Genomic DNA, 57,671 nt, shown 5'->3' with positions numbered 1-57,671 from the left:
TCTATTTTTTGCTCTACCTTCAGGATTATCCTTACCATTTTTGAACGTATTAAGTGCAATTGGCACCTTTTTACCATAACCTTTGGCGGTCATTCTGTTGGCGGCAATATTTTTACTAACTAAATAATCTACGCAAGATTGTGCTCTTTTTTCTGATAAAGCTTGATTGTATTCATCCGTACCAATGGCATCGGTATGTGCGCCTAACTCAATTTCCATATCTGGATTATCTTCCATAATGGTTACCAGTGCATCTAAAACCTTTTTCGATGGCTCTGTTAAATCGGCACTATTAAATTCGTAATACACATTATCTAATACAATGGGTACATCAGGTATAAATGAAGTTATGCAATAATCTTTGGCAATTAAGGTATCGGCTTTTGCCATTTCTTCATAAACGTAGTTTTTATTAATGGAGAAATAATTATCCTTTGAAAACTGAATCCTAACAGGTCTTTTTGCATCAACTTTAAGTAAATATTTACCGTCTTTACCGGTAGTCATTTTTTGTTCTCCTTCATAGTTTGAAATCGAAACTGTTGCATCTGCCAAAGGTTTTTTAGTTTTACAATCGGTAAGGATTCCTGTTATAGAGAAAAATTCTTTTTTCACTTCAAAAACTTCTAAACAGCACGATGATTCTCTATCAGAACTAATGTAACCTCTATCGCCACGTGCATCAATAGCTGAGAAGTAAACATCATCTTTGGATGAATTAAATGGATAACCAAGATTTTTCGGTTCCGACCAGGAAATTAAATCGCCTTCCGATTCAAAAAAATCTAATCCACCCAAACCTATTCTTCCATCGGTACTAAAGAGGAGTTTTTTTGTTAAAATATTATAATATGGAGCTCTTTCATCATTTTCGGTATTAATTGTTGGACCTAAATTAACGGCCTGCCCCATTGAGCCATCGGTACGAATTGAGCAATACCAAATGTCGAATTTACCATAACCACCAGAACGATCGGAAGAGAAAAACAGAAATTTCCCATCGCTGGTTACAAAAGGCTGTGCTGAGTTAAAATCCTTACTATTTACTTGTAAGCCCAATGGTTGTGGGTCAGACCATTTATCGCCTGTTTTGGTTGAACTATATATTGAGTATTTCTCTTTATCTCTCCAACCGGTAAAATACACAACGTTTCCTGCCGGATTAAAAGTAGTTGCAGCAACTTCCATATCCTTTGGAAAATTAATATCGAGCATTTTAACAGAAACTTCCGTTCCGTTATTAATTGCGCCCGTAGTGGCATAAATATTATTTACAAATGGGTTAGCTTTGGTGGAAATTTGTACGTTTCCGGCGTCAGTTTTCACAATATCTCTTTTAGAACCTACTGCAACAGGCCTTGAAGATGTAAAATAAAAGTCGTTATTAACCTTAACCGCAGCATAATTAGAACCTAGCCCGTTTATATGATTTGGCATTTTACTTATTTGAATCATCCGGGGATATCGCATTTCTTCCATAGCAAATTTGCATGAAAGAATCTCCCTTTCGGCGGTTTTCAGCAATAAATCATTAGGGTTTTTACGGTTAAACTCTTCGAAAGCTTTTATAGCTTCTGGAAATTTTTTATTGGCTCTTAGGCTTTCACCGTAATAAAAAATAGCTTTTCTATATTTTGTATTGGTAAAAGTGCTGGCTACACCATAGTATTTTTCGGCTTCAGAAAACTCTCTATACATTCGGCTAGATTCTGCCAGGTTATAGATAGAGCCCTCATAATCCTCAATTACCTTATCTTCTTTAGTTGGCCTTTTATCCTTTCCATATGGAATGATAGCCTGCGTACTATCGCCATCAATTTTTAAAGCCTTTTTATAGAATGTTGATGCTGCGTAATAATCCTTATTTTGAAAATAGGTATCTGCAACTTTTTTATAATCTACCACATATTGAGCGTTTGCAGTGCCAGCATATGCGAATAAAAGGAGTAGGAATATTTTTTTCATTTGATTGTTTATTATAAACGTGGACAGAAGAAGTTAGGGCCAATTATTCCATTGCGACCAATTAACGTAACTGATAATTCTAAACCTCCGTTACTGTTTGATGCTCTTTGAAAGGTTGATGTGTTAATATCGTAGCTTAAACCAAAAACCATATTTTTAAGTTGCAAACCAACAAAGGCAATTGCAGCATCTTTAACCCTATAATTTCCACCAAATAAAATATTTGAGGAGTTGTTAAGGGTTAGCTGGCCGTAAGCACCAAGCGAAACTTCACTGGTATTGCCCTGGTACATCACTAATGCATTTGGAACAATATCAAACATTTCCGAGGCTCTAATTCTTGCGCCCCCATGTGCTGTAAAACGAATGGGTGTACGTTCACTTGATCCAGAAAAACGTTCGACAGGACGATTTAAATGTGCAGCACTTGCTCCTAAAAATACATTTACGGATTGATTAGGATTTCCATCGAAATACATGATACCGGCATTAATATCGGGTACAAAAGATGAAGAAGAAGATAAAGTTTCGCCGCTTCCCAAGCCACCATCGTAACCCGAAACAGGGTTAAACTGATCTCCGAATCGAGCTTTTGAGAAATCGAAACTGCGATTTACAAAGCCAGCCTGTAAACCAAAACTAATCATTTGTAAACCTTCTACGCCAAACCTTAATCGGTAAGAACCAGAAATTAAAGCACTTAAATAGTTGAAGTCCAAATCTCCTGCCCTTTGATTTAAAACTGTTGCACCAAAGGCAAAATTCTTTTTAGGTGCAAGATCAAAGGAGGCCCCACCTGTTAAAAAGGAATTATTTAATCCACCCCATTGCTGCTTAAAATTAACAGATGCTCTATAATCGCCATCTATAACCCCTGTTAAAGCAGGGTTTAACCATAATGGATAAGCATAATACTGGGAAAAATGCGGATCTGTTTGGGCAAATGATTTAGCAGTTAGAAGCATCAAACCCAGTACTGCATATATTTTTAAAGCCGATAGTATTTTCATAATATTCAATTTTGTCTGTTAATAATTTATCCTGCTTATCATTATCTAATTAAAGTTATAGTACCCTTTTTAATCGATTTGGTTCCATCGTTAAAAGTCACATCAACCATGTACACGTATACGCCTGTTGTTTGGTTAACGCCCTTATATGTTCCATCCCATCCGTTGGCAACAGAATCCGACTGGAATATAAGATTGCCCCATTGTGTGTATACGTACATTTTTGCACTTGCTATTGAGGTTCCATAAATAAGGAAGATATCATTTTTACCATCGTTATTTGGCGTAAATGCATTTGGTATATAAACTTCATTTCCAAGTGGGTTTGTTGCCTTACCAGTAAACGGAGTTGAGTTTGCACTGGTTTGGCAATCAATCTGTCCTTTGGCTCTAACAATAATAGTTACCGCCTGATCTGGTTTTAAACCTGCTACGAAGTACGTTGTACCTGATGCTCCGTTAGTAGGGCTTTGCCATGTTAAACCGTTATCTGTAGAAACTTCGTACCCTGTTGCGCCATTTACAGCTGCCCATCCAAAAGTTACACTACCAGCGTCTGAGGTTCTTAAAACAACAACAGGTTTTTCAAGTACAGGTAATATATTTATAGTTACGGCTGTTCTTGTTGCACTAGCACAACCACCAGTAGCAATACTTTCTACATAATATGTTGTATTAGTGGTTAAAGCAGGCGTTGTAAATGTTACACCTTCTGCAAGTACATTACCTCCAGAACTAGCAGCGTACCATCTATAAATTAATCCCGTAACCGGATTGTTAACGGTTAATACAGTTGTACTACCTGCGCATAATGTTCCATTGGCCGGTGTTGCCGATGCTGGTGCAACCGGTACTGGCAATGGAATTACATTAACTGCCGTTCTTGAGGTTGATGTACAAGAGCCTGAGGTAGCTTCTACATAATAAGTAGCATTTGCTGTTACTGCCGGAGTAGAGAATGTGCTTCCTGAGCCTACTGCTGTTCCACCTGTTGCAGTTGTAAACCAGTTATAGGTTACATTTGCCTGAGGGTTTAGCACGGATAGCACAGCTGCACTGCCTGTACATACACTTACCGATGATGATGCAACTGTTGGCACATTAGGTTTAGTATTTACCGTTACAGTAATTTTAACTCTGCCTCCGTTGTTGTTACAACCGCCTGTTCCAATTGCAATTATATAGTAATCGGTTGTATTGGCAAGCATTCCGGTTGTATAAGTTGTACCGGTATTTAACAAGCTTCCGCCCGTTGCAGCGCTATACCATTCGTATGTTACACCAGGTTGCGGGTTAGAAATTGTTAATGTTGTAGCATCGCCTGCGCAAATATTTGTTCCAGTACTAGAAACTACAGGGTTTGTTGGCAATGCATTAACTACAATGTTTACTGCACTTGCATTTCCTGCGGTGTTTTCACATCTGTTATCGCCTTTTACGGTAACATAATATGTAGTGTTGGCAGTAAGCACAGGCGTTGTAAATACGGCACCTACATTAGCTACGCTGGTTAAGGCAGCATCGTTATACCAGGTAAATACCGGATTGATAATCGTAGTACTTGTAGCGGTTAAACTTGCTGATGCACTGGCACAGATTGAAGTAGAACCTGTTACAGAAACATCAGATGCTGTTGCTGATGGATTAACTTTTACCGTAATGGTTTTTGCATTTGCACTGCTATTTTCGCATTTGTTGGCACCTTTAACGGTTACATAATAGGTAGTGGTTGTAGTTAAAGTTGGCGTTGTAAATATTGGCCCAACAAAAGCAACACTGGTAAGTGATGCATCATTGTACCAGGTAAATACTGGGTTGGTAACCGTTGTACTACTTGCATTAATTACAACCGTACCTGTACCGCAAATGGTTGCTGGAGTTGATAAAGTTATATCATCTGCCGTTGCAGCAATATTCACTGTTACGGTTACTATTTTAGCCGTTGCAGCTGAACTTTCACATACATTATCACCTTTTACAGTAACATAGAATTTAGTTGTTGCATTTAATGGATCAGTTGTATAAGTAGCGCCAACAAAAGCTACCGTAGTTAAGGCAGCATCTTTGTACCAAGTAAATATTGGATTGGTAACCGTTGTTGATGTTGCCGTTAAATTTGTAGATGAACCTGCGCAAATTGTTGCATCTGCAGCAGTAACATCTGTTGATGATGCAATTGGTTTAATGGTGATGCTAATTGATTTAGCTGTACCTGGAGCGTTTTCGCATTTATTATCGCCTTTTACCGTAACATAGTAAGTTGTGTTTGCAGATAAAGCTGGTGTTATAAAATTAGGACCAACAAAACTTACATTAGTTAAGGCAGCATCACTATACCAAGTAAATACTGGGTTGGTAACCGTTGGCGATGTTGCATTAAGTGTGGTTGATGATCCTGCACAAGCAACCGTTCCTCCATTAACAATAATATCTGTAGTAGTTGCTAGCGGATTAACAGTTACCATTACTTGTTTAGCATCGGCAGCAGCATTTTCGCATTTATTAGTGCCTTTAACCGTTACATAGTACGTGGTAGTGGCAGTTAATGATGGGATGCTAAATGTTGGCCCAGTAAATACTACACTTGTTAATGAGGCATCACTATACCATGTAAATACAGGTTGTGTTACCGTTAAGCTTGATGCCATTAATGATACAGCAGATCCTGAACAAATATTTGCATTGCTAACTGTAATATCTGCTGCTGTGGCGTAATCTTTTACTGTAATGCTTACAACTTTTGCATTTGCTTTATTTTCACATCTGTTATCCCCTCTCACCGTTACATAATAAGTTGTATTTGCGGTTAAAGTTGGTGTTGCAAATGTTGCCCCTGTATAGGCAACGGTAGTTAATGCAGCATCACTATACCAAGTAAATACCGGGTTGGTAACTGTAGTGGTAGTAGCGGATAAAGTTGTTGATGACCCTTTACATATAGAGGCTAACCCACTAATGGTTACATCAGCATCGGTTGCTACCGGATTAACTGTTATGGTAATTGATTTAGCAGTTGCCACTGTATTTTCGCATTTGTTATCTCCTCTTACAGTTACATAATAAGTGGTAGTAGCGCTTAAAATTCCTGTTGTAAATGTTGCGCCTTCAAACACTTTGTTTGTTAAAGCGGCATCGGTGTACCAGCTAAATATTGGGTTTGTAATTGTTGTACTACTTGCCATAAGCGTTGCAGTAGAACCACCACAAATTGTGCTTGTGCCCGATAAGCTAATATCAGATGCTACAGCCACCGGATTAACTGTTATAGTTACTTCCTCTGCACTGCCTGGCGCATTTGCACATTTATTTGTACCACTTACCGTTACATAAAACTTAGTTGTTGCAGTAACTGGTGGCGTTGTAAATTGTGCTGTATTGGCTACCTGATTGGTTAAGGCAGCATCGCTGTACCAGGTAAATATTGGGTTAGTAACCGTTGTGCTGCTCGCAGTTAATACGGCTACGCCTGATGCGCATAATGATGTATTTCCAACAACGGTAATATCACTTGCTGTTGATGACGGATTTACAGTAATGCTAATTTTTGTACGTGTAGAGTTAACACAATTGCTTCCGCTCACGGCCTCTACATAATAATCATATGTAGCACCCGCAGCTAAAGAAGCAGATGTAGTGAAACTACTGTTATTATTTACTAAAACATTTCCTCCTGTTGCGGCATCATACCAATTATAAGTAATGCCAGTTACTGCTACCACATTTAGGGTTGCTGGTGTGTTTACACAGGTTACAGTTGGATTGCCTGGCGATGGAACCGGATTAACTGCTGGCGGTAAAATCGTTACCACTACCTTAGTTGGCTTAGTTTCGCAACCATATGCAGATGCTGTTACAAAGAAATCGTAACTACCTGCAGCCAACGTTGGATCAGTAGTAAAGGTTACCCCATCTTTACCTGCTTGGTAAATTGTACCTTGATACCATTTATATACAGTATTTGCTTTTGGATTTGTAACAGTTAGCGTAGCTGCTGTACCTTGACAGGCACTAACTGTAGCCGCGGCAACCGTTGGCAATGTTGTTGTACGTTGAGCATAATTTAAATTAACAGAAGATAAGGCACCTAATAAGCCAGAGCTTAATCTTACTTCTACCCCATCAAATGGTGATGTTGGCACAAGCTTAAAGGTTGCCCCACTACCATCTGCCAGCAATTGTAAATCAATTAAAGGATTGGTAACTGCAACACCATCATTATTGCTGGTGCTACCATTAAAACTTGTTACAGTTAAACTTGGCAATACCGCTAGTGATAGTAATTTACCTGGCGAAGTGATGTTTACAATTAATGTATCACCAACATTTGATAATCCTCCGGCAAATCCTAAGCGTTGGTATACAGAAGCGCCTACTGCACCAACTGGAATAACCAAACTCGATCCTGTGTTAATATCATTATCAACCGCAAGGTTAGGATTAAATACATCAGCTAAAAGCGCCACTCCTGTAACTCCCTTATCTGCTGCAATTGTAGCGGCACCACAAGGTGTAATTATTGGAGTACCATTAGGAATAACAGTAACAATTACTGTTGCTTTGTTTGTTGCCGGACAACCCCCAGGCACCGTTGCCTCCACATAATATGTAGTAGTGGCATTTAAAGGTGGTGTTACAAAAGTTTCTCCTGTAAATACTGGAACTACAGCCGCCGGACTATCATACCAATTTATAACAGCACCCGCTGTACTTGATGTTGCCATTAACGAGGCAACAGATCCTTGATTTATAGTAACCGCTGATGGTGTAACAATCGGAACATCGATAGAACCTACTGTAACAATAGCTTCTGTTCTTGCAGATGCTGTACCGCAACTATTTACTGCCTCTACAAAGTAACTTGTACCGCCTACAACAGTTGGTGTATTAAATTTATCACCTGTAAATAAAATAGTTGTTGATGTTGAAGAACTGTACCAGTTATAAGTAGTACCCACAACTGGGTTTTTAACCTGGAACGTTGCCGATGTTGATAAACAGGTATTCACATTTGGGGCTAATAACTCTGGTACTGAAGCTAAAGGATTGATGGTTACATTAACCACCGTTCTATAACTTACACAACCAGATGCTGATACACCCGAAACATAATATTTAGTATTTGCAGTTAGTGCTGGGGTGGTAAACGTTGTTCCATCTTTACCAGTTAAATAAGTTCCAGAAGCATCGTACCATCTATAGGTTAATAATGCTGATGGATTACTAACTTCTAATTGAGCAGTTTGACCAGAACATGCAGTAACATTTGCCGATACCACTGTTGGTGCAACCATTACACGTTGTGCATAATTAAAGTTTATAGAAGCTAGCGCACCCAACAATCCTGAGTTTAACCTCAATTCGATACCATCAAATGTTGCTGTGGGTACAAATGTGATTAATGCCTGGCTATCGCCACTTAATAATTGAACATTTAATAATGTAGTGTTATTTAATAATTTTGTATCGTTATTACTCGTTGTGCCGTTATAAGTTGTAACCTGAGCACCATTTAATAAGCCCAATGATAATAATTTTCCTGGTGTAGAAACCAACATACGTACGGTATCACCTACGCTTGAAAGTGAAGCAAATTTAACCGTTTGATAAGCGTAAGCACCTAAAGCCCCCACTGGCATTACCAATGAAGAAGCCGTTTGGGTATCGTTATCAATTGCTAAATTAGGATTAAACACACCTGATAATAAAGCCACTCCTACTACATCGCTGGTTTGACTTACTGGCGCTTCGCAAGGAACAGGATTTGAAGATCCGCCGCCATCTACAGTAATAGTTACCTGAACACGACTTGCAGATACACATCCTGATGTATTTGATACCGACTCTACATAATAAGTTGTTGTAGCGGTTAATGGAGGTGTAACATAAGTATCACCTGTGTAAACTGCGGTAGTTGCATTGGCACTAGTATACCATTTAAAACTAACATTAGGATCTGTAGGTCCAGCATTTAAAATAGCTGTTTGGCCTGGGCTAACTGTTGATGCAGATGCCGTAATTACAGCCAACGCTGGTCTTGGTGTTACCGTAACCACAGCTGCAGTACGTGTTGCACTTATACATGTACCTTGTAAAGCCTCTACATAATAAGTGGTATTGGCATTTAAAACAGGGGTTGTAAACACAGATCCTGTAAATACAAGGTTTCCGCCAGTAGCTGCATCATACCAATTGTAAGTTATGGCTGCATCGGGGTTACTAACCGATAAAGTGGCAGAAGAACCCTGGCAGGCTCCAGCTATTGGAGCAAGCACTGGTGCCGCTAAAACTGGTGTAACAGTTACAGTTACCGGAATTCTTGTTGGGTTAGCGCAAGTTCCCTTTAATACCTCTATATAATAAGTTGTTGTTGCCGTTAAAGCAGGTGTTGTATAGGTTCCGCCCGAAGTTAATAAGGTACCACCTGTTGCAGCGCTGTACCAGTTTAACGTTGTGCCTCCGTTTGCTGTTGCCGTTAAAGTGGCTGTACTACCCGAACAGATGGTTTGATTTCCAGCGGTTAATGTAGGGTTAGGATAAATAATTTGTGCACCATAAATATCTAAACTGGTTATTGCAGAAACTAAAGCGCCAAATCTTACTTCAACACGGTCATATACCCCGCCTGCAAGTAAGGTAGCCGTAAAACGGTTTCCACTTAAAAGTTTTAGATCTAATAAAGATGAATTTAGTTGATAAGTTTTTACAATGGTTGATCCATTCAGTACGTTAACGGTAATATTTCCTAAAACGCCAAGATCAAGTAATCCCGTTGGTGTTGCTAAATCAAGGCGAATACTATCTGTAGCTGCACCCGCTGCAGGGAAAATTAATTGTTGATAGCCAACTGATGTTACCCCAACGGCAAGTGAGATTCTGGTAAAGTTAGTTAAATCTGCATCTGTAGAATTTCCAGGACCAGTAATACCGCACAATAAACAAATACCAGTAATACCTGTATTTTGGCTATTTGCTGCATTACAATTTGGATTTCCAGGTCCAGTTATTACTGTAACCGTTACTGGTACTCTGCTAGCACTAGTACATCCATTACCATTAACGGTTTCAACATAAAAAGTTGTTGTTGTAGTTAAAGCTGGTGTTGTAAATGATGCACCTGTAGCCAATTGTGTTCCTCCAGTTGCTGTTACATACCAGTTAATTGTATTTCCAGCATCTGCCGTTGCAGATAATGTAGTGGTTTGACCGCTATTTATAACTTGATTATTGGTTGTTATCACTGCTGGAGTTGCAGGTGGGTTTATTGAAACCGTAACCGCCGTACGACTACTCACTGCTGTGCCCGATACAGCCTCAACATAAAATGTTGTTTGTGCACTTACCGCAGGTGTTACAAATGTACCTGCATTATTGGTTGCTAAAGGTGTACTTCCTGATGATGCATACCAATTATATGTTACACCAGTTTGTAAATTACTTACGCTAAGCGTAGCCGGACTGCCTGCGCAAACGCTTACGCCTGCAACAACTGGAGCTTTAACGGTTACCGAGATGGTATAATCTGTATTAACCTTGTTATTATTTGCATCTGTAGCAGTTAAAGAAATAGTATAATTACCACCAACTGTTGGCGTGCCTGATATTTCTCTGGTTACAGTATTAAAACTTAATCCCGGAGGGAGGTTGGTAGCCAAATAAGTGTACGGAGCCGTACCACCAGAAACTGCTGGAAGGGTTTGTGTTGTATAAACATCGCCAACTACACCGTTTGCTAATGTTGCCGATGGCAAAGAAAGTTGTCCAATAACCTTTAACGAATAACTGGCGCTCACTGTTTTGCTTTGACTATCAGTAGCTGTTACCGTAACCGAATAATTTCAGGCTTGCGTTGGTGTTCCAGTAATTGCTCTTGTTGCCGGATTAAAACTTAAACCTGGAGGCAATCCAGTAGCGGTATAAGTATAAGGTCCGACACCGCCAGTTGCCGCAGGAATATTTTGCGGCGTATAAGTTACACCAACTGTACCATCCGCTAAGGTAGTTGTAGCAAGTGCCAGTGGGTTGGTTACTGCTAATGGATAATTTGTAGTAATTGTTTTTCCATCGCCATCAGTAACGGTTACCGCAACGGTATAATTACCAGCCTGTGTAGGTGTTCCAGTGATTGCTCTTGTTGTTGGATCGAAACTTAAACCCGGAGGAAGTCCTGTTGCAGAGTAGGTAAAAGGTTCTGAACCACCTGTAGCCGCAGGAATTATTTGTGGATTATAAACAGTTCCTGTAATTCCACCTGCAAGTGTTGTTGTAGGCAGAACTAATGGATCGGTTACTTTAAGTGTATAATTAGATGTAATCGAATTTCCATTAGCATCAGTTGCAGTTACTGGAATTGTAAAGGTTCCTTTTAACGTTGGCGTACCAGAAATTTGTCGCGTTGCGGGATCAAATGTTAACCCTGGAGGCAAATTAGTAGCAGTATAAACATATGGAGAAGTACCACCCGTTACCGCAGGAATAGTTTGCGTAATATAAACTGTACCAGTAACCCCACTTACCAAGGCACCTGGTGTTAAAACCAATGTTGCGGTTACCTTTAGGGTAAATGGTGTGGTAACCGTGCAACCTTTACTATCTGTTGCTGTAATTGAAAAACTGTAATCATTTGCAACAGTTGGTGTGCCTGTTATTAATCCAGTTGTAGATAAACTTAATCCAGCTGGTAGTGTACTTCCAGTTGCTAGTGTATATGTATAATTTGGTGTGCCACCAGTTGCTGCATTAATTTGTTTTGTATAAGCAAACCCTACTGTAGCATTGCTTAATGTGGTTGTATTAAAAACTATTGCCGGATTAACGGTTACAACAATAGGCACCCTTCCAGATTCTGCTGTACATCCTATTCTTCTGGCAGCAACATAATAAGTTTTGTTTGCAGTTAATAAACCTGTTGAAAAAGTTCCATTATAAGCGGTTGTTGCCAATGCTGTTCCTCCATCAACAACATCATACCATCTTAATTCATTGGCAGCAGTTGTTGTTGCAGATAAATTAGTACTTGTGTTATAACATACAGAAACCGCATTACTTGCCGGTGCAGTAAATGTTGGCCGCCCTGCTGATCGTGTTAAACCGTAAATGGAAATACTTTGCGTTAAATTTACATTTAACAGCGATGATACAGTTACCTTAACATGATCGAAGGGCACGAGTGGTGCAAATGGAATGGATACAACCTGGCCATTTTGCAACAAGCCTAATAAATCGAGATTTAATAAGGTAGATGCAGGTTGGCTAAATACCTGGGTATTGCCGTTGTAGGCTGTTACTGTTATATTATTTAAAAGTCCAGCATTTAATAATGCTGCTGAAGTTTGAAATCTTAAATTAAATTCATCACCTGCATTAGATAATGTTTCAAAATAAAAATTTTGACTGATTGATCCTGCTACACCTAAAGCACCTAAACTTACTTCAGAGTAATTGGTTTGATCGGCATCTATAGCTCTTTCTGCATTTGTTACTCCGGCTTTGCCTAAACCTAAAACATCAACGGTTAAACCATCTCCTTCGTAACCTGTAGCAAAAGCTTGTGCACAAGGATCGATTCCTGTTCCATAAAAAGCGTAGTATACTTTTGTATTGTTTGTAGCACCTATCAATAGTGCTTTTGTTATATCTTTTATGTAAACCCTATCATAAGGTTGATTTGGCGTTATCGCGGCATAAAAAAATCCATTGCCATCTTTAACTAATCGTAAACTAGGGTTTGATAAGGCTGTTGTACTTGAGCCACTAATAATTGTAGTTCCACTCGAATTTCTTGCCCCAATCTCAAAAGAGTGATTTCCTAACACAACGTTCCCTAATACATTGGCTAAAAGTCCTCCGAGGTTTCCTCCTAATAAAGCGTTTAAAACATCAGGAGCAAAATCTATTCTCACATATGATGTTGTTCCTGCAGGAACAACACTGGGATATTTTAACTCCAATTCTCCATTATAGGCAAGTAATCCTGCTGCCAGCCCTCCATAAGAATTAACGGTTGCAAAAGTAGTTGTACTCTGCGTTACAGCATTACCAGGATCCGTTACATTGCTCTGGATAGTTACCTCATTTGCATAAACTCTGGTTTGCGCATACGATTTTGAATTTAAGAGCGTTAATAAAGTAATCATTGCAAATACGAGCGTATTGCAGATTCGTCCTTTAAGGAGATGAGAGGTAGAGTTTTTCATCATGTCAGCGTTTATTAGGGAAATACTATAAATAGTATAGTTTTCTATTAGACTACAAGTATTAAATGATTATGACAAATCTACATCTACACCAATCACCTTATTTATCCATTACTATTCATTCTTAAATTTGGGCATCGCGTTCATTTCATTCATAGAAATCTTTCTTATCAAAATCATTTCAATGATTGTGAAATTATGATGACATTAGCAAAGTCATCCATCTCTATATTTAATGAACGCTAACGAACTCCATCAGGAACTAAGGAAGTTTGTACTTATAAAGTCTGGTCTAAGAAATATAGACCCCGGGCATTGTAAAGTAATTTCTGAATTTGTATTTCAAGAAACTAAAAATTATGTTAGTGAAACGACAATAAAGCGGTTTTTTGGATTTGCAAACACTTTACATAAGTTTTCTCTATTTACTCTAAATAGCCTTTCGCAATATATTGGCTATTCTGATTGGGATTCTTTTTGTAAAGACAAGGAAAGTCAGGTTTCATCAGTGCAAAGTATATGGCAAAATTTAAAGCTTAAAACCCATGCCATTACCGATACTTCCTTAATTGCAAAAAAGAATAATTCGGGTGTACCGTTTTCTTCTACCTCTAACCGAAGCTTTTTTTATCCGGATTTTGAATATTTCTTAAAAAACAATTATCAATTCACTACAGTTAGTGCGCAACCGGGGCATGGCAAATCTATTTTGCTGGCTCATTTGGTGGAGCATTTCTTTTATTCAGAAAATGCTCTTTATAAAAACGACATTGTTTTATTAATCAATTCTGCAAGTATAAATACGGTTATTCAAAATGGACTTACCTTTAAAGATTGGTTTTTAAGGGAGTTTAAATTTGGGAGTGTTAGTGAGTTAATTGCTTTTTTTAAGAAAAACCCAGAAAAACGGGAAGGACGCTTTGTGTTAATTATCGATGGAATAGATGAATACTTAATGAAAAGTAGGTATTTCAAAGTTTTAATTGATTTTTTATGCAGTATTGAGGAGAATAGTTTCTTTAAAATCGTTTTCGGGTTAAGAACAAATTCGTGGATAAATTTACAACCAGTAATAACGGGTTCTGCCTTTTTAACTAAAACGTGGTATAATGGTTTATTTTACGATTCGGATGTATTAAGCAATGTTCCTTCTTTAAATACAGAAGAAATATTATATACATTGAGCAATATAGAGGGTAAAACAATTAGTAAACAGGATATTCACCCAAGTTTACTTAACCAATTTAAAACGCCTTTTTGGTTACAGGTTTATTATAAATTAAAAAGTGAAGCCAACCAGTTCGAACTGTCAAACCCTTTACTTTGCTATGAGCTGATTAACTATTTTTTAGAGAAAAAAGTTTTCCTTTCTAAAAAGAGTACAGAGAAAATATTTATCCTTAAGAAAATTAGTGAGTGCTTAACTCAAGGGAATAAAGGATTAAGGGTATCAAAAGAACAGATCTTAAACTATGCCATTTCTTATCCCGATGCTTACGAAGAATTAACTTTTACAGGTATTATCATCGAAGAAAAAAGATTGAGTACCTCTATTCCTACCGAAGTGATTCGCTTTTTGAACAATGATATTTATACCTATTTTATCTTTATTCAAATTACCGAGAAATTTCAGTACAAACCTAGCAAGGAGTTTTTCGAATACATTTTGAAAAATTTTAGCGATCAATCTAATTTACGGGATCATATATTAAACTGGACCATTAGATTTTGTATTAATAGAAATAAAATTGCTGAACTAAAAAATATTTTTCAGCTTCCATTCACCAATCTGGAAAAAAATACTTCTTTCGACTTTATATGCTACGTAGCTAGTTACGAGCTCAACAAACCCAATTCAAACTTTAATAAGCAAACTATTAATATCGATTTTATTGATATTATGACGATGGGTAGAACAATGGGCAGCTTATATAAGGAAACGATTAAAAGCATATCTGACAATGTTTTAAATGAAGATATTCAGATTATGCTTAACGTAATTGAATGTGTAATTTACCTAATAGACCTTGATAAAACTGCCTTAAATAATAATATGCAGCTTTTAAAAAGAAATTATAAAAGGTTAGGTGAGCTTTTTCCGATTAACTTATATGACTTGATTTTATACTTTAATAATAACCTTAATAATAAACCAAACGAAAGTAAAACTTTAGAGGAAAAAATTATAACGCTTTGCCGGGAAATAGATAAAAGTAAACCACTAAAAAATGAGGATTTAACTACGGCAGAAATACTTTCGTACAGATTAGTTTTACTCACACTTTTTTCTCAAAAAAACTATGCAGAATGCCATAGGTTTATAATGGCGATTTTAAATAAATACCCAAATATCTTTTATATCCGGTCTTCCGTTTTCTCTCCTTTTCTATTAATTATTTTGGGCCAAACTTATTTACAGCTGCATTATTTTAAAAAGGCACAAAGAATTATTCAGTTCCTCGAAAAAATAATTAGTTCAAATTATACTTACCATACGCCATTTGTTATAACGGCTTTTCATGTATTTAAAGCCAACTTTTATAACTATACCGATAATTTTGACAAGGCTGGTGATGAGATAGATTTAGGGATTAAACTTGCTTCTAAAAATGAGTTTAAAATGTATGAAATTTCCTTAATGTTAATCAAAATAGATTGTCTTAAACATACAGATGCAACCGAAGAGGTATCAAATGTGATTAAAGAGTTATTGAATTTTTTAACCGTACACAAAATTTCCATGCCCGATTATGCAAACTTAAACGGAGTAGATTTTGATCATACTTTTAAAATTCTAAAATCATATAAACGAAATTCATAAGCACAAAAAAAGCCCCGGCATAAATGTCGGGGCTTTTTTTATCATTTATAATTACTTAATTAAATTGTATAGTTCATCCAATTTAGGTGATAATACAATTTCAATTCTTCTATTTTTACTTCTTCCATCGGCACCGGTATTTGGCCCAAGCGGTTGAAACTCGCCTTTACCCGTAGCCGTCATTCTTACACCTTCAACTTTTTCGCTCTCCGTTAAAAAACGTACTACAGATGTTGATCTTAAAACACTTAAATCCCAGTTATCTTTAATCTGTCCTAAGTTATTTACCTTTTGATTATCGGTATGCCCCTCAACTGCAATATTAATTTCAGGCTGCTCCTTTAAAACTTTTGCAAGCTGTGCAAGTGCTTGTTTTCCTTTTTCATCAATAATAATACTGCCCGAAGGAAATAAGAGTTTATCCATTAAAGAAACATATACTTTTCCGTTTCTAATATCAACCGTTAATCCACTTTTAGTAAAACCTAATAAGGCTTGTTGCAATTTTTCTCTCAACTGATTAGTTGCTTCATCACGCTTACGCAATACTTCTTCTACTTCTTTAAGTCGTTTTTCTCTCGCAGCTAAATCTCCAGATAGTTTAGTGATTTCTGACGAACTGTTATTCTTTAATTTCTTATAGTTAGCATCAACAGTATTGTAACGGCCTTGAATATCACGTAACTCCTCCCCCATTAACGCAGTATCTTTCTTTAATTTTTTGATTTCACTCTCCAGATTCTCAATTTTAATTTGTCCTTCATTAAAAGCCGTATATAAAGAATCTTTTGTACCCAGTAATGCCTTATATTTTTTTGGCGACATAACCACACAGGAAGTTATTGAGGATACAAATAGTAGAATGGCAAAAGCAAGAAAGGTATTTTTCATTATAATTATTTTGGTTGTTGGTTATTTTTAAATGGTTAATTACAAGCTAATCTCTATAGTTAAGCGTCAATGGCATTTCGTAAAAATGCAACTAATGGTTGAACTGTTTTAAAAGAACTTATCAACTTATTAACGAGTGTGGGTTTAAAAAATTCTTCATCATCTAATTGCATGGACGCTTCAAAACTTTTTAATTTTAAAAATTCAATATTTGGATCGGTTGGATCATAACCTTTGGGTGCATTTTTTAAAGCGCCTGCAGTTCCCAATTTAAAATTGCTTTTAAAATCCTTTTGATTTATAATTTCTTTAAAGTCGCTAATGTTATAATCTATTTCCTGGCGAATTAGTTTTATATGTGGCGCATCGGGCATCCAATATCCTCCGGCTACAAAACATTGCTTCGGTTGAATATGCAAGTAATAACCTGGCTCGTTACCGCCTTTGCTGCGTGCAGAAAACCAAATGCCAAAGTTGTTTTTGTATGGGTCTTTATTTTTGCTGAAACGAACATCACGATAAATCCTCAATAAACATTTCTTCGCATCTATTTCTGGAGATATTAACGGATCAATTTTAGCAATTTCAGGGATGAGCAAAGTAACTAGATTAAGTACATCTGCCTTAGCTTCTTCGTATCTATATTTATTTTCGGCAAACCATTCGCGATTGTTGTTTTCGGCAACATCTTTAATAAAATTTAAGGTGTCTTTTTTAAGCATAGTTTTTTGGTTAACGTGGTAATTTAGGGGTTAACTGTATAAACTGGTTATTGATAATTAGGAATTAATTATCGTAATATGGTTTGTACTTGATATTTGGAGATAAAACGTGCAATAAAATGATTCTCGAATACCGATAATTGAACGGGTATAAGAGAAAGCATCCAGCAAAAATTACAATTAAATACGTCCAGAAGGTATCATCCGTTAAGGGCCCGCAAAGCAGATAGGTAATAAAGCTAACGATGAGCATTTCAATCACATTCATAGCATAGCTTACATACATTGCGGCATAAAAATAACCAGGTTCTATTTCTATTCTTTGTGCACAATGGCTACAAATTTCTTTTGTATGCTGAATATTAAAACCGTACATACTACCCGTAAAAATATCGCCTCTGCGGCAATGCGGGCATTTTGCATGCACTATTGCATATAGCTTCGAGGTTTTATCAGCCATAAATTTAGTTTAAATTAACTGGCTCATTTTTCATATTGATCTGAATGTTCTTTTTACGGTATTTTTTATACCAAACCACACCAACAATAATCGCCATTAAATATGGAATACATAACAGATAAATAACACCAGTGTTTAATCCCTCTGCTTGTGTATTACCATTTTTTACACCTTGCTCGGCATTAATGCTACACATGGCACATTGCGCATTAACCTTAGGGGTTATGGCAAAAGTTAAAGCAAATAGAAATAAGATAAAAACGACTTTCTTTTTCATTACGCAAATATACAGATAAAACGTTTGGAGGGATTTAAAAATTATGTCATAAAAAAGCCCCCGAATTTTCGGGGGCTTTAGGAGTGCTTGAAATAAACAATATTAAGTTGATTATTATAGACTACATTATAAATTCATGGCAACATCGCCTATTATAACCCCGTAAGATTTATAAGATATTTGAAATCCATTTGCATCAAGTACTCTAAATAATTTTGCACCAATAACAGGCTCTAATGAGAAATACTTACCATATACAAAATCAACATAATCAACTAATCCAACTGGAAGTATTCCCGTATATGACAGCAGCTGATCTCGTCTGGTCAATCTATCTTCGGGAATCTCTAATTCCCCATTTGAGTTAGTAAAAATCGCAGCAATAATGGTATTGAAAATTGTTAGTTTATTTCTTGCAATTACATACTCTTGCTCAGTAAACGGCTCAGGCACATCCAATAAAGCCCAATAATATTGCATTAAATCTATTTTAAATGTAGGAGGAACCATGCACGGCAAACACTCTGGCGCTGGATATATTGGTGGTTTACCTGGCATTGTCAGATTGCCTAAAGTATTTCTTCCGGCTAACATATCATCCATACAAGAATCGTAAGCATCATTATCACGATAGCCTGAACTTGATGGATCAGTAAGTCTGATGGCACAACCAATTGTACCTCCAACCTCATATGAATCAAAATTAGAGCCTTGCTGCTTAGCATTTTTATTCAGATTCGTAGGGTTAATATCTTTTTGTAAGATTTCACTTTTTTTACAAGAGAGCGATAGTGCAATGAGAACTATCAAAAGCATTAATTTATTTTTTTTCATTTCGAGTTAATTTAGAGTTATAGATACAAAAGCCCCCGAAAATCGAGGGCTTTAAGAGAGTATGTGTTAATTTAATAAAACTTCATTTGGAAAAATTATTGGAATGTTATCCAACTTCTTGCATCCGCTACAGCAACTAAATCATAAACTTTAGTCCCTGTTTGAATCACATAAAAACCACCTGCTTTTATGAAGTTATTTGTTACATTATTTATAATAGGTGCGATTGCACCAGGAGCATTACCATAACTACCAGCTAATGTATAAGAGATTTTACCATCAGCACTTACTGTTGGTGTAATAGCCGGACCATATGCACCATATGCAGTACCTAACCAAAATCTAACAGCTCCATAAGCTTGTCCAGTAATTTTATGATAATAGTCTATAGATCCAAAATTTGGAATCGTTTTAACTTTATAAGCATCTGCAACTCCATCTACAGTAAATCCATTATAATTTTCACTATAAGTACTATGAATTGGATTAGCTAAGAATCTTGCGGCAACTGTTTGATCATAAGATAGTGGGGTTATAGCCTCCTTAATTTGTAAAGTTTCTCCACCAGATAGGCTTGCGTTTATAAAACCTGTTGAAGCATCATAACTTACTCCATTAATGGTAGTTAAAGATGTTTTTCCTATTACCAATGGATCATATAAAATAATTGATGTGCCAGAAACAAAATAATTACTACTTACAGTTTTTAATGTTGTACCATCCAAATAATTAAAGCCAAATACTCTATTGGCTGGATCTAGTTTAACTTCGCCTTCAATACCTCCTATCGTAGTACGTTTAAAATAAGTTCTCAATTTACTAAGCAAAGCAGTCATATCATCCACAGCGGAAAATGCTGTAGTATTATCAGCTGCAGATTTTGAACGCACCAAAATCAATTTACTTTTATTAAAAGTCCCTTCTAATTTTACGGTATCTGTACTTGCCGACAGAAATGCAAATTCGAAATCTGAATTATAGCCATCACCTACATCTCCTCCAATAACATTTGGATTTGGATCGGCAATTAAGTGTAGTGTAGAATAGGTATCAAAAAGCAGGGTTGGTCTTTGCAATGCTTTTAAGCGGTAAGAACTTTCTTTTGCTGCAGGAGCATAATCCGCAGACATGGTTACTCTATTCTTATCTGTAAAACTAAAAAGGAATGTGGCTGTAACCTTAGAATCCGTTAGCAAATAACCTTTCCAACCAAATTGGGCACTTGCCAATTGGGTTTGATATCCTGTTAGAACGGCGTTTAAACGCTCATCCGGATTGCCTAATTCAGCTGCGGTTTTATCCTTTTTACAGGCCGTAAAGGCAATTGATATCAATAAAAAATATAATAAATACTTTTTCATTATTTCGATTTTAAATAATTTATAATGTTCCAAATAAATATGAAGTCGCATCTGTAGTTTTTACAAACCCTCCAAAAATACTCTTAGACTGTGGAATGATATCATCTACCCAACGAACATTAAATGATTGGTTATTAAAGTAGGCCAATAAAGCTGGTAAATATGCTTCTATAAGTCTAGCGTTTGCATTTGTTGGTTGTGGGTTTGTATAGGTTAACGTAAGTACACCATTTACATTTGTAGTGGTATAGTTAAAATCTGCATTAGAACCAGCACTAACCGTAGCTGCAGGGTTTAAGTAATTTACCCTAAGCGTCATTCTGTTTGTTGTAGTAAAAATCAATGAGATATTATCAATATACAAAGGCGTTGACGCAGCAAGCATTGCATTATTAGCCGTGTTATAAGCGGTTAAAAACTTAGCTGATAATCCTGTTAATTTTTGAGGATTGATGGTTACTGTACCATAAGTTTTGCCTGGGCCTAATAAAGTATTAAAATCTGGTGTTGGCGAATTTGCTTCGATAGCGGCCTGAGTTTTAACTTGTAAATCGGTTAAATTAATACCCCAGCTATCTTTCATATAAGCTACAACAATGTTTTTCTTTTTAGTTAGCTTATTTCTTGCATCCGTATTTTGCTCATAAACACCTTTTCCATTTCTTTTGATAAATGATCCATCATAAACAAAAAGGTTATTAATGATATTATCAAAATTAGCTTGTCCACCTTCTAACAACGTTGATAAGGTTTCAACAAAATCATCATCTTTATTTGATCTTGAGTAAGGTGTAATAAAGCCTTTACCCCAAAAATCTGCTTCGTACATAATTTTATCAAGAGTAGCATTTGTTGAATAAGCACCTCTAAAAATATTAAACCATGTTGCAGTATAATCTGATGGAGTTATGGCTTGATAATCAGGAGTTACAGCTATATTTTGATTAAGAATGTGGCCAAACTCATGGTGCATGGTGTGCAAAATTTGTCTAACCGCTGCTTTATTATTTGGATCAAAAGTATTTAAATCAAGTAATACAATTTTTCTACCTGCTTCTGCTGTACCTAAAGTGATGGTACCATTGCTGTTATAAGATGGACTTCCTGCTAAATAAAACTGCTTTTGGCAGTATTTTTTCATAAAGTCTTCGCCTTTTATAGCTGCATACGGCTCAATCCAGGTTTTCTTTATAATACTCATTACTGGTATTACAAGCTCTTCCTTAATTGGGATAACATTTTTATAAATCTCAGGTAATTCAGATCTGTCCCATTTATATTTAACCTCAATATTATACGGTGTGGTATAATTTGTACTAATCCAGTCATCAATTGGTCCTTTAGCCCAGGTATCGCCACCTAATCCAACTGGAACTTGAGATAAATCATCTTTTTTACTGCAAGATGCCAGCATAATGGTTGTAATTGCAACCAACGTCATTTTAAATATTTTACTTTTCATAACTTCTTATATTTATGATTATTATCTAGGATTGGCAGCTAACCCAGCAGCAACAGCATCTTGAGGTATTTGAACTATCCTTTTTGGATTATCAGCATTTAAGGTAATTACTGTTTTACCATCAAATGAGGTATGAACAACAGGAATTTTTAATCTTATCATGTCTAACCATCTTAAACCTTCGTGCATATATTCCATACGTTTAAAGTTTAAAATAGTTCCTACAAGGGCATCTTGAATAGTTGTATTTGGGAAAAATGCCGTAGCTTTTGCTTCAGTAAATTTATCTGCTGTTGCACTATACCCAACAATTCTTTTTGATAAGTATGCATCTAAATCAGCAACGGTTTGGCTGTTATTACCCAACATTGCATTTGCTTCTGCTCTGTTAAATAAAACCTCTTCGCTTGTTAATAAAGGAACCATATTGTAAGCATCACCGAAATTTGCGCTGATGGTTTCCTTCACAAAATGTTCTCTAAATTTTGGAATATTATAAACAACTTCTGTTCCTCCAAAAATCTTACTGCTCATTGCCAAAGCCTTTTTGCTTGGGTTGTTTGCTGCATTAAAAATAGGAAGTACCGAAGAGCTTAAGCCATAATTGTAACCCGGAAAGCTTCTTCCCCAATAAGAAGCAGCTTCTTGCAATAACAAGTTTGCTGGTTCTGTCGATTTTGTATAAATGGCTTGTAACTCATAATAACCCAATGCATTGTAAGTGGTATTCCACGCTCTTAAATTATCGGCAACAGTTACACCTGGAAATAAAGCATTTGCATGATCTACTACTTTTTGATACGCTCTTTTGAAAAGATAAAAACGTGTTGCAAAAGCATGCGCCGCTTGAGTGGTGAAGTGATATTTTGGAACACGATAAGTATTATTTTGAATTAATGGTAATCCTTCTTCCAAATCTTTCTCAATGGCCGCATAAACAGAAGCTACAGTACCTCTTGTATAGTTACCTTCTACCGTTTTTTGCGGTACAGTAACATATGGAATACCTGGATCTGATGCTGCAGTAGCAGGATCATAAGGTTTTGCGAAAAATGTAACCAGCATAAAATGAACATATGCTCTGGCCACTAAAGCCTCGCCTTTACTTGCAGAATATTCTGCTGTGTTACCTGCTTTATCAATCGCCTCCAAAGCATAGTTTGCAGCACTAATGGCTTTATAGCAAGAATTCCAGTAAAATGGTGGAGTATCTTCGGTATCAGCATTAATTTGATCAACAAAATTCCATGGAGATGCATTAGGTAATTCTCTGCTAATTGTTCCTTTATCACCTGCATTATCACTCATCGATTCGGCAAATGTTATGTAATTGCCATGAGGATATGCATTAGCCAATAGCTCAGCCACTTTAACAGGCGAATTTAATTCTGTACGATCATCTGGTTGATGATCCAGAAATTTCTTACATCCGGATGCCAACACAACGGCAAAAAAAGCTGAGTATAAGAATATAATATTTTTTTTCATTTTCATTTCAGATTAAATTAGAAGCCAACTTTTAAAGACAGTGTGTATTGTTTTGGAATTGGTAAAGCCACACCACCAGATGCAAAAAACTCAGGATCTTGTCCCATAAGTTTCTTATCTGAATAAATTAGCCAGAAATTGTTAGCTACAAGACTAATTGATGCATTGTTTGCGCCAATACTTTTGATGATTTTTGGACTTAAAGCATAAGATAATGCAATTTGTTTTAAGCGGATAAAACCACCATCGGCAACTCTAACTGATGAATAATTATAAGTATTGTATGGATATGTGCCTGCAATATTACCTGCAAGTTCAACATCAGGAATTGATGGTACATTTGTTTTTAACTCATCGCCTGGTAATGTCCAACGGTTTTTAAACTCGTTTGGCATCGCATCCAAATCTGAATAACTTGTACCAAAAGCTGGGTTTAAACGAATTTTATTACCTGCAGAAAAAGTAAATAGTGAGGTAAATGTAAAGCCTTTATAACTTACTGTATTGTAAAAACCTCCAGTTAATTTTGGATCTGTCGGACCTTCATATTTAAGGTATTTAGTTTCTAAACTCTGTAAATAAACGTCAGAACTTACTTCACCTTTTTCGTTAATAAACTGCGGCACACCTTTATCATGACTTAAGCCAACAAAATCTACAGAATATAACCCACGGTAAGGGTGATCTACCTGAGGGCCACCATCAGCACCTACCAGTGTAAATATGTTTGGCGTGCTAGTTAATTTGGTTACTTTATTTACGTTATAACCAAAGTTAATGTTACTTCTCCAAGACCAGTCTTTAGTTTTAATAATTGGTCCGCTTAAAGTTACTTCTAATCCTTTAGTGTTCATATCCGCATAGTTTGCATCAGTAATAAACTGACCTCCAATGCCTGAAGTTCTTAAAGGGCTAATTAAATCGAATCCATTTCTATTGTATAAATCAACAGTTAAGTTTAATTTATCTTTAAAAAATCCAAGGTCTAAACCAATATTAGTTTCATATTGCTTTTCCCAAGTAAGATCTTTATTTTCAATATAAACGATATTCATTACTGATTCAATTTCGTTTGTATATGGTCTTAATGCACTCGAATTTTTTAACACTAAGGCAGAGTTTGTCGCACTTCCTAAACTTGCTGTTAAACCATAAGTTGCTCTAAGTGTTGCACGGTTTAATACATTGCTTACTTTAGATCCTTCGTAAAAGTCTTCTTTATCAATATTCCATGCACCAGAAACGTTCCATGTTGGCAACCAACGTGCCGTTGCAGAACTACCTAATTGGTTTGATCCATCGTATCTACCTGTTGCATTAAAAGAATATTTTCCTTTATATGAATAAGCAGCTCTAGTCATAAACGCAGCAAAACGATCGTATTTATGCCCCATTGAGTAATAGTTCAAGTTATTTAGGGTAGCTTGTTTAATGATATTTGGATCAACAAATGGCACACCACCTTTATCATATTGGTAACCGTAGCCAATGTTTGATCTGGTTTGACGGTTAGCTAATCTTGTTTCCTGAACGGCATAAATGTTAATCAAGTGATCTTCATTAATGGTGTTATCGTACTCAACAGAGTTTCTTACCATGTAAGATTTTAAGAAATCATCCGTAGTATCGTAAAAACCACCATAAGGCAATACTACAATAGGTTGTAATTCTGGATGCTCAGGATCACGGAACAAGAATCTGTTATTATCTTGTAAAAATGAATCGCCATTTGCTCTGTAAGCAGCAGCCATGTTTGAGTTTTCTCTTACTTTATGCTCATTACCACTTTTTACATAGCGCATTGAAGCAAGGAAATCATATTTAAAGTGTTTATTAAATTTATAGTTTAAACCACCTTGCAATTTAAAATCAAGCATGCTTAATTCCAAAGTGTTATTATCTAACTCGTTTAATATGTTGAAATCAGCAAAGTTTCTGCTAAAATTCTCTCTGTTTCCATTTAAATCATAAGCAGTTAAAGTTCTACTTGTGTTTAAGGCATAACTGAAAGGGTTAATATCAAAATCTCTTGAGTATTTTCCTTCAACCGGATTACTTACTCGACCCAATGTACCTGGTGCCGTTTGATTACGAATTGATCCTGTTGTAATAAAATTAAGCGTTAATTTATCAGATATGTTAAATACAGCATTTACGTTTGCGGTATATCTTTCAACTTTATTGCCTGCTGCCCAACCATTATCATTCAAATAACTTGTAGAGAAGTATAATTGTGATTTATCAGTACCTGATGATACACTGATTGCGTGTTCTTGCTGAAGGGAGTTTTTAAATAAAACATCAAACCAATCTGTATTTGCAGTAGTATAGCGACTTAAAAATGCATTTCTTGCTTCTGGTGTATTGGCTAAACCAAACTGTCCTGAAGTAGCATCGTAAGTATTAATTAATTGGTACATTTTTGTAAAAACTCCACCATCTGCTGCTCTCGATGCAGAAGAGTGATTTAACCAACCTTTACGGGCTAACTCAGAATAAATCGACATTTGATCTGCTGAATTCATGATGTTATAATCATCATATGTTGGTTTAAGGTAGGTAGAAAAGTTACCTGTATAAGAAACCAGTGGCTTACCAATACGTCCTTTTTTTGTGGTAATTACCACAACCCCGTTCATGGCACGGGCACCATATTGTGCAGTTGCAGCTGCATCCTTTAAAATATTGAAACTTTCAATATCATCGGCATTAATACCTGCAACAGAAGAACCAATTAGTGTACTTACATCTCCTGATGATAGTTGTTCATTGGAAATATTTACAACATCTTCTAAAATTACTCCATCAACTACCCAAAGTGGTTTATTATCTCCCGTGATAGAAGTTGCACCACGAACACGAATTTTTGGTGCAGCACCAAATGTTCCTGAAACGTTTTGTACCGAAACACCAGCTACACGCCCTTCAAGCATACGACTTACATCGGTAATACCATCTTGCTTAACATCAGAACCTTTTAAAGCTGTTGCCGATCCTGTAAATAATTTCTTATTTAAATTTTGATAACCTGTAGATACGATATCAACGGTTTTTAAATCATTAACATTTTCTTTTATACTTACATTAATCGTTGTACGTCCATTTACAGCAGTTTCTATGGTGTTGTAACCTACGTAACTAAAAACTAAAGTTGCTTTTTCGTCTACTCTAATTGTATATTCTCCATTTGAATTGGTTGTAGTAGAGTTGCTCATCCCTTTTTCGCGGATACTTACACCCGGCATGCCTCTACCATCTTCACCTAGTACCTTACCTTTAACTTCAATAACAGCAAAGTAATTTACAATCTTATCTAAAATAGATTTCTCTTTTGGGGTTATTAGAATGGTTTTATCTTCTATAGAGTAAGTTAAATCCTTACCAGATAAAATTTTATCCATAATAACTTCGATGGTTGCATTATTAAAATCAGCATTAACCAGCGTTGTACTTTTAATTTTATTGGTTGATAATAAAACATCATACCCTGATTGTATTCTGATTTCCTTAAATAGTTTCTCCAACGTTACGTTTTTCTCTTTCAACGTAACTAGTTGACCAAAAGAAGCGGCACTTACCTGCATAAGTGAGGCGAGCAATATGACCGTAACTAACTTCATCATTAATAATAATTTAGGTATGTAGCCGGGAGGCATACACAAAATTCTGGTATAAATTTTATACATTTGATAGTCTGTTTTTTGTGCGAAACACTGATTTGTTTAAGCGCTAAAAAGCGTTTCGCGGTTAATCCAAGAAATAATTGATTTTTTTGATCGATGTCCGGTTATACCGGTTGGTTAACAGATACACAGAAATAGGGGTGTTACTTCCAATAACACTCCTATTTTGTTTCTATATAACCTGTAATCTAAGTTTTTAGTGCAGTTTTCTTCATGTTAGTTAGGTTATGTTTGTTGATTAATAATTAGTTACAATATGCTTTAATGTTATAATGAAGGCTGGTTAATCCCTCAACATTTATTTTCTTTTATCTTCTTTGTAAACTATAATTTTATTGTCTTTAATGTCAAACCGTACTTCTCCGGTTTGCTCAAGTTTTCTTAATACTTGTGATACTTTTCCAAAACGCCCTACCGTTCCGTAATACATTACTTCTTTGGCATCGGCATCGGCATATTCAATTTCCACATTATACCATCTGGAAATTTTACGCATAATACTTTCTTGTTTCTCATTATTGAACATAAAATAGCCGTTTTTCCAAGCTATTGCTTCTTCTACATCAATACCTTTAATATTAATACCAGTACTTGATAAAACGGATTGCTCACCGGGTTTTAATATTTCAGTATCATGAGTTGTATTATGCGATACACGTACGCTACCCTCAAGCAGCGTGGTTTTAGTTACATATTCATCTGCATAGCAGTTTATATTAAAATGAGTTCCTAAAACTTCAACCTCCTGCTTTGCTGTTCTAACTACAAATGGATGTAATTTATCTTTAGCAACTTCAAAATAAGCCTCCCCAGATAAATCCACTACACGCTGCTTAGCCGAAACAAAGCTTAATGGATAGGTTAAAGATGAAGCTGCATTTAACCACACCATGGATCCATCAGGCAATTGTACCTGCCATTGCCCTCCGCGTGGTGTAGAAATAGTATTCATCTTGGAATCATCACTTTCATTAACGCCCCCCGAAACCTTATAGATTAATTGGCCATCGGCTGTTTTAGTTATTGATATGCCTGATTGTTTTGCAATATCTCCAGCAACGGCATCTGTTAATGAGATTTTCTTCCCATCGGCTAAAGTCAAAACGGCTTTATTTCCGCCAGGTAAAACATCTTGAACAAAAACATGTTCCTTTTGCCCCTTATTTACTGAGTAAAAATAGGATGTTACAGATATTGCAATTAATATAATAGCTGCTGATGCCCATTGTAAAGCGGGTGTTAAAAATCTTCTTCTTACTTTATGTGGTTTATCAGCGGCTAAAATATTTTGAAGAACAGTATCCCACTTTTCATTAACCTCCGTATCCTTAATAGATTTTTCTTCTTCCGCGATCATATGAACTAATTCATTATTAATCACCTCTTTATTTGATTCTACAAGTTCTAAAAGCTCCTGTTTTTCAACATTATTCAGCTTTCCTTCCTGAAATTGATTTAATAAATGGTTAATTCTTTTTTCCATATGATCTTATACTAAGAAGCCGCTCAATAGATTTAGGACTATTGGGTATTTATTTATTTTTAAATTATTTAAATAACGAAATGAAAATGAGGTAATCAATAAGCTAATAGGCTAAAAACACTTATTAATGAGGGAATAATTTATCGAAAAAGCCCAAAAACAACAACATGCTTAAAGTTATTCCATGTTGTTCTAAATTAGCTCGTATGCTTTTTAATGCAATTACCAGTGCATTTTTAACTGTGCTAGGTGATAAATTAAGAATTTCGGCTATTTCGGGAATACTTTTGCCCTCCAGTCTGCTTAATTCATAAATTTTTTTCCGCTGTACGGGAAGACTTAAAATGGCACTATTGATTATTTTGTTTACCTCGTTGAGGTGAATGGTATCTATTGTATTATTGCTATGATCTGAATGGGTACTTTTAAAATTATCGATGGTTTTAACATGCCGAAGCGCTTTTCTTAAATAATTTAAGCACTCATTTGATACATATTTGTATAAATATGCCTTTATGTTATCAACAAACTCTAGTTTATCTCGATTTATCCAGATTTTTAAAAAGCTATCCTGAATAATTTCTTCAGTTGCATGCTCGGATTTTGTGAATTTTAGGGCAAAAGATTTTAAAACAGGAAGATACTCATAAAACAAAACTCCAAAGGCTTTCTCGTCCCCTTCGGCAATTTTCTTTAATAAATCCTGATTATTTTCATTTTTCTTACTCAAAGCAAGCCCTTTTAAATCCTCTTTTTATCTTTTATCTCTACAGTGGGGATGGTATCTCAATAATAGATAATTATTTTGGTTCTTGAGCTAAGAATTAATGAAATATATAAAAAAAGCAATTTTTTCAATACAAAATACTTCCTAATTTTCAAATTAAAGCAGTTTTTAAGATTACAAATTCTTGAATTAGAAATTGACTGCTTATCGAAAGAATTAGTAAGGTATTGCAAATTTGAAGAGAATAAGTTTTCTGGATATTAAAATTTTAAACATAAAAAAACCCCAGTGTTTTAAACTGAGGTTTGTAGGTAGATGAATATAAAAGAGCGAATTATGTACCTTATAATGCTCCAGCAAAAGTAAATGTTGGATTTTGAACACTTGTAAATTTGGCATACAATGATCCGGTAATTGGATCTACCAAATAATCAACTGTAAAATTATCTAGATTTAATCTCTGCCCTAACAGCGGCGCCATGAAATTCACGCATAAATTTCCGTTACCATCAGCATCCACAAAGTTAAATTTAAACACACCCGCATCTGTTTTGGTATAGGTGTAATTAATGGTACCAACGTACTGGGTTGTATTTTGTGGCATATTTACTTTTAATGTAAGTTTCTTAAACGAATCACTGAAAGTAAACGCCATATTTTCCAATCGTAAATTATAGCCGCCTGTTAACATGGCGTTAGCAGAAGTTGCTCTTCTAGCAACATAGTCTGCTCCCCAACCAGAGTAAGTTGTAGCGTTTGGTAATGAAACTGTGGTATACGCCGAGCCTAATAATATAAATAATGGCGTAACTGGACTGGTGCTATTTTTAACAATATATTCTTTGCCGGTCGAATCATAAAAAGCTAAAGTAGTTGCATCTTTCCAGCTAAATTTAACAAATTTAATTCCTCCATAAGTTAAGCCATTACTAAGAATATCTCCTCCATCTAATGAGAAAGAAAACTTTCCTACTCCGCTTGAGGCTGTAATACCATCTGCTAATACACCAGTAAATGTTATCCTTTTACCTGCTGTTAAATTGTTTGTGGTATTAAATGAAATTCCTGCTTTTAAAACTGAAGATCCTGATGGAATTTCTAAGTATGGAAATTTATTGTCGGTAATAAAAGTTTTTACTTTATCGATGGCAGTTTTAAGACCTCCGGCTTCGTAAAGAGCCTTTTGGGCAGCTGTTGCCTTAACAAACTTAAGAGATTGCCTGTATTTTTTGCCGGTAAAAATAATGCTATCAGCAGATGATCTGTCATAAATAAAATCAATATCACTACTGTAACCTACTTTACTTGCACCACCTAAAACAGAGGAATTTGGATCATCAAGCATTGAAATGTAGTTGTAGCTATCAAAAACCAAATCGGTACCTAAATCTTGCTTCACTCTATAATAAGATTTGGCGCCAGTTGCTGCGCTTGTGTTGGTCATATCTGCATACATAACTACATTTTGATTGTTATCAAAAGTCATATAAAAGGAATAACCACCGCCAGCCTGTGTAGGTAAAGTTGCTATCCATCCGTTAGGCGCCGAAGTTAAGGTACTAGATACTAAAGCAATCTGCTCTGCTGCACGTTCTTGTGGTGTTTTATCAAATGCTGGCACATAAGAACTTTTCTTACAGCCTGATATCGTTACGATTAAGGCTGAAATATAAAACAATATTTTTTTCATATTTTTCATATTATTAATAAGCTAATTGACCATAAAAATAACTGTCAGGATTTCCTTTTAAATAAAAGCCTGCATATTTCATATAATTATCGCCGTTAATATTAGCGGGTAACCAATCAGCCACAAATGTGTTGTTAATTAAATAATCAAGATAAATTTGAACACCTGGTTTTATTGCACTAGCATTAGCAGCCCATGTTGCATCAGTGCCTCCAGCAGTTCCATTTGTAAATTTAACTTCTCCTGTTGTTTGATTTATAGCAACATTAATAGCATACTTTGCATCAAGCACAGATCCAGCTGTATTTGTATAATTAACATTAACAACCATCGTGGTTGCGGTAGGAAAATCTAATCTAATATAATTTAGACGGCGATTGGCATTTCCTGCAGCTGCAACTCCCATTCTTACTCCTTCGTAAACCGCTGTAAAATCTGATGATATACCAAAAGTTTTATAAACATCCTCATCCAGATTAATCATCATAGACGAATAAAGCTTTTGCCCTAACCAATATGAAAACCTAGATTCATTTAAATTCAATGTATTTTTCATGTACAATTGAACTTCCTTTTGCAAATCCTTGAAATTAATACCTAAGCTTTTATAGTAGTTTATAACATTCAATTCTTTTTGAATTAATCTATTTTTTCCTTCTGCTGATGATGTATTTGCCCAATAGTCATACCATGCCTGACCATTAATTAGTGCCCAGCTTATTGTTTCGGCATAATCTTCTGTTGGTTGTCCACTGGCATAACTAGTAACAAAACCGTTGGCATGGGCTGTTGCGATTGGCGTATCTTTGTATGGTTGTTTGTATAATCCTTTAGAAATACCTTCCCAATCTGTTGGAATTGGGATAATTTGATTTAAAATATGCCCAAACTCGTGATGCATAATTCTGTGTCTATCCCAAGCATAAAATTGGCCAGCTGGTAACGGTTGATAATCATTTAATCCATAAAGCGTAATTCTTCGTCCTGCGGCGGCTGTACCTGCAACACCAGGATCGTTAGAATCTGCATAAGAGTAAGAACCGAACAATACCCATTCTTTTGGCATATATGTTTTGGTAAAATTACTCCCGGCAACTTTTAGATAAGGGCTAATAAATCCATCAAGCACAATTTGCATGGTTGGTTGGATATTATTAAGATTACTTGGAACTACGTTTGCTGTGTTTCCGTGGTAGTACCTGTTATATCTATATATTACCTCAATATTGTAAGGATCTAAAAAGGTTGATTTTAACCATTGATCTAAAGCGGTATTTGTAGTGGGATTGTCGGGGTTAAATTTGGATAAATCAGCCTCAACAGTTTCTGTTTTTCTACAGGAAATTGTCAGTACAAGTACTGCTATAAACCCTATTAATTTATATAATGTTTTCATATTCTTATTATCTTGGATTAAGTTCAATACCAGACAAGTTTACCTCTAATGGCAGTTGAAAAAGCCTGCGTGGATCATTTGGTCCTAGCTCTACAAAAGTTTCTGTTGTTGTTGTGAAAATGTTGTGAACAACAGTTAATTTCCGTCTAACAATATCAAACCATCTAATACCTTCTTGTAAAAATTCTGCTTTTTTAGCATCTAAAATGGTCTTAATTAAACCTTCTTTAGGATCATCAATTAAATAAAATGCTTTAATTTTAGCTAGAGTAACTGCATCTGTTGATGGATTAAAGCCCGTTATTCTAACACTCATAAAATCATTTATATCCTTTAATGCCTTATCAAACTGGTTTGCTTCAACATAAGCTTCGGCTCTATTCATTAAAGCCTCATCAACTGTTAACAATGGCGTATAGCATAAATTATAACCAATACCTGGCCCTGTATTAAAAAAGTAGCCTTTGTATTTATAGGTGGTATAATCATTTGAAGAGTAAGATAAAACCCTATTTGCTAACACTTTACCTGTAACATTTTTCTGTGTAAACATTTTAGCCAATTTGGGCCCGTAACCATGTCTTGGTGAATTACCAAAAGAAAAATACGTTGAGTAACAGTTGGCAATTAATAGATTATATTTTTGTGTACTGCTATTAAAGTTTGTTCTAAACTCCTCATTCGTTATACTTTTCAAGTCGGTTGTATACCTTCTCATGTTGTTTACAAAATCATTTCCTGGCACCGTTAATGTAGCGGCATCTATTGCTTTTTGCCAATCACCTATAAAAAGGTAAAACCTTGAAGCAAATGCATTTGCAGCTGCAGGAGTAAAATGAAACTTAGGAGATTTATAAGCAGAAACTGATAGTAATTTAATTCCATCTTCTAAATCTTTCTGGATTTTTTCATAAGTTGTTTGAACCGTGCCTCTACTATAATTAACCAAAACTTTAGTTTCCGGACTGGTTATATACGGAATGCCTGGAGAACTGTTAGCTCCTCCTTTTTCGTAAGGTTTTGCAAAAAATATTGATAGCATAAAATGGGCATATGCTCTTGCAACTAAAGCCTCTCCTTTGTAAGGTAAAGCTGCAGGGCCTAAGTTTTCTTTCTCAATTGATGCAAGTGCTTGGTTAGCTGCTGCAATTGATTCATAAGAAGCATTCCAATAACCAGATGAACGATCAGAACCAGAACCGATAAGATCAGCCCATGCATAAGGCACATCTGTTCTTTCGTCGAGGTTTCCAATACCTACTCCTTTATCTTCGGCATTATCTGATGCTGATTCTGCAAAAGTTACGTAATCATTTGTTGGATACGCAGTTGCTAATAACTGAGAAACTTTCTCTATTGAATTTATTTCTGTTCTATTATCTGGTGCAGTTTCCAGGTATTTCTTACAAGATGCAGTAAGTACCAAAACAGAACCTAATATTACAAACGTTGATATTTTAAATATTTTCATAACTAATTAAATTAAAAACCCATTTTTAATGATAGTGTAAACTGTCTGGCAACAGGTAAAGCAACCCCACCCGAAGTATAAAATTCTGGATCCTGACCATTTAAGCGTTTATCAGCATATATTAACCAAAGGTTGTTGCCAACGATAGATAAAGATGCATTGGTCATTTTCAATTTAGAATAAATACTCTTAGGGATATTATAGCCGAAAGAAACTTGTCTTAGTTTAATGTAATCGCCTTTAACAACTCTTTCGGTTGAGTAATTGTATAAGTTATATGGATACCTTGAATCAACCGAACCTCCATCAGCATTTACAATTTTGGCTGCAGAAAGAGGATCTAAAATAGCTGGGATTGAAGTAAACTTCTCATCGCCTGGCATTACCCATCTATTTAATAAATCTCTAGTCATGGATGTCATATCATCATAACTGTTTTTAATAGTAGGTTTTAAGCGTAAAACGTTACCTGCAGAGAATCCGATTAAAGCAGATAGCGTGAAGTTTTTATAAGTAAACTGGTTATAAAAACCACCTGCAAAAGTTGCATCTATTGGTCCTTCATATTTTAAATAAGTTAAATCATTACTCTGTAAGTTAACATAAGTAGTTTTTCTTCCATCTAAACCAATAAATGTAGGATACCCATAATCATGATCTAAGCCTGCAAATTGTACTGAGAATAAACTTCTTGATGAATAGCCCACAACAGGAGAACCATTTGCGGAAACTGATCTCCAAACATTAGGATTTATATCCAGTTTTGTAATTTTATTTGTGTTATATCCAAAGTTAAAATTGGTTCTCCATTTAAATGAATCATTCTGAATTACATTTCCTGAAATGGCAAATTCTAATCCCTGACCTTTCATTTTACCGTAGTTGGCCATTTTAGTGTACTCGCCACCAATACCAGAGGTTTGAATAGAACCAATTAAGTCATAAATATTTCTCTTATAAACATCAATTGAAACGTTTACTCTATCTTTCAATAATGACAAGTCTAAACCAATATTTAAATCTTTGGTTTTTTCCCAGGTTAAATCTTCATTTTCTAAGCTTGAAATAAATGTTTGTACTTCTTGATCGGCAACACTATTTCTATAAGAGTTTCTGTTATAAAATACAGCTGCAGAATTTGTTGCACTTCCAATACTAGCAACTAAACCGTACGATGCTCTTAGTTTTGCACCTGTTAAGATATCGCTTTTAGGAAAGAAACTCTCTTCGTTAATATTCCAGCTTCCTGATACGTTCCAGGTTGGCAACCATCTTGCTTGTGCACTTTTCCCCATCAAGTTTGATCCGTCGTAACGACCAGACAATTTCAAAGTATACTTTTCTTTATAAGTATAACTTCCATTTGCCATGTAAGCTACATATCTATCAAAACCATTTCCCATACCAAAATATGGTTTTCCGGTTTCTGTAGCTTGTTTAAAATAGTTGTAATTTGAAGTTACTAATCCCCCATTACCAAATTGGTATCCAACGCCATCAAATGATTCATCTTGCCTATCAGCAAACCTAACTTCCATACCACCATAACCCATAATATTGTGGTCTTTGTTAAATGTTTTATTATACTGTAGTGATTGTCTGAAATAGTATGATTTTAAGTTGTTAGTAGAAATTTTATAAAAACCACCTTTTGGCAATACGCTAATTGGCAAACTGTTTGGTATATCAGGGTCTGTATATAAATTACCGTTTGCTGCCGCTGATGTTGCATCATCAATTGTTCTAAAAGATGTAGCCATGTTAGAGTTTTCTAAAATTGAGATCTGACTTTCAGTTTTAGTAAACCTATAAGCACCATTAACAGAATAAGTTAAACTTGGAATAATTTTATAATTAATATTACCCTGCACCTTAAAATCTATCATCCCAAGAGATAATGAGTTTGTATTAACCTCATTAATGATATTAAAAGGAGCACTATTTTGTCTAAAATATTCTAAGTTTCCGTTTTCATCATATGCAGTGGTAATTCTACTTGTACCCAAGGCGTAACTATATGGGTTAATGTCAAAATTTCTATAATAATTACCATAAACAGGATCAGATTGTAGTGAAGTTGCACCAGGTGTTTTCTGGTTTCTAATGGATCCGTTTGATAATAATTCTGCACTTAATTTTTCACTAAGTTTAAAGTTAGCTCTATAATTCCCTGTAAATCTGTTTACACTGTTACCAATTGTTACTCCTGCATCATTCAAAAATGAAGTTGAAGCATAACTCTGAAATTTTTCGGTACCAGAACTCACACTTAATGAATGTTCTTGTTGTAGTGAATTTTTAAATAAGATATCAAACCAATCTGTATTTGCATTTGCGTATCTCGATAAGAAATTAGTTTTACTTACATTATCATTTTTCAAAGCATAAGTATCAGTAGCCGGGTCATAGTTATATAAAAGATTATACATTTTATAAAATACCCCACCAGAAGTTCCTCTTGAAGCACCAGGAATTTGATAATAACCTTTATTTTGCATTTCAATCATTACCGCCATTTGATCTGCCGAATTTAAAATGTCAAAATCCGAATAAACAGGTTTAGAATAAGTGGTAAAATTTCCAGAATACGTTATTCTCGGAGCGCCCTCAGTTTGTCTACCTTTTTTAGTGGTAACAACAATAACGCCGTTCATTGCTCTTGCGCCATACATACCAGTGGCAGCAGCATCTTTCAAAATGTTAAATGATTCTATGTCATCTGGGTTCAAGCCAGCAACAGATGATCCGATTAATGTATTCGCATCTCCAGTTGTTAATGCTTCGTTAGAAATATTTACAACGTCTTCTAAAATGATCCCATCAATAACCCATAAAGGCTTATTATCACCAGAAAATGAAGTTGCCCCACGAACTCTAATTTTAGGTGCAGCACCGAATGTTCCCGAAACGTTTTGTACAGTTACACCCGCTACTTGTCCTTCAAGCATTCTACTTACATCAGTAACACCAGCACGTTCAGCATCTTGTGCCCTAATTAAGGTTGATGATCCCGTAAAGGTTTTCTTTTCTAAAGTTTGGTATCCAGTTGATACCACATTTACCTCTTTCAATTGAGCTGCATCTTCTTCAAGTGAAACATCAATTGTAGTTCTTCCATTTACTGCAATTTCTACTGTTTTGTAGCCAATCGAAGAAAAAACTAATGTAGCACCATCCTTAACTTTAATCTGATACTCTCCTAATGAATTGGTTGATATAGCATTTTTAACTCCCTTTTCGCGAACACTAATGCCCGGCAAAGCACTTCCATCTTTTTTCTCGCGAACCTTTCCTTTAACAATGATTTCTTTAATTTGTACAGGAATTACTGGCTGAAACCTCAAAATAACTTGCTTACCAATTAGTTTGTAAGTAATATTATTTTCAGTTAAAGGATCAAGTGCCTGAGTAATTGATGTGAATTTTTCTGGAACATTAAGAATCGTTCCTTTATTGATTTTATCAGCGTCATAAACAAAATTCACTTTGTATGCCACCTCAACTTTTTTGAGATAGTTATCTAGTCTTTCGGGCATTAATTTCGCTTGTCTTGCATCAGCCTGAGCTGTTATGCCCCACAAGATTGCGCAAAGAAGCAACACCATTCGATGTAACTTAGTTCCAGCATGTCTTTTGTAGAGATTTTCCTCCATAGTTTAATAGTTTAATTTGATTAGTTTTTGGTTGTTTGGGATGACTTGAGGTTTTGTTTGTTGTTTTCTTAGTTTTTGTGGTTAATTGGGTTTAATGATTATTTTATTATTCTCTTTTTTAATTTTCACTCGGTACGCACCTTTTAGTGCTTCCAATACTTCATTTAGGCTAATGTTGTTAAAACTTGCATTAAACTTTTTATAAACACCATTATCATCTTCTAACACAAAGTCGATTTTATAATAGGCACTTAGCTGCTTGCAAACCTCTTTCAATGGTGTATCTACAAATTTCAAATCCCCGGTTAGCCATGCATCTCCATTTTGTGATAGCATTGCCGAAACCTGCTTAGTATTTAAATCATAGTTGATATTTTGCCCAGCGGTTAAAATAGAAGATACCGCCCCATTATATGGCGTAAACATTACCCTACCCGTTTTTACAGTTAAATTAATGGCAACTGGTGAGTACCAAATATTAAAAGAAGTACCTAATACTTGAATCGTAGAAGCACCTGTGCGAATTTGAAATGGATGTTTCTCATCTCTAAAAACTTTAAAAAAAGCCTCCCCTTTATTTAGTGAGATTGTACGCTTATCTTTTTTAAACTTTTCAGGATAGGAAATTGATGTGTTTTTAGAAAGAACTATTTTAGAGCCATCTGAAAGAATAAGAGAATCAATTTGATCCATTCCTGTTGTTTTAACAATTAAGCGCTCCTCATTATTGATAGAATAAAACCAATAACCAATCGCAATAACCAGGCAAGCTGCAGCGGTTGATATTATCCAGTTTAATGGCCTGATTCGAACAGGTGTAATTCGCTTTAAATCTTTTCTAAAACGTTTTTGTGATGCTTCAATATTAATAAGCTCTAAGCGGCTTGCCTCTGCAGAGGTATTCCAAATCTGTTCTATTTCAAGAAAATATAAATCATTTTCAATAGATTGGTTTCTAAAGTCCTGCACCTCCTTTTTAAGGGCAGCATTTTCCATATCATTAAAATAACGGATGATTAAATCCAGCGAATTTGGTTCAGAAAGCATGTAGTTTGTTTAAGTTACATGCAAGACAAGAAAAAATGAAAATACCCCTAGTGAATTTTATTTTTTTTTGAAAAAAAATAAAAATAAATGTAAAATATGCTTAAACGCGTAAAAATAAGCTCTAATAAAGGAAAAGAGTCATAAATTTTATCACATCACCCGGCTTAGTATCTGTATGCTTGATAGATTCGGTTAGGCGTGCCCTTAATGTTTTAAGTGCTGCCCGAAGATGGTTCTCTACCGTTCTCTCTGAAATGTTTAACTTTTCGGCAATCTCTCTGTATTTTAAAAGTTCAAAACGGCTCATTTTAAATACTTTTCTACATTGCTCCGGCAGCCTATCAATTTCCTGATAAAGCAAAACAATTAAAGAATTTTCTTGGTCTATAATGTCCAGTTCATCCTCTGTTAATTGTTCGGGCATATGTTCTTCATAAACAATAATGTTTTTTTGTTTGCCAATATGATTGATTGATGCATTTACGGTGCTTTTGTACAGATACGATTTTAATGATCTTACTTCGGATAATTTATATGGGTTTGCCCAAATTTTTATAAAAACGTCGTGCACAATCTCTTCAGCAACAGGCATATCTTGAACATACTTGTCGCAAAGGAGTAATAGTTTTTGAAAATACTGGTTGTAAAAAAGTGCGAAATGATTAGAATCCTTTCTCTCGAAAAGGTTAATTAAATCCAGGCCTGTCTCAATTACTTTGATTTTCATGTAGGGTATATCCGTAACGAAATTCAATTATACAAAAACTGGCGCATAAAAAATTAATTTCCAAAAATTAACATGGAAATTAAGTCATTATGTAATTTAATAAGTTAAAATTATCCTTAATAAATATAATATGGAGAAATCATAAGGTAAACAACCACGCCAGTAATGGCAACATAAAGCCATAGTGGAAAAGTTATTCTGGCTATTTTACGATGCTTATCAAAGCGTTCGGCCAATGCCCTTACGTAGGTAATTAAAACGAGGGGAATGATAGCAATTGATAGCAGAATATGCGTTAGTAAAATAAAGAAATAAACATATTTAATAGTACCATCACCACCAAATTTAGTAGATGGCGTGGTCATATGATAAGCTATATACATTACTAAAAACAGCAGGGAGCAACCAATAGCCGTCTTCATCAAGTTTTTGTGCAAGCTAATTTTGCCATTTTTTATAGCCCACACAGCTACAATAAGTAAAATAGCTGTAATGCCATTAATAGTAGCATAAATTGGCGGTAAAAAAGGTAAGGTTGGGGCATTGATCCCTAGATCTTTCAATTTTACAACAAATAAAACGGCTACAGCTACTGGTATGAAAATGGAAAGAATAATAATCCATTTCTTATATTTCTTCTCAATTGGGGTATTTTCCATGAGTTTAATAATCTTATTTTTCTATTTTACTAATTTCTTTGGGCAGCTATGAATTGTTAACTCGAAACTATCTACCGTCTTTTAAGTTTCTTAAATCCTCTGCAACAAGAACTTTAATTTCGTCGTCTAGTTTAGCTAATGCATCGGGGTTTGTGGCCTCATAATAGCCTCTTATCCGGTGTTGGTTATCGAGAAGTACAATTTGATTACCATAAATAAATTTATCGCTTCCAGCATCCTGATGTGCTATTACATCCAAGCGCAATCCTTTTCTAATCAGTGGATAAATTTGGGTGGTATCGCCAGTTAAGAAATCCCATTTACCAGCTTTAGCCTTTAATGCAGCGCTATAAGCTTTAAGCTTGATTACGTTATCAGCTGGATCAACTGATAGGCTTACAAAGCGGATTAAAGGGTTTCTTTCGTAGTTTTCTACCGCTTGCTTAACGTTATCACTAACGGCCTTAACAGTGGTAGTAGTATAAAACAAATTAAGTACTACAATTTTACCATTTAAGGATTTCCAGCTAATGGAATCATTGTTTTGATTGACTAGATTAAAATCTGGTACAGCGTGATAAATGGTATCAGGAATTTTCTTCCCTTTTACAGTATGAAAAGTAGTAGCTACAATCTTTTCGCCATATATAGGTAGGCTTTTATAACGGTTTTTGGCGAAATGGGGCAATAAGTAAAAAAATAAAAATCCCGGTATAGCTAATATGCTTACCAGGATTAATACCTTTTTTATGGGGCTTCTTTTCATTAATGATTAAAGAACATGTTTGTATTTAAATGTCCACCTTCTATCAGCATTAAAACAATAAAGTAAATAATAAAGATAAATGAAATGGTTAATGAAAGCTGCAAACCTAGTTTCTCGTACTTTAAGTGCATAAAGTAGGCAACAATATAAAATGCTTTTACTAATGTTAAAAGGATATATACAAAATTACCAACGTGGTGAGACATGTATCCATTAGGTAATACCCATAATGCCACGATAAATTCGATAACCGTAATTAATAATAATATGCCGAATACTTGCCAAATTTTACCTTTCGATAAACCTGCGTGTTCTTCGTGCTCGTGTCCTTCTGTATGTGCGTGATTTTCTGACATGATAATATTTTTATAATATGATAAATTAAACCAAATAGAAGAATGTAAATACAAACACCCATACTAAATCTACAAAGTGCCAGTATAAACCAACTTTTTCTACCATTAAGTAATGTCCTCTTCTTTCGAAGGTTCCATTAATTGTCATAATTAAAATAATGATGTTAATGATTACACCACTAAATACGTGGAAACCGTGGAAACCTGTAATGGTAAAAAATAAGTTTGCAAATTGTTGTGCTGCAATTAAAGATACATCACCGTTAAAGAAATGCTTTAATTCTTCAGGCGAAGGAATATGTCCCCACCAAAAACCTTCGTGGTGTAAGTGTGTCCACTCTAAAGCCTGACAGCCCAAGAACATGAAACCACCGATAATGGTTGCAATCATCCAACCGATAACTTCTTTTTTAGAACGACGGTGACCAGCTTCTACAGCCAAAACCATAGTAACCGAACTCATAATTAAGATAAAAGTCATGATACCCACAAATACTAATGGTGCACCACTATCTGTTATACCAGGGATTGATTGGAAAACCAAATCAGGATCTGGCCATGTTAATTTAGAAAAACGCTGTGCGCCGTAATAGATCAATAGAGATGAAAAGGTAAAAGCATCTGACAAAAGGAAAAACCACATCATGATTTTACCATATTCTACCGACCACGGAGAACGACCACCATTCCATGGTCCGGTTTTAACTTGATCTAATTGTGATACTGAATTCATTTGGAAATAGTATAATAGTTTGTTAACAAATTTAACGGTTCAAAAGTAAAAAAACATACAGATATATCCATAATATATCTATAAAATGCCAAAAAATAGAAGCAATTTCCATTCTGTACTTGCCTTTGGCTGGCGTAATATTTTTATAACTGCCCACTAAAGCACTGGAAATAAGTGCAACACCGGCAATAATGTGTAATAAGTGCATTCCAGATACTACATAGATAAATGAGATGGCAGCATTATTACCAACCATTGTAGCACCACTTCTAACCATGCTTCCCCATGCATTAAACTGCATAACACCAAAAACAACGGCTAAAATTACCGTTATCCAAAGCATTGAGCGTTGTAAGCTAAAGTTAAGGTTTCTTAAAGCTCTTGAAGCTAACATTAATGTTATACTACTTGCAATAATTACCAAACTGCTGTAAATAAAGGCGTCAGGAAGAACTAATCCATGTCCTTTACCTTTGGATGCTGCGAATACCAGATAATAGCTGGTAAAGCCGCCAAACATAATTGTAGATGATACGACAAAAAGCCAGACAATAAACTTTCTGGGTTTTGGATCGAATGTATCTTGGGTATTTTCCATTGTTATAACCATAAAAATTATTTTGCTATAAAATCAAATAATAACACCAACTGCACAGCTGGTATATAAAAAAACGAACAGAACATCACTTTCTTCGCATCTACGAGTTCTCTGTTCATTAAAAGTTTAAAGGCAAGCCAGCAAAAAATAAGACCTGCAATTAAAGATAATCCTGCTATATAATAACCACCAAAACCATAGAAAGTTGGTAATAAGCTTACGGGAATTAAAATTAATGTACCTAAAAAGGTCATTAATGCCGAAATCTTATCTCTTTTTTTGGTGGGTAATAATCTAAATCCAGCTTTTTTATAGTCGTCATCTAAAACCCATGCAATTGCCCAAAAATGTGGAAATTGCCAAACAAATTGGATTAAGAATAATACTACAGCAATTTTATAATCAATATCTAAAAATAACTCAGCTTTTAAACTTCCAAAGGCTGCTAAGTATCCAATAAGTGGTGGTAAAGCACCTGGAATAGCACCAACAAAAACGGCTATTGGCGATTTTCTTTTCAAAGGTGTATATGCAAAAGCATATAATAAAATTGAAAACACCGATAATAAGCCTGTTTCCAAGTTTAATCTACCCAATAACCAGGTACCAAAAAATGCCATAAAAAGACCTAATATTAAGCCTTGTCCGGTTGTCATTCTGCCTGCTGGCATCGGTCTATCCTTTGTTCTGCTCATTAATTTATCAAGATCCTTTTCTATGATCTCGTTAAAGCAATTTGCTGCCGCTGTAACCAAAAATCCTCCAGCTATCAGAATTAACCAGTTTCCCCAATCAATTGAAGGAATATGACCTCTTCCTATTTGCATTTTCTGACCAATTAAAAATGAAATTGATGCAGAGAACACTACCGTAAAGGATAGCCTGAATTTTATAAGTTTAGAAAAATCTGAAAAAAATTGTTTCAATTTCCTTAAATATTATTGTTTATAGGTACTTGTACGATAAACCAACAAGTACAGATAAAACTGTAAACTAAATAACAGCGTAGAAAATAAAATGTGCAATGCTTGCGCTGCTGGTGGAAAAGCAATATATGCTAATGCAAAACCACTTAATAACTGTATTAAAAGCGTAATTATAATCAGCCTTGCTGTTAATAACGGGGCTGCTTTACCACTAAAGCGATCGATAACCATTTTGTAAACTACTCCATTTGCAATTACAACTAAAATGGCCAAATCTCTATGGTAAGAAAAAATACTTCCTACTTTACCAATCCAATTTGCTTTGTTACTGTATAAAAGAGATTTCGCAATCACATCAACAGCTTCTCTAACTTCGGTACCCAATACAATTTGGGCTATGCTTAAAATAACAGTAAAAAACAAAAATCCTTTTAGCCATAATATGCGGTACATGATAACCGATGGCGTTTTATTTAGTTGTTTAGCGTAGTTATAAGTATAAATAGATATAGCTAAAATAACTAAAGCTAAAAGCATATGCACTGTTACTACCCATTGCGCTAGGTTTGTAGATACTACAATAGAACCCAACCAAGCTTGATAACCAACAACAAAAATGTTTAAAATACTTAGTACAATAATTCTTTTAGCTGTTTTTTTATAGGTAAAAGAATAAACTGCCGTTAAGAGCAAAAATATACCTGCTAAAACACCAGCTAATCTGTTAAGGTATTCTGTCCACGTTTTTGCAGGATTAAACTCTTCAGGGATTGTTATGCTTTTATCATGTCTGATACTATCAGCGAGTTCGGTTTTACCCATGCTCTCCAGATATTTGGCAAACTTTTCATTCTTTTTAAGCCTGCCTGCAACGTATTTCTCTTTATAATTAGCTGGAAGTTGCGATACATTGGTTGGTGGAATGTATCTATCGAAACACTTTGGCCAATCCGGACAGCCCATTCCTGAGCCTGTACTGCGCACAATACCACCAGCTAGTATAACCAATAAAGTAACGATTATGGTTATAAAATTAATTCTGATAAAACGTTGTTCTGATCTGCTGATCATATCTCTTTTAAGATGAAAAGGGTATCCGGATAAGCAGAAACTTAATCAGATACCCCTTTTATTTTGTGTAAAGCTTAAAACTAGCCTTTATTTTCTGTAACAGGATTAGCTAATTCCCAATCTTGTTGTATTTTTTCTGCTTCTGCATTTCCTTCAAAATCATGAGGCAAGTTTGAACTCATTGTTTGAGAGAAAGGTACTGTTTGAGGAATAAAATCTGCATCATGACCAGGTTTGCTATAGTCGTACGGCCATCTGTAAACTGTTGGAATTTCACCTGGCCAGTTACCATGAATGTGCTCTACTGGAGCAGTCCATTCTAATGTATTAGATTCCCAAGGGTTTTGAGTTGCTTTTTTACCTCTATAAATTGAATAGAAGAAGTTAAATAAGAACGCTACTTGAGCTAAAGCAGCTAAAATAGCAGCCCAAGTTACAAATACGTTAACAGTTAACCATTTCTTCATAAATTCAAACTCTGTAAAGGCATAGTAACGACGAGGAACGCCATCTAAACCTAAAAAGTGTAATGGGAAGAATACTAAGTATGCGGCAATGAAAGTTAACCAGAAGTGCAAGTAACCTAATTTAGCGTTCATCATACGACCGAACATTTTAGGATACCAGTGATAAACACCTGCAAGCATACCAAAAATTGCTGCTGATCCCATTACCAAGTGGAAGTGGGCAACTACAAAATAAGTATCGTGTAAGTTAATATCTAATGATGCATTACCTAAGAAGATACCAGTTAAACCACCTGAGATAAAGAATGAAACTAAACCGATAGCAAATAACATTGCTGGAGTGAAACGGATGTTACCTCTCCATAATGTAGCTAAATAGTTAAATGTTTTTACTGCTGATGGTACTGCAATAATCAATGTTGTAATCATAAACACACCACCCAATAATGGGTTCATACCGGTTACAAACATGTGGTGACCCCATACGATGAATGAAAGTACAGTAATACCAATTAGTGAATAAACCATTGCATGGTAACCGAAAATAGGTTTACGTGCGTTTACCGAGATAACCTCTGATGAGATACCCAATGCAGGCATAATTACAATATATACCTCTGGGTGACCTAAGAACCAGAATAAGTGTTGCCATAAAATTGGAGAACCACCTTCGTTAGGTAAAATATTTGTACCCATAACGATATCTGATAAGTAGAAACTTGTACCAAAACTACGGTCAAATACTAATAATACCACACCTGCAACTAATACAGGGAATGATAAAATACCTAAGATAGCTGTTAAGAAGAACGCCCAAATTGTTAAAGGCATTTTCCAAAGGTCCATACCTTTAGTACGCATGTTTAAAATTGTACTTACATAGTTAATACCACCCATTAAAGATGATGCTACGAAAAGTACCATACTTACTAGCCAAAGTGTCATACCACCTGCTGATCCTGGTATAGCTGTAGGAATAGCGGATAGAGGCGGATAAACCGTCCAACCACCTGATGCTGGTCCTGTTTGAATAAAGAATGAAGACATCATGATCACACAAGCCATAAAGAAGAACCAGTATGAAAGCATGTTTAAGAATGGCGATGCCATATCTCTTGCTCCAATTTGTAATGGGATTAATAAGTTACTAAATGTACCACTCAATCCAGCTGTTAGTACAAAGAAAACCATTATGGTACCGTGAATGGTTACCAAAGCTAAATAGAAATCGGGTTTGATACGACCTCCTTCGGCCCATTTTCCTAAAAATGTTTCTAAGAATGGGAAATTTTTATCTGGCCAAGCCAATTGGATACGGAATAAAATGGATAAGCCCATTGCTATAACCGCCATAATAATACCGGTTATTAGAAATTGCTTTGCAATCATTTTATGGTCCATACTGAAGATGTACTTCGAAATTAAAGTCTCCTTATGGTGTCCGTGATCGTGGTGATCGTGATTGTGATCGTCGTGTATTGCTATTGTTGACATAATTCTTTCGCTCTGCGGTAATATTATTTATTTAAAGCCACTTGGTTAGTTTTCACTCCTGCTGAATCTTTAGCTGTTGAATCAGCTACTGATTTTACTGGTGCAGGTGCCACTGGCAAATTAAATTCTTTTCTTAAATCATCATTTAAGTAGGTTTTCTGTTTAGCTATCCATTCTGCATATTCTTTTTCAGAAACAACACGAACGTCTTTTTGCATATTCCAGTGACCTGAACCGCAAATTTTAGCGCAATAGAAAAGATATTTAAAATTAGGATCATTTGTTTTCTCCTGCATTTCGCGAGTGGTAATGGTTGGAGTAAACTCAAAAATAGTTCTCATACCTGGTACAGTGTTTAATTGTACTCTAAAATGTGGCATGTAAAAACTGTGGATTACATCCTTACTTGTTAAAATTAGTTTTACTGGTTTATTAACCGGAATTACCATTTCATCTGCCATTTCATCATCACGAGAGTTTAGATCTTTAAAATCGATACCTAGTGGATTGGTTGCAGTAGTTAATTTATAATTTTTATTACCAACGATACCATCAGCTCCCGGGTAACGGATAGACCATTTGAATTGCTCAGAAGTTACCTCAATTTGCAAAGGTTTATTGTTAGGATCTTCAACTTTGAAGAATATAGATCTCCAGGTTAAGAAACCCATTAATACCAATACAGTTAAAACTAAAGCTGGTACAATAGTCCAGATTTTTTCGATTGTATTGTTGTGAGGATAATAGTATGCTTTTCTTTTAGCTGAGTATTTATAGATATAAGAAAATCCGAATAGTAAGATGTGTGTTACCACGAATACAATTGTAGTGATGATTAATGTTAAATTAAACATTTTATCAATACGCTCTCCGTGGATCGAAGCTGCATCTGGCAATAACATTGCGCCGTGTACTGTATATTCCCAATACACACCATATAAACCTAAAACAAGGAATAATGCAAACAAACTTGCATGTACTCTGTTCCAGTTAATACCTACTGGCTTACCTTGCGCTTCGCGGCTTAATTCATATACTCTTATGGCTTTACCCACAATAGCAATGAATAAACATATAGCCAGGAAAACCAGAACATAAAAAATTACTGATTTATAAACCTCGCCCATATCAACAGCTTTCGGTGCCGCCGCTGCTGCTGCATCTTGTGCAAATGCGCTCGTGTTTGCAAAAACAGTAAGTAATACTGCTAAAGCTGCGGTCGTTTTATTCGTGATAAACTTTCTTAAACTCATTTTCTTAAAAGTAGTACGCTGTACTGCTAATTATAATAATAATTAAATATTTGCTCTTATAAAATCATCGGCTATAGCTGATGATGCAAACTTTCTTGTAATAAAGGGTGATTTTTTGCGATTAAAGGCTTTTTGCTTAAGGCCGATAAAACTGTAAAGGTAAACAATCCTACGAAACCTACAGCAGTACCAATTTCAACAATACCAAAACCGTTGTGACCATCTTCTACCGCTCCTGGCATAATCATTTGGTAATAATCTACCCAATGACCTAATAATACCACTATTGAAACGAATAATAGTTTTACATCTGTTCTTTTATTATCTCTATCCATTAATAATAATACTGGCGCTAAGAAGTTCATTGCTAGGTTTAAGAAGAACCAAAACTTGTAATATTCAAAACGTTTGTAGAAATAAACAGTTTCTTCTGGCATGTTAGCATAGTAGATTAATAAGAACTGTGCAAACCATACATAAGTCCAGAAGATAGAGAAACCGAAGATAAACTGACCTAAGTTGTGTAAGTGGCTATTGTTAACCCATTGCATGTAACCAGCTCTTCTTAAAAGAATAATGATAATTGCAATTGTTGCTAAACTACTAACCCACATTGCTGCGAAGTTGTACCAACCAAACATAGTAGAGAACCAGTGTGCTTCTAATGACATGATGGTATCGAAAGCAAATACTGGAGTTGTAAAACCGTAAATTACTAGGAAGATACAAGCATTTTTAAAGCTTTTTCTGTATGAATTTAATCCTCCGGCCAAATCTTCGTTATAAGAAAATTTAACAAAAAGCATAGAGAAAATGCTATATACACCTAAGAATACTACCTGACGACCTAAAAAGAAAGGAACGTTTAAGAATACTGATTTACCAGCGATAATAGCATCGTACTTAGAACTATTTGGATCTGTTAAACCATCAGCATGCCAGTGGTGATATAAATTGTGTGTGTATAAACCAGCTGAAATAATTACAACAAGTATTACAGCAGCAATAGGCAATGTTTTTGCCATAGCTTGTGGTACACGTAAAATTGATGCAGACCAACCAGCCTGAGCAACGTATTGAACAGCTAGGAAAAATGTACCTGACATACAAACGCATGCAAAATAATATCCCATAAGTAACAGGTTGGCAAAAGTGCGCTCGTGCATCACTTTATCTCCGGCTAAGAAACCATAAGCTACTGCAATTACACCTAATGCAATTCCAATAATGCTTAAAGTTTTTACTTTTCCTGTAAACTCAAATTGTTCACTAAAATTAATATTGTGAGTTCCCATTTATATTCTGCTTTACTTATTGTTCTTTTTGTAATTGTTGAACATACATCACCACTTTCCAACGATCTGTTGGTGAGATTTGTGAAGCATGTGAGCCCATGTTATTTACACCATATGTAATGGTATGGTAGATTTTACCAGCGGTAAGATCTTTCATAGCACCACCTCTTGATGAACTTCCTTCGTGGTATGAAGGTACACCGTTAAATTTCTCAATTTTTACTAAGTGTCCTTGTCCATCACCTTTTTCTCCATGGCATGGAGCACAGAAAACGATAAATGAATGTTTACCTTCTGCAAGGTTTGTTGTATCTACAGGCAATGGATTAACCATATTTGCTCCGGCAGCTTCATATCCTTCTTTAGTATTAGGATACTCATCATACTCTTTAAAACCTACTGGTTTAGTATTTGCTGGTGGCAACTGTGCAGTTTTACCATCCTTAAAATTTTTATTTGGTTGATCCGGATTATAAGCAATCGGATCATACATGTTCCTTGCATATTCTAGCCCGGTACTGCGTTTATCTTTACAAGCCGAAAGAGTAGCTGCAAAAGCGATAGCTAAAAACGCGGCATAAACAAATTTATTCTTATTCATAGCTAATGTACTTCCTTTCATTATACTTTACTTCTAAAGCACCGGCATCTTTTAATAAACCATCAATAACTGTATGTTCAGCATTTTCTTTTGCATCTACTGCAATTACAAAACGATCATCAGTAGCACGCAGATCCATTACTCGTGGAGCTCTGCCCGGAAACAAGTGTGTAGATGCATAGTAAGTTAAAACCATACCGAATGCACAGAATAATACTGTTAATTCGAACATTATCGGAATAAAATCCGGCAATGCAAATGATGGTTTACCACCTATGTTTACTCTCCAATCGATAACTGCGCAAAAATAAATTAAGGCGAAAGCGGCACAAGTACCAGTTATACCAAAGCAAAATGCTGCGATATCAATTCTTGATCTTTTAATTCCTAATTTGGCTTCTATTCCGTGTATAGGCATTGGAGTATATACATCATAAATGCTGACGTTATTTTCCTGAAGTTTTTCGATGCCGTGCATCATTTCATCAGGATCACCAAAACTGCCTAAAATATATTTGATATCACTCATTGTTATATTTTTGCGTAATCTTCTTGTTTAACACTATCAAATTTCTCTAAAGATTCTATGTATTCTGCTACATATTCTTTATTCTCATGACCTTCTTTAATCTGCTTCATTTTAGCCTGCTCACTTGCAGTTTTCAATAACAATTTAACCTCTGCAATAGCAATTGAAGGTAAAACTCTTAAGAATAAAAGGAATAAAGTAAAGAATAGTCCGATTGAACCTACGAACACACTCACATCAACCCATGTTGGATAAAACATTGCCCAACTTGAAGGAATATAATCACGGTGTAAAGAGGTAACGATAATTACGAAACGCTCAAACCACATACCTACGTTTACTACGATTGATAAAATCCACGTAGCACGAATGCTTAAACGGATCTTTTTAAACCATAATAACTGTGGAGAGATTACGTTACATGTCATCATCATCCAGTAAGCCCACCAGTATGGACCAGTTGAACGGTTAATGAAAGCATATTGCTCATATTCTGAACCAGAATACCATGCGATGAAGAACTCAGTTAAATAAGCTACACCTACGATTGATCCTGTTAAGATGATGATTTTATTCATCGACTCGATGTGGAACATGGTGATGTAGTTTTCAAGGCCTAATACTTTACGTGCAACCAATAATAAGGTTAACACCATTGCAAAGCCTGAAAAGATTGCACCTGCAACGAAGTAAGGAGGGAAAATGGTGGTGTGCCATCCCGGAATTACCGAAGTTGCAAAGTCCATTGATACAATTGTGTGTACCGAAAGTACCAGAGGTGTAGAGATACCTGCTAAGATTAGAGACACTGCCTCAAAACGTTGCCATGTTTTTACACTTCCACTCCATCCAAATGAAAAGATAGAATATACTTTTTTACGCATTCCTGTAGCGCGATCGCGGATGGTTGCAATATCTGGTAATAAACCTGTGTACCAGAATAATAATGATACAGAGAAATAAGTTGAGATTGCAAACATATCCCATACCAATGGTGAGTTAAAGTTTACCCATAATGATCCAAATTGATTTGGTAATGGTAATACCCAATAAGCTAACCATGGGCGGCCCATGTGTGATACAACATATGTTGCTGCACAAATAACCGCAAAGATTGTCATTGCTTCTGCTGAACGGTTGATTGAGTTACGCCAGTTTTGACGGAAAAGTAATAGTACTGCCGAGATAAGTGTTCCGGCGTGACCGATACCAACCCACCATACGAAACCGGTGATGTCCCAAGCCCATCCAACTGTTTTATTTAAACCCCAAGAGCCTATACCATTCCAAAAAGTATAACTCACGGCAACCACCCAAAGTAAAGCACCTAAAGAGGCAAAGATGAAACCGATCCACCATGCTTTGTTTGGTTTATTCTCTACCGGGCCTAAAATATCATCCGTAATTTTTGCATACGTGATGTTATCGCCGGTAATTAATGGTTCTCTAAGTATTGATTCGTTATGTCCTGACATAATTTGTATTTTCTTTATACTAAAGCTTACGCTTGTACTGTTGTATCTGTGTTTCTAATTTTTGTCATGTATCCGATACCTGGTTTCACGTTGATTTCTTCTAAAACGTAGTAGATACGCTCAGAACGTAATGCTTTTGAAACCTCAGAGTTTGGATCGTTTGAATCACCAAATATGATTGCATTTGCTGAACAAGCTTCCTGACAAGCCATTTTAATATCGCCATCTTTTAATGGGCGTTTCTCAATTTTAGCTTGTAATTTGCCACCTTGTATACGTTGAATACACATAGAGCATTTTTCCATAACCCCTCTTGAACGTGTAGTTACATCAGGATTTAAAACTAATTGAGTAAACTCGTTATTTAAATAGTTATCGAAACGAGAATCGTTCCAGTAGTTAAACCAGTTGAAACGACGTACTTTATATGGACAGTTGTTTGCGCAATAACGTGTACCTACACAACGGTTATAAGCCATATGGTTTAAACCATCTGATGAGTGTACAGTTGCTAATACCGGACAAACGGTTTCGCAAGGTGCGTGATCACAGTGCTGACATAACATTGGTTGGTGAACAACAGAAACATGATCTAAATCTTCCAATTTAGCAATTTCTTTCTCTCTTGTTACATCACCAGCTGTAGTTTCGTAGCTATAATAACGATCGATACGAATCCAGTGCATTTCACGACGACGGCGAACCTCATCACGACCTACAACAGGAATGTTATTTTCTACGTTACAAGCAACAATACAAGAACCACAACCTGTACAAGCATTCAAATCGATTGCCATAACCCAGTTGTTACCTGGTTTTTCGTACTGATCCCAAAGATCATAGTTTTTATGTCCTTCTTCGCTTTTGCCTGTTCCTGCACCAGCATCTTTTAAATATTCTTTGAAAGTTGCTTCGCGAATTACGTTACGACCTTCAAAAGAGTGGTGAGTTTGTGTTTGAGCTAACTCGTAATGGCCACCTGTTGGAGTGATTGTTACGTTGGTAGCATATTGCATTGTTCCATTTACAAAAGTTGCAAAAGGGAAAGCATTTTTACCTACACCATTACCTGCTTTACCTACTTTCTCACGTCCGTAACCTAAAGCGATAGATGCTGTACCTTGTGCTTGTCCTGGTTGGATTAATACAGGCAAATCTACCGAATATCCATTGCCACCTTTAACGGTTACAACATCAAATTCTTTAACATTTAATTTCTCAGCAAATTTTGGAGCAAGGGCAACAAAGTTATCCCATGTTACTTTTGAAACCGGATCAGGTAACTCTTGTAAGAATGCATTGTTTGCATTTTTACCATCACGCATTGGTACGTTTTCGTAAACTTCTAACTCAATATCTTTTGCTAAAGCTTTGCTGCTGTTAGAAATAGAAGTTACAACTGCTGCTAACGATAAACTGAAGCTATAGGCTGCAGCTGGTTTAGCAGCAATAGTGATAACACCTTTATCTAAAACATCTTCCCACTTAACACCTGCTGCTGGTAATACTTTAGTTTCCCAGTTGCTACGTACAAATTGATAGTAATCTTTAACTGGTGCATCAGCCCAAACTAATAAGCTTTCTTCTGCCTGACGGCTATTGAAAACCGGATTGATGGTTGGTTGTACAATTGAATAATATCCTTCGTAAGCATTTGCATCACCCCAAGACTCTAAATAGTTGTGGTTAATTGCAATGGCATCACAAAGTGAAGCAGTTTCATCAGCACGATCTGCAAATGAAATTTTTGCAGGAACTTTAGCTAATGCTTCTGTAAATGTTTTGTTGTTGATGTAATCGTAAGCTGGGTTACTGTTTAAGAATAAAACTGCACCAACTTCGCCACGGTTCATTTCTGCAATTAAACCTGCAAATTCTGCATCGTTACCTGCGTATAAATGACATGCGTTATCTAAATCAATAGTAGTACCATAACTACCGATAGCAGCATTGATGGCATTAACTAAAATTTGAGTAGAAACATCGTTTGATCCACAAACTACAAGGCCTTTACCTTTAGCTTGTACTAATTCTTTAGCAACTAATTTAATTACTTTATCTGCAGTAGCGTTATTACCTAATGTACCACCAGCTAAAGATTGACCTGTAATTGCATTGTATAAGGCGATTAACGCAGGACCTTGCTCTGATAATTTAACCGGAACACGTGTATCTGCATTAGTACCTGTTAAGCTCATTCCACTTTCGAATTGAATGTGGCGGCTCATTTTTTTATTTTCTAATGATTTATAGTTACGGTTAGCTGTGTATTGCGAAGTAAACTCTTCACCGCTAATCCAAGTACCTAAGAAATCTGCACCAAAACTTACAATTAAATCAGCTTTATCGAAATTGTATTTTGGTAAAACTGCTTTACCAAAGCTATTTTGATTTGCCTGAATAATACCAGTGTAAGAAACAGCATCATATTGAACTAATTTAGCTGCTGGGTATTTAGTGATAAAACCAGCGATAACTGCATTAGTAGATGGACTGTTTACCGTTGATGAAACGATACGAATCTTTTTACCTGAAGTTTGTGCTTTATTTAATTCACCTTTTACAAATGCATCAATTTTAGCCCATGTTGTTTCTTCATTTTTAAGAACTGGTGCTTTTAATTTAGATACATCGTACAAATCTAAAACAGAAGCTTGCGCTCTTGCATCAGTACCGCAATTAAACTCGCCCGCATTTGGGTTTGGTTCAATTTTAATCGGACGACCTTCTCTTGTTTTAACTAAAATACTCTGGCCATTAAAGCTTGAGGTATAATAGTTAGGAATACCTGGAGTAACCTCTTCAGGTTTTACCAGATAAGGAATAGATTTGTGAACAGGAGTGCTTTGACAAGCTGCTAACGTAACTGCACCTAAACCAAAACCTAACGCCTTTAAAAAGTCGCGGCGTGGGGTAACGGTACTTAACCCTGCTTCATTTAAAACATCTTCTATTGGAAGTGGCTCGGCAAATTCGTTTTTGTTATTTTTAACAAAATCGGGTGTATTGTTATACTCCTCTAAGCCTTTCCAGTATTTTTTGTTGCTTTCCATTTAAGCTATATTACTGTTTATTCGAACGTTCTTACTAAACTCTATTTATTAATAGTGGCATTTACCACACTCTAAACCACCCAACAACGCTGGAGTAATTTTTTCGCCTTTTTTAATTTTCTCATGCGCTTCGATAACCTTAGCGTAGAAAGCATTATTTTTCTGACCAGAAATATCAGTTTCTTTGTGGCAGTTGATACACCATTTCATGGTTAATGGAGAATATTGATAAATTTCTTCCATTGTATTAACCGGACCGTGACAAGCGAAACATACTGGTTCTGTTGGCTGTAATCCTTTTGCTTTACGAATTGCATCTTCTGCAACAACTACGTGTTGAGAGTGATTGAAGTAAGCAAAATCAGGTAGATTGTGTACACGTACCCACTCCATTGGTTTTGATTTACTTTCATCGTATTTCTGAGTCTCAGGATCATAACCTAAAGCATTATAGATTTTTTTGATCTCTGGAGAAATCTGTCCGTCATATTTATCTCTTGCCTGTACTGCTTTGTGGCAGTTCATACAAACATTTAATGATGGAATAGAAGCATTTTTAGATTTAAACGCACCTGAGTGACAGTATTGACAATCTATTTGATTGATACCTGCGTGTAACTCGTGTGAGAATTTAATTGGTTGTACTGGTTGGTAACCTGTGTGAACACCTGTGTTCCACATACCCATCCATCCAAATGAACCTAAACAGATGATTAAACACAAAATGAAGAACATAACAAACTTTTTGTTTTTGAACATTTTGCGAACACCTACCTTTAAAGGCACATCTTCTTCAATTTCAATTCCTTGTTTTTGTAAAATTAAGCGCTCTAATAATTTAGAAGCACGACCTAAGATTACTAAAATTACGATTGCTATTAAAACGATAGCTACAATACCAGCGATTGATAATCCTGAAGTAGAATCATCTTTAACTGGAGCAGCACCAGTACCAGCAGCTGGTTTTGGCTCACCTTCTTTAATATACGCTAAAATGTCTTTAACCTTAGCTTCATCCAATTCTGGGAAGGTGGTCATGGCAACTTTACCGTTTTCGTTGAAAAGTTTAACAGCAGCAGGATCACCAGCAGCGATCATTGCAGCGTTATTCGGAATCCACTTTAATAAGAAGGCTTCCGGGTGACGATCACTCACGCCTGTTAGGGCAGGACCGATCAATTTGGCATCCAGGGCGTGACATGAAGCACATTTTGCTTTGAAAAGCGTTCTTCCCTCTTTAGCATCCTGCGCATTAGCGGCAGAAACCGCTATAACAGAAATAGCCGAAAACAAGAATAACGACTTCCAAACACTTTTTAAAATCATCGAGATATCTCTCATAATGAACACTTTATACTTATTTAATTTACTTTTAGATATGAAATTGATGCTTAGACGATAGCCTGCCTATCAAAACTTCAACAAAAGTATAACTTATTAATAAATCCGATGACATAATAATGACTGGAAATACAATTTATAATCATTCTAAACAAATGTCGTTTCAAGCCTCTCAGTCAACAAAAATGGCCATTTACAAAAGAATTGTAAGTGGCCATTCAAAATTTCGAATTTTGATTGTTTAATTTTTATTTTAATGTTTTAAAATCCAGGCAAACATTAGAGGTGCCACAATTGTAGCATCACTTTCTACAATAAACTTAGGTGTATGGATATCTAATTTGCCCCAGGTAATTTTTTCATTTGGTACAGCACCTGAATATGATCCGTAAGAAGTTGTAGAATCTGAGATTTGGCAGAAGTAACTCCAGAATGGAATATTTTCCATTTCCATATCCTGATAAAGCATTGGTACAACACAAATTGGGAAATCGCCTGCGATACCGCCTCCTATCTGGAAAAAGCCAATTCCTTTACCTGCGCTATTTGCAATATACCAATCGGCTAACCAACCCATATATTCAATACCACTTTTCATGGTTACTGCTTTTAACTCTTTTTTCATTACGTAAGAAGCAAAAATATTACCCATAGTAGAATCTTCCCATCCTGGTACTACAATTGGTAAATTCTTTTCTGCAGCCGCTAACATCCACGAATTTTTAGGATCAATTTCATAGTATTGTTCTAAATCGCCACTTAAAAGCATTTTATACATATACTCATGAGGGAAGTAACGTTCGCCTGCATCATCAGCATCTTTCCATATTTTGTGAATGTGTTTTTGTAAACGACGGAAAGCTTCTTCTTCTGGAATACAGGTATCAGTAACACGGTTGTAATGGTTCTCTAAAAGATCCCACTCATCCTGTGGACTTAAATCACGATAGTTTGGTACGCGTTTATAGTGTGAATGTGCAACAAGATTCATAATATCTTCTTCTAGGTTTGCACCTGTACAAGATATAATGGCCACCTTATCCTGACGGATCATTTCGGCTAAAGAAATACCAAGCTCTGCAGTACTCATTGCGCCAGCTAGTGTAATCATCATTTTACCGCCTTCATCTAAGTGCGTTTCATAGCCTTTAGCTGCATCCATCATTGCCGCAGCATTAAAATGGAGGTAATTGCGCTCCATAAACTGAGATATCGGTCCTCTTGTATTGCTCATTTTGTTTTGTATTATTTGCCGCAAAAATAGACAAACCGTTTGCAATTTGCAATTTTGAAACTGAATGAGGGATTTTGAACGATTGAGTTTTGATTGAATGAGTGAATTTTGAATGAATACTATAATTCCTTAATCATTACTTATATACGTTTAATCATTCCATAGTTACGTTTAGTCATTAATTATATACGTTTTATCATTAAGTAGTTACGTTTAATCATTATTTATATACGTTTCATCATTCTATAGTTACATTTAGTCATTAATTATATACGTTTTATCATTAAGTAGTTATATTTAATCATTAACCGTTAACATTCATTCATTCAAAATGACCGTTCCTAAAATAGCTTGACAGTTTTGGTGATTAATTACTAAGGTTTTTTACACCTGTTTATTTGATTTACTGGTACAATATAATATTTAATTTTTATTACTTCCAACAACTCTTTATACTAG

Annotated in this window: 38 protein-coding genes (1 of these 38 running past the window's edge); 1 reads left to right on the top strand and 37 read right to left on the bottom strand. The window is 35.5% G+C overall.

Annotation, left to right across the window (positions count from 1 at the left end; all coding sequences use genetic code 11):
• The 4 genes in view from EHC72_RS20000 to EHC72_RS19985 are tightly spaced (at most 45 nt apart) and all read right to left on the bottom strand, a layout consistent with a single transcriptional unit that may run on beyond the window.
• Positions 1-1,965, bottom strand: the 5' portion of a protein-coding gene (locus EHC72_RS20000) for an OmpA family protein (protein ID WP_131539494.1). The gene continues 30 nt to the left of window position 1, outside the view; 1,965 of the gene's 1,995 nt are visible here — the first part of the coding sequence; the start codon lies at positions 1,963-1,965; its stop codon lies off the left edge, out of view.
• An 11-nt stretch (positions 1,966-1,976) separates the two neighbouring features.
• On the bottom strand, positions 1,977-2,975 hold the full coding sequence (locus EHC72_RS19995) for a PorP/SprF family type IX secretion system membrane protein (RefSeq protein ID WP_131539493.1): 999 nt from the start codon (positions 2,973-2,975) through the stop codon (positions 1,977-1,979).
• 41 nt (positions 2,976-3,016) lie between these two features.
• Positions 3,017-10,765 (bottom strand): gliding motility-associated C-terminal domain-containing protein, encoded by a 7,749-nt coding sequence (locus tag EHC72_RS19990; protein ID WP_131539492.1) that lies wholly within the window; start codon positions 10,763-10,765, stop codon positions 3,017-3,019.
• Positions 10,766-10,810: 45 nt separating this feature from the next.
• Positions 10,811-13,171: a putative Ig domain-containing protein gene (locus tag EHC72_RS19985; RefSeq protein WP_131539491.1), complete on the bottom strand. Its 2,361-nt coding sequence runs from the start codon at positions 13,169-13,171 to the stop codon at positions 10,811-10,813.
• Between the two features lie 232 nt (positions 13,172-13,403).
• Here EHC72_RS19985 and EHC72_RS19980 point away from each other — a divergent pair, with 232 nt between their 5' ends.
• The gene (locus EHC72_RS19980; protein WP_131539490.1) at positions 13,404-15,989 is read left to right on the top strand and encodes a hypothetical protein; all 2,586 of its coding nucleotides are present in this window, start codon (positions 13,404-13,406) and stop codon (positions 15,987-15,989) included.
• Between the two features lie 51 nt (positions 15,990-16,040).
• Here EHC72_RS19980 and EHC72_RS19975 read toward each other — a convergent pair whose 3' ends face one another.
• The 33 genes from EHC72_RS19975 to EHC72_RS19815 all read right to left on the bottom strand — a co-directional run bounded on the left by EHC72_RS19975 (position 16,041) and on the right by EHC72_RS19815 (position 57,212).
• Entirely contained in the window at positions 16,041-16,880 is an 840-nt protein-coding gene (locus tag EHC72_RS19975) for an OmpA/MotB family protein (RefSeq protein WP_131539489.1), read from the bottom strand.
• A 59-nt stretch (positions 16,881-16,939) separates the two neighbouring features.
• Positions 16,940-17,602, bottom strand: coding sequence for a DUF2461 domain-containing protein (locus EHC72_RS19970; RefSeq protein ID WP_131539488.1), 663 nt, complete (start codon positions 17,600-17,602; stop codon positions 16,940-16,942).
• Between the two features lie 64 nt (positions 17,603-17,666).
• Complete coding sequence (locus EHC72_RS19965; RefSeq protein ID WP_131539487.1) at positions 17,667-18,062, bottom strand: DUF983 domain-containing protein; 396 nt, start codon at positions 18,060-18,062, stop codon at positions 17,667-17,669.
• A 4-nt stretch (positions 18,063-18,066) separates the two neighbouring features.
• On the bottom strand, positions 18,067-18,339 hold the full coding sequence (locus EHC72_RS19960) for a hypothetical protein (protein ID WP_131539486.1): 273 nt from the start codon (positions 18,337-18,339) through the stop codon (positions 18,067-18,069).
• A gap of 126 nt (positions 18,340-18,465) precedes the next feature.
• A complete protein-coding gene (locus tag EHC72_RS19955) occupies positions 18,466-19,173 on the bottom strand; it encodes a hypothetical protein (protein WP_131539485.1) in 708 nt (235 codons plus the stop codon).
• Between the two features lie 95 nt (positions 19,174-19,268).
• The gene (locus EHC72_RS19950) at positions 19,269-20,534 is read right to left on the bottom strand and encodes a DUF4302 domain-containing protein (RefSeq protein WP_165585886.1); all 1,266 of its coding nucleotides are present in this window, start codon (positions 20,532-20,534) and stop codon (positions 19,269-19,271) included.
• Positions 20,535-20,553: 19 nt separating this feature from the next.
• Complete coding sequence (locus EHC72_RS19945; RefSeq protein ID WP_131539483.1) at positions 20,554-21,996, bottom strand: substrate import-associated zinc metallohydrolase lipoprotein; 1,443 nt, start codon at positions 21,994-21,996, stop codon at positions 20,554-20,556.
• Between the two features lie 21 nt (positions 21,997-22,017).
• Positions 22,018-23,484 (bottom strand): RagB/SusD family nutrient uptake outer membrane protein, encoded by a 1,467-nt coding sequence (locus EHC72_RS19940; RefSeq protein WP_131539482.1) that lies wholly within the window; start codon positions 23,482-23,484, stop codon positions 22,018-22,020.
• A gap of 17 nt (positions 23,485-23,501) precedes the next feature.
• The gene (locus tag EHC72_RS19935; RefSeq protein ID WP_131539481.1) at positions 23,502-27,107 is read right to left on the bottom strand and encodes a SusC/RagA family TonB-linked outer membrane protein; all 3,606 of its coding nucleotides are present in this window, start codon (positions 27,105-27,107) and stop codon (positions 23,502-23,504) included.
• A 358-nt stretch (positions 27,108-27,465) separates the two neighbouring features.
• Positions 27,466-28,650 carry a FecR family protein gene (locus EHC72_RS19930; RefSeq protein ID WP_131539480.1) on the bottom strand — a complete coding sequence of 395 codons (1,185 nt, stop codon included), beginning with the start codon at positions 28,648-28,650 and terminating at the stop codon, positions 27,466-27,468.
• A 124-nt stretch (positions 28,651-28,774) separates the two neighbouring features.
• Positions 28,775-29,380, bottom strand: coding sequence for an RNA polymerase sigma factor (locus tag EHC72_RS19925; RefSeq protein WP_131539479.1), 606 nt, complete (start codon positions 29,378-29,380; stop codon positions 28,775-28,777).
• A gap of 340 nt (positions 29,381-29,720) precedes the next feature.
• Complete coding sequence (locus EHC72_RS19920; protein ID WP_165585885.1) at positions 29,721-31,067, bottom strand: DUF4302 domain-containing protein; 1,347 nt, start codon at positions 31,065-31,067, stop codon at positions 29,721-29,723.
• A 13-nt stretch (positions 31,068-31,080) separates the two neighbouring features.
• The gene (locus EHC72_RS19915) at positions 31,081-32,463 is read right to left on the bottom strand and encodes a substrate import-associated zinc metallohydrolase lipoprotein (protein ID WP_131539477.1); all 1,383 of its coding nucleotides are present in this window, start codon (positions 32,461-32,463) and stop codon (positions 31,081-31,083) included.
• A gap of 7 nt (positions 32,464-32,470) precedes the next feature.
• Positions 32,471-33,934, bottom strand: coding sequence for a RagB/SusD family nutrient uptake outer membrane protein (locus tag EHC72_RS19910; protein WP_131539476.1), 1,464 nt, complete (start codon positions 33,932-33,934; stop codon positions 32,471-32,473).
• 11 nt (positions 33,935-33,945) lie between these two features.
• Positions 33,946-37,587 carry a SusC/RagA family TonB-linked outer membrane protein gene (locus EHC72_RS19905; protein WP_131539475.1) on the bottom strand — a complete coding sequence of 1,214 codons (3,642 nt, stop codon included), beginning with the start codon at positions 37,585-37,587 and terminating at the stop codon, positions 33,946-33,948.
• An 81-nt stretch (positions 37,588-37,668) separates the two neighbouring features.
• Positions 37,669-38,634 carry a FecR family protein gene (locus EHC72_RS19900; RefSeq protein WP_131539474.1) on the bottom strand — a complete coding sequence of 322 codons (966 nt, stop codon included), beginning with the start codon at positions 38,632-38,634 and terminating at the stop codon, positions 37,669-37,671.
• Positions 38,635-38,755: 121 nt separating this feature from the next.
• The gene (locus EHC72_RS19895; RefSeq protein WP_131539473.1) at positions 38,756-39,361 is read right to left on the bottom strand and encodes an RNA polymerase sigma-70 factor; all 606 of its coding nucleotides are present in this window, start codon (positions 39,359-39,361) and stop codon (positions 38,756-38,758) included.
• A gap of 116 nt (positions 39,362-39,477) precedes the next feature.
• The gene (locus EHC72_RS19890) at positions 39,478-40,020 is read right to left on the bottom strand and encodes a DUF420 domain-containing protein (RefSeq protein ID WP_131539472.1); all 543 of its coding nucleotides are present in this window, start codon (positions 40,018-40,020) and stop codon (positions 39,478-39,480) included.
• A gap of 67 nt (positions 40,021-40,087) precedes the next feature.
• Entirely contained in the window at positions 40,088-40,786 is a 699-nt protein-coding gene (locus tag EHC72_RS19885; RefSeq protein WP_131539471.1) for an SCO family protein, read from the bottom strand.
• Positions 40,786-41,142, bottom strand: coding sequence for a cytochrome C oxidase subunit IV family protein (locus tag EHC72_RS19880; protein WP_131539470.1), 357 nt, complete (start codon positions 41,140-41,142; stop codon positions 40,786-40,788). The genes EHC72_RS19885 and EHC72_RS19880 overlap by 1 nt, the downstream gene beginning before the upstream one ends.
• A gap of 25 nt (positions 41,143-41,167) precedes the next feature.
• Complete coding sequence (locus EHC72_RS19875; protein ID WP_131539469.1) at positions 41,168-41,875, bottom strand: cytochrome c oxidase subunit 3; 708 nt, start codon at positions 41,873-41,875, stop codon at positions 41,168-41,170.
• A 31-nt stretch (positions 41,876-41,906) separates the two neighbouring features.
• Positions 41,907-42,473 carry a cytochrome c oxidase subunit 3 gene (locus EHC72_RS19870; protein WP_131539468.1) on the bottom strand — a complete coding sequence of 189 codons (567 nt, stop codon included), beginning with the start codon at positions 42,471-42,473 and terminating at the stop codon, positions 41,907-41,909.
• A 17-nt stretch (positions 42,474-42,490) separates the two neighbouring features.
• Positions 42,491-43,399 (bottom strand): heme o synthase, encoded by a 909-nt coding sequence (gene cyoE, locus EHC72_RS19865; protein ID WP_131539467.1) that lies wholly within the window; start codon positions 43,397-43,399, stop codon positions 42,491-42,493.
• A gap of 12 nt (positions 43,400-43,411) precedes the next feature.
• Positions 43,412-44,470 (bottom strand): COX15/CtaA family protein, encoded by a 1,059-nt coding sequence (locus EHC72_RS19860; RefSeq protein ID WP_131539466.1) that lies wholly within the window; start codon positions 44,468-44,470, stop codon positions 43,412-43,414.
• An 80-nt stretch (positions 44,471-44,550) separates the two neighbouring features.
• Complete coding sequence (locus EHC72_RS19855) at positions 44,551-46,431, bottom strand: cytochrome c oxidase subunit I (protein WP_170311740.1); 1,881 nt, start codon at positions 46,429-46,431, stop codon at positions 44,551-44,553.
• A 23-nt stretch (positions 46,432-46,454) separates the two neighbouring features.
• Positions 46,455-47,684: a cytochrome c oxidase subunit II transmembrane domain-containing protein gene (locus EHC72_RS19850; protein WP_131539465.1), complete on the bottom strand. Its 1,230-nt coding sequence runs from the start codon at positions 47,682-47,684 to the stop codon at positions 46,455-46,457.
• Positions 47,685-47,755: 71 nt separating this feature from the next.
• The gene (locus EHC72_RS19845; RefSeq protein ID WP_131539464.1) at positions 47,756-48,979 is read right to left on the bottom strand and encodes a quinol:cytochrome C oxidoreductase; all 1,224 of its coding nucleotides are present in this window, start codon (positions 48,977-48,979) and stop codon (positions 47,756-47,758) included.
• 16 nt (positions 48,980-48,995) lie between these two features.
• Entirely contained in the window at positions 48,996-49,601 is a 606-nt protein-coding gene (locus EHC72_RS19840; protein WP_131539463.1) for a c-type cytochrome, read from the bottom strand.
• The gene (locus EHC72_RS19835; protein ID WP_131539462.1) at positions 49,573-50,109 is read right to left on the bottom strand and encodes a DUF3341 domain-containing protein; all 537 of its coding nucleotides are present in this window, start codon (positions 50,107-50,109) and stop codon (positions 49,573-49,575) included. Before EHC72_RS19835 ends, EHC72_RS19840 begins: the two co-directional genes overlap by 29 nt.
• A gap of 2 nt (positions 50,110-50,111) precedes the next feature.
• Positions 50,112-51,584 (bottom strand): NrfD/PsrC family molybdoenzyme membrane anchor subunit, encoded by a 1,473-nt coding sequence (gene nrfD / locus EHC72_RS19830; protein ID WP_131539461.1) that lies wholly within the window; start codon positions 51,582-51,584, stop codon positions 50,112-50,114.
• Positions 51,585-51,610: 26 nt separating this feature from the next.
• A complete protein-coding gene (locus EHC72_RS19825) occupies positions 51,611-54,637 on the bottom strand; it encodes a TAT-variant-translocated molybdopterin oxidoreductase (protein WP_131539460.1) in 3,027 nt (1,008 codons plus the stop codon).
• Positions 54,638-54,685: 48 nt separating this feature from the next.
• Positions 54,686-55,978: a c-type cytochrome gene (locus EHC72_RS19820; protein WP_131539459.1), complete on the bottom strand. Its 1,293-nt coding sequence runs from the start codon at positions 55,976-55,978 to the stop codon at positions 54,686-54,688.
• A gap of 253 nt (positions 55,979-56,231) precedes the next feature.
• On the bottom strand, positions 56,232-57,212 hold the full coding sequence (locus EHC72_RS19815; protein ID WP_131539458.1) for a deoxyhypusine synthase family protein: 981 nt from the start codon (positions 57,210-57,212) through the stop codon (positions 56,232-56,234).
• Positions 57,213-57,671 lie beyond the last annotated feature (459 nt).

It is taken from the genome of Pedobacter nototheniae, from assembly GCF_004335085.1.
Lineage (GTDB): Bacteria > Bacteroidota > Bacteroidia > Sphingobacteriales > Sphingobacteriaceae > Pedobacter > Pedobacter nototheniae.
This window is presented reverse-complemented; position numbering and strand designations above follow the sequence as displayed.

Coding starts and splice junctions, on each gene's coding strand:
- EHC72_RS19995 (WP_131539493.1), bottom strand. CDS start 2,975: ATGAAAATACTATCGGCTTTAAAAATATATGCAGTACTGGGTTTGATG.
- EHC72_RS19985 (WP_131539491.1), bottom strand. CDS start 13,171: ATGATGAAAAACTCTACCTCTCATCTCCTTAAAGGACGAATCTGCAAT.
- EHC72_RS19980 (WP_131539490.1), top strand. CDS start 13,404: ATGAACGCTAACGAACTCCATCAGGAACTAAGGAAGTTTGTACTTATA.
- EHC72_RS19975 (WP_131539489.1), bottom strand. CDS start 16,880: ATGAAAAATACCTTTCTTGCTTTTGCCATTCTACTATTTGTATCCTCA.
- EHC72_RS19970 (WP_131539488.1), bottom strand. CDS start 17,602: ATGCTTAAAAAAGACACCTTAAATTTTATTAAAGATGTTGCCGAAAAC.
- EHC72_RS19965 (WP_131539487.1), bottom strand. CDS start 18,062: ATGGCTGATAAAACCTCGAAGCTATATGCAATAGTGCATGCAAAATGC.
- EHC72_RS19960 (WP_131539486.1), bottom strand. CDS start 18,339: ATGAAAAAGAAAGTCGTTTTTATCTTATTTCTATTTGCTTTAACTTTT.
- EHC72_RS19955 (WP_131539485.1), bottom strand. CDS start 19,173: ATGAAAAAAAATAAATTAATGCTTTTGATAGTTCTCATTGCACTATCG.
- EHC72_RS19950 (WP_165585886.1), bottom strand. CDS start 20,534: ATGAAAAAGTATTTATTATATTTTTTATTGATATCAATTGCCTTTACG.
- EHC72_RS19945 (WP_131539483.1), bottom strand. CDS start 21,996: ATGAAAAGTAAAATATTTAAAATGACGTTGGTTGCAATTACAACCATT.
- EHC72_RS19940 (WP_131539482.1), bottom strand. CDS start 23,484: ATGAAAAAAAATATTATATTCTTATACTCAGCTTTTTTTGCCGTTGTG.
- EHC72_RS19935 (WP_131539481.1), bottom strand. CDS start 27,107: ATGATGAAGTTAGTTACGGTCATATTGCTCGCCTCACTTATGCAGGTA.
- EHC72_RS19930 (WP_131539480.1), bottom strand. CDS start 28,650: ATGGAAAAAAGAATTAACCATTTATTAAATCAATTTCAGGAAGGAAAG.
- EHC72_RS19920 (WP_165585885.1), bottom strand. CDS start 31,067: ATGAAAAAAATATTGTTTTATATTTCAGCCTTAATCGTAACGATATCA.
- EHC72_RS19915 (WP_131539477.1), bottom strand. CDS start 32,463: ATGAAAACATTATATAAATTAATAGGGTTTATAGCAGTACTTGTACTG.
- EHC72_RS19910 (WP_131539476.1), bottom strand. CDS start 33,934: ATGAAAATATTTAAAATATCAACGTTTGTAATATTAGGTTCTGTTTTG.
- EHC72_RS19905 (WP_131539475.1), bottom strand. CDS start 37,587: ATGGAGGAAAATCTCTACAAAAGACATGCTGGAACTAAGTTACATCGA.
- EHC72_RS19900 (WP_131539474.1), bottom strand. CDS start 38,634: ATGCTTTCTGAACCAAATTCGCTGGATTTAATCATCCGTTATTTTAAT.
- EHC72_RS19895 (WP_131539473.1), bottom strand. CDS start 39,361: ATGAAAATCAAAGTAATTGAGACAGGCCTGGATTTAATTAACCTTTTC.
- EHC72_RS19890 (WP_131539472.1), bottom strand. CDS start 40,020: ATGGAAAATACCCCAATTGAGAAGAAATATAAGAAATGGATTATTATT.
- EHC72_RS19885 (WP_131539471.1), bottom strand. CDS start 40,786: ATGAAAAGAAGCCCCATAAAAAAGGTATTAATCCTGGTAAGCATATTA.
- EHC72_RS19880 (WP_131539470.1), bottom strand. CDS start 41,142: ATGTCAGAAAATCACGCACATACAGAAGGACACGAGCACGAAGAACAC.
- EHC72_RS19875 (WP_131539469.1), bottom strand. CDS start 41,875: ATGAATTCAGTATCACAATTAGATCAAGTTAAAACCGGACCATGGAAT.
- EHC72_RS19870 (WP_131539468.1), bottom strand. CDS start 42,473: ATGGAAAATACCCAAGATACATTCGATCCAAAACCCAGAAAGTTTATT.
- EHC72_RS19860 (WP_131539466.1), bottom strand. CDS start 44,470: ATGATCAGCAGATCAGAACAACGTTTTATCAGAATTAATTTTATAACC.
- EHC72_RS19855 (WP_170311740.1), bottom strand. CDS start 46,431: ATGTCAACAATAGCAATACACGACGATCACAATCACGATCACCACGAT.
- EHC72_RS19850 (WP_131539465.1), bottom strand. CDS start 47,684: ATGAGTTTAAGAAAGTTTATCACGAATAAAACGACCGCAGCTTTAGCA.
- EHC72_RS19845 (WP_131539464.1), bottom strand. CDS start 48,979: ATGGGAACTCACAATATTAATTTTAGTGAACAATTTGAGTTTACAGGA.
- EHC72_RS19840 (WP_131539463.1), bottom strand. CDS start 49,601: ATGAAAGGAAGTACATTAGCTATGAATAAGAATAAATTTGTTTATGCC.
- EHC72_RS19835 (WP_131539462.1), bottom strand. CDS start 50,109: ATGAGTGATATCAAATATATTTTAGGCAGTTTTGGTGATCCTGATGAA.
- nrfD (WP_131539461.1), bottom strand. CDS start 51,584: ATGTCAGGACATAACGAATCAATACTTAGAGAACCATTAATTACCGGC.
- EHC72_RS19825 (WP_131539460.1), bottom strand. CDS start 54,637: ATGGAAAGCAACAAAAAATACTGGAAAGGCTTAGAGGAGTATAACAAT.
- EHC72_RS19820 (WP_131539459.1), bottom strand. CDS start 55,978: ATGAGAGATATCTCGATGATTTTAAAAAGTGTTTGGAAGTCGTTATTC.
- EHC72_RS19815 (WP_131539458.1), bottom strand. CDS start 57,212: ATGAGCAATACAAGAGGACCGATATCTCAGTTTATGGAGCGCAATTAC.